At 64.9% G+C, this 57,017-nt stretch carries 49 protein-coding genes and 1 pseudogene (2 of these 50 only partly in view); 17 read left to right on the forward strand and 33 right to left on the reverse strand.

From position 1 onward, the window contains the following. Nucleotides 1-660, reverse strand: the 5' portion of a protein-coding gene (locus tag CEY05_RS29225) for a Crp/Fnr family transcriptional regulator (RefSeq protein WP_088600803.1). 69 nt of this gene lie to the left of the window's left edge; only the first 660 of its 729 coding nucleotides appear in the window; the start codon lies at nt 658-660; the stop codon falls past the left edge of the window. Nucleotides 661-827: 167 nt separating this feature from the next. Then, nucleotides 828-2,033, reverse strand: a pseudogene (locus CEY05_RS29230) (IS3 family transposase). A 285-nt stretch (nt 2,034-2,318) separates the two neighbouring features. Here CEY05_RS29230 and CEY05_RS29235 point away from each other — a divergent pair. Continuing rightward, nucleotides 2,319-3,533 carry an HNH endonuclease gene (locus CEY05_RS29235; protein WP_198952945.1) on the forward strand — a complete coding sequence of 405 codons (1,215 nt, stop codon included), beginning with the start codon at nt 2,319-2,321 and terminating at the stop codon, nt 3,531-3,533. Between the two features lie 37 nt (nt 3,534-3,570). Here the strand turns inward: CEY05_RS29235 and CEY05_RS29240 are convergent, their stop codons facing one another. After that, nucleotides 3,571-3,756 (reverse strand): DNA-binding protein, encoded by a 186-nt coding sequence (locus CEY05_RS29240; protein WP_088600804.1) that lies wholly within the window; start codon nt 3,754-3,756, stop codon nt 3,571-3,573. Nucleotides 3,757-4,158: 402 nt separating this feature from the next. Next, nucleotides 4,159-5,100 (reverse strand): tripartite tricarboxylate transporter substrate binding protein, encoded by a 942-nt coding sequence (locus CEY05_RS29245; RefSeq protein ID WP_158219456.1) that lies wholly within the window; start codon nt 5,098-5,100, stop codon nt 4,159-4,161. Between the two features lie 529 nt (nt 5,101-5,629). Here CEY05_RS29245 and CEY05_RS31175 point away from each other — a divergent pair. Next, nucleotides 5,630-11,968, forward strand: coding sequence for an autotransporter outer membrane beta-barrel domain-containing protein (locus CEY05_RS31175; protein WP_143220702.1), 6,339 nt, complete (start codon nt 5,630-5,632; stop codon nt 11,966-11,968). A gap of 231 nt (nt 11,969-12,199) precedes the next feature. Here CEY05_RS31175 and CEY05_RS29255 read toward each other — a convergent pair whose 3' ends face one another. Continuing rightward, nucleotides 12,200-13,060: a class I SAM-dependent methyltransferase gene (locus tag CEY05_RS29255; RefSeq protein ID WP_088600806.1), complete on the reverse strand. Its 861-nt coding sequence runs from the start codon at nt 13,058-13,060 to the stop codon at nt 12,200-12,202. A 224-nt stretch (nt 13,061-13,284) separates the two neighbouring features. On the opposite strand from CEY05_RS29255, the gene CEY05_RS29260 reads away from it, so the two are divergent. Next, the gene (locus tag CEY05_RS29260; RefSeq protein WP_143220704.1) at nt 13,285-13,998 is read left to right on the forward strand and encodes a BTAD domain-containing putative transcriptional regulator; all 714 of its coding nucleotides are present in this window, start codon (nt 13,285-13,287) and stop codon (nt 13,996-13,998) included. A gap of 23 nt (nt 13,999-14,021) precedes the next feature. Here CEY05_RS29260 and CEY05_RS29265 read toward each other — a convergent pair whose 3' ends face one another. Together CEY05_RS29265 and CEY05_RS29270 are read right to left on the reverse strand one after the other, a co-directional pair. Further along, on the reverse strand, nt 14,022-15,629 hold the full coding sequence (locus tag CEY05_RS29265) for a methyl-accepting chemotaxis protein (protein WP_088600807.1): 1,608 nt from the start codon (nt 15,627-15,629) through the stop codon (nt 14,022-14,024). A 274-nt stretch (nt 15,630-15,903) separates the two neighbouring features. Next, entirely contained in the window at nt 15,904-16,611 is a 708-nt protein-coding gene (locus tag CEY05_RS29270) for a GntR family transcriptional regulator (RefSeq protein ID WP_088600808.1), read from the reverse strand. Nucleotides 16,612-16,879: 268 nt separating this feature from the next. Here CEY05_RS29270 and CEY05_RS29275 point away from each other — a divergent pair, with 268 nt between their 5' ends. Both CEY05_RS29275 and CEY05_RS29280 read left to right on the forward strand, forming a co-directional pair. Then, nucleotides 16,880-18,202 (forward strand): MFS transporter, encoded by a 1,323-nt coding sequence (locus tag CEY05_RS29275; protein ID WP_233161768.1) that lies wholly within the window; start codon nt 16,880-16,882, stop codon nt 18,200-18,202. Beyond that, nucleotides 18,199-18,963, forward strand: a complete 765-nt coding sequence (locus CEY05_RS29280; RefSeq protein WP_088600810.1) for an SDR family NAD(P)-dependent oxidoreductase — start codon at nt 18,199-18,201, stop codon at nt 18,961-18,963. Before CEY05_RS29275 ends, CEY05_RS29280 begins: the two co-directional genes overlap by 4 nt. A 112-nt stretch (nt 18,964-19,075) precedes the next feature. Here CEY05_RS29280 and CEY05_RS29285 read toward each other — a convergent pair whose 3' ends face one another. From CEY05_RS29285 to gcvA, 4 genes are all read right to left on the reverse strand, one after another. Beyond that, nucleotides 19,076-19,729, reverse strand: a complete 654-nt coding sequence (locus CEY05_RS29285; RefSeq protein ID WP_088600811.1) for a GntR family transcriptional regulator — start codon at nt 19,727-19,729, stop codon at nt 19,076-19,078. A 36-nt stretch (nt 19,730-19,765) separates the two neighbouring features. Further along, nucleotides 19,766-20,740: a tripartite tricarboxylate transporter substrate binding protein gene (locus CEY05_RS29290; protein WP_088600812.1), complete on the reverse strand. Its 975-nt coding sequence runs from the start codon at nt 20,738-20,740 to the stop codon at nt 19,766-19,768. Between the two features lie 84 nt (nt 20,741-20,824). After that, nucleotides 20,825-21,622, reverse strand: coding sequence for an aldolase/citrate lyase family protein (locus CEY05_RS29295; protein WP_088600813.1), 798 nt, complete (start codon nt 21,620-21,622; stop codon nt 20,825-20,827). 162 nt (nt 21,623-21,784) lie between these two features. Continuing rightward, nucleotides 21,785-22,681, reverse strand: a complete 897-nt coding sequence (gene gcvA / locus CEY05_RS29300) for a transcriptional regulator GcvA (protein WP_088600814.1) — start codon at nt 22,679-22,681, stop codon at nt 21,785-21,787. A 157-nt stretch (nt 22,682-22,838) separates the two neighbouring features. On the opposite strand from gcvA, the gene CEY05_RS29305 reads away from it, so the two are divergent. The 4 genes from CEY05_RS29305 to CEY05_RS29320 all read left to right on the forward strand — a co-directional run bounded on the left by CEY05_RS29305 (nt 22,839) and on the right by CEY05_RS29320 (nt 26,344). Next, complete coding sequence (locus CEY05_RS29305; RefSeq protein WP_088600815.1) at nt 22,839-23,633, forward strand: class II aldolase/adducin family protein; 795 nt, start codon at nt 22,839-22,841, stop codon at nt 23,631-23,633. 11 nt (nt 23,634-23,644) lie between these two features. Continuing rightward, nucleotides 23,645-24,547, forward strand: coding sequence for an amidohydrolase family protein (locus CEY05_RS29310; RefSeq protein ID WP_088600816.1), 903 nt, complete (start codon nt 23,645-23,647; stop codon nt 24,545-24,547). A gap of 119 nt (nt 24,548-24,666) precedes the next feature. Continuing rightward, nucleotides 24,667-25,716, forward strand: coding sequence for a tripartite tricarboxylate transporter substrate binding protein (locus CEY05_RS29315; protein ID WP_088600817.1), 1,050 nt, complete (start codon nt 24,667-24,669; stop codon nt 25,714-25,716). Nucleotides 25,717-25,753: 37 nt separating this feature from the next. Then, nucleotides 25,754-26,344, forward strand: a complete 591-nt coding sequence (locus CEY05_RS29320; protein ID WP_088600818.1) for a polysaccharide deacetylase family protein — start codon at nt 25,754-25,756, stop codon at nt 26,342-26,344. Here CEY05_RS29320 and CEY05_RS29325 read toward each other — a convergent pair. Next, nucleotides 26,272-27,489, reverse strand: a complete 1,218-nt coding sequence (locus CEY05_RS29325) for a phosphotransferase enzyme family protein (protein ID WP_088600819.1) — start codon at nt 27,487-27,489, stop codon at nt 26,272-26,274. The genes CEY05_RS29320 and CEY05_RS29325 overlap by 73 nt on opposite strands. On the opposite strand from CEY05_RS29325, the gene CEY05_RS29330 reads away from it, so the two are divergent. Next, a complete protein-coding gene (locus CEY05_RS29330) occupies nt 27,488-28,219 on the forward strand; it encodes a cephalosporin hydroxylase family protein (RefSeq protein WP_088600820.1) in 732 nt (243 codons plus the stop codon). The genes CEY05_RS29325 and CEY05_RS29330 overlap by 2 nt on opposite strands. On the opposite strand, the gene CEY05_RS29335 is transcribed toward CEY05_RS29330, so the two are convergent. The 7 genes from CEY05_RS29335 to CEY05_RS29365 all read right to left on the reverse strand — a co-directional run bounded on the left by CEY05_RS29335 (nt 28,176) and on the right by CEY05_RS29365 (nt 34,791). Then, nucleotides 28,176-29,465 (reverse strand): glycosyltransferase, encoded by a 1,290-nt coding sequence (locus CEY05_RS29335; RefSeq protein ID WP_088600821.1) that lies wholly within the window; start codon nt 29,463-29,465, stop codon nt 28,176-28,178. The genes CEY05_RS29330 and CEY05_RS29335 overlap by 44 nt on opposite strands. Next, nucleotides 29,462-30,598, reverse strand: coding sequence for an asparagine synthase-related protein (locus CEY05_RS29340; RefSeq protein ID WP_088600822.1), 1,137 nt, complete (start codon nt 30,596-30,598; stop codon nt 29,462-29,464). Before CEY05_RS29340 ends, CEY05_RS29335 begins: the two co-directional genes overlap by 4 nt. Further along, complete coding sequence (locus tag CEY05_RS29345) at nt 30,595-31,515, reverse strand: 4Fe-4S cluster-binding domain-containing protein (protein ID WP_143220705.1); 921 nt, start codon at nt 31,513-31,515, stop codon at nt 30,595-30,597. Before CEY05_RS29345 ends, CEY05_RS29340 begins: the two co-directional genes overlap by 4 nt. Next, nucleotides 31,516-32,577, reverse strand: coding sequence for a phosphotransferase enzyme family protein (locus CEY05_RS29350; protein ID WP_088600823.1), 1,062 nt, complete (start codon nt 32,575-32,577; stop codon nt 31,516-31,518). It abuts the gene before it with no gap. Then, complete coding sequence (locus CEY05_RS29355) at nt 32,578-33,357, reverse strand: FkbM family methyltransferase (protein ID WP_088600824.1); 780 nt, start codon at nt 33,355-33,357, stop codon at nt 32,578-32,580. 10 nt (nt 33,358-33,367) lie between these two features. Next, complete coding sequence (locus CEY05_RS29360; RefSeq protein WP_158219457.1) at nt 33,368-33,781, reverse strand: NUDIX domain-containing protein; 414 nt, start codon at nt 33,779-33,781, stop codon at nt 33,368-33,370. A gap of 131 nt (nt 33,782-33,912) precedes the next feature. Next, nucleotides 33,913-34,791 carry an NAD(P)-dependent oxidoreductase gene (locus CEY05_RS29365; RefSeq protein ID WP_088600826.1) on the reverse strand — a complete coding sequence of 293 codons (879 nt, stop codon included), beginning with the start codon at nt 34,789-34,791 and terminating at the stop codon, nt 33,913-33,915. Nucleotides 34,792-35,035: 244 nt separating this feature from the next. Here CEY05_RS29365 and CEY05_RS29370 point away from each other — a divergent pair, with 244 nt between their 5' ends. After that, entirely contained in the window at nt 35,036-35,368 is a 333-nt protein-coding gene (locus CEY05_RS29370) for a hypothetical protein (RefSeq protein WP_088600827.1), read from the forward strand. A gap of 10 nt (nt 35,369-35,378) precedes the next feature. Here the strand turns inward: CEY05_RS29370 and CEY05_RS29375 are convergent, their stop codons facing one another. Beyond that, a complete protein-coding gene (locus tag CEY05_RS29375) occupies nt 35,379-36,272 on the reverse strand; it encodes a LysR family transcriptional regulator (RefSeq protein ID WP_088600828.1) in 894 nt (297 codons plus the stop codon). Nucleotides 36,273-36,418: 146 nt separating this feature from the next. Here CEY05_RS29375 and CEY05_RS29380 point away from each other — a divergent pair, with 146 nt between their 5' ends. Further along, complete coding sequence (locus CEY05_RS29380; RefSeq protein WP_088600829.1) at nt 36,419-37,699, forward strand: alpha-hydroxy acid oxidase; 1,281 nt, start codon at nt 36,419-36,421, stop codon at nt 37,697-37,699. Between the two features lie 75 nt (nt 37,700-37,774). Then, nucleotides 37,775-38,185, forward strand: a complete 411-nt coding sequence (locus CEY05_RS29385) for a DUF1090 domain-containing protein (protein ID WP_088600830.1) — start codon at nt 37,775-37,777, stop codon at nt 38,183-38,185. Nucleotides 38,186-38,253: 68 nt separating this feature from the next. On the opposite strand, the gene CEY05_RS29390 is transcribed toward CEY05_RS29385, so the two are convergent. Further along, nucleotides 38,254-39,885 (reverse strand): PepSY domain-containing protein, encoded by a 1,632-nt coding sequence (locus CEY05_RS29390; RefSeq protein WP_088600831.1) that lies wholly within the window; start codon nt 39,883-39,885, stop codon nt 38,254-38,256. A gap of 75 nt (nt 39,886-39,960) precedes the next feature. After that, entirely contained in the window at nt 39,961-40,500 is a 540-nt protein-coding gene (locus tag CEY05_RS29395) for a hypothetical protein (protein WP_143220707.1), read from the reverse strand. A 285-nt stretch (nt 40,501-40,785) separates the two neighbouring features. On the opposite strand from CEY05_RS29395, the gene CEY05_RS29400 reads away from it, so the two are divergent. After that, on the forward strand, nt 40,786-41,154 hold the full coding sequence (locus tag CEY05_RS29400; protein ID WP_088600833.1) for a response regulator: 369 nt from the start codon (nt 40,786-40,788) through the stop codon (nt 41,152-41,154). Nucleotides 41,155-41,299: 145 nt separating this feature from the next. Here the strand turns inward: CEY05_RS29400 and CEY05_RS29405 are convergent, their stop codons facing one another. Further along, nucleotides 41,300-42,415, reverse strand: coding sequence for an MFS transporter (locus CEY05_RS29405; protein ID WP_088600941.1), 1,116 nt, complete (start codon nt 42,413-42,415; stop codon nt 41,300-41,302). Between the two features lie 277 nt (nt 42,416-42,692). On the opposite strand from CEY05_RS29405, the gene CEY05_RS29410 reads away from it, so the two are divergent. The 3 genes from CEY05_RS29410 to CEY05_RS29420 all read left to right on the forward strand — a co-directional run bounded on the left by CEY05_RS29410 (nt 42,693) and on the right by CEY05_RS29420 (nt 46,758). Beyond that, on the forward strand, nt 42,693-43,622 hold the full coding sequence (locus CEY05_RS29410; protein WP_088600834.1) for a LysR family transcriptional regulator: 930 nt from the start codon (nt 42,693-42,695) through the stop codon (nt 43,620-43,622). Nucleotides 43,623-43,948: 326 nt separating this feature from the next. Beyond that, nucleotides 43,949-45,148 carry an alanine--glyoxylate aminotransferase family protein gene (locus CEY05_RS29415; protein WP_158219458.1) on the forward strand — a complete coding sequence of 400 codons (1,200 nt, stop codon included), beginning with the start codon at nt 43,949-43,951 and terminating at the stop codon, nt 45,146-45,148. A 23-nt stretch (nt 45,149-45,171) separates the two neighbouring features. After that, nucleotides 45,172-46,758: an ABC transporter substrate-binding protein gene (locus tag CEY05_RS29420; protein WP_088600836.1), complete on the forward strand. Its 1,587-nt coding sequence runs from the start codon at nt 45,172-45,174 to the stop codon at nt 46,756-46,758. Nucleotides 46,759-46,837: 79 nt separating this feature from the next. On the opposite strand, the gene CEY05_RS29425 is transcribed toward CEY05_RS29420, so the two are convergent. The 10 genes from CEY05_RS29425 to CEY05_RS29470 form a co-directional block, all read right to left on the reverse strand. After that, nucleotides 46,838-48,085, reverse strand: a complete 1,248-nt coding sequence (locus tag CEY05_RS29425) for a PhnD/SsuA/transferrin family substrate-binding protein (protein ID WP_088600837.1) — start codon at nt 48,083-48,085, stop codon at nt 46,838-46,840. Nucleotides 48,086-48,161: 76 nt separating this feature from the next. Next, nucleotides 48,162-48,947, reverse strand: coding sequence for an ABC transporter ATP-binding protein (locus CEY05_RS29430; protein ID WP_233161770.1), 786 nt, complete (start codon nt 48,945-48,947; stop codon nt 48,162-48,164). After that, nucleotides 48,934-49,893 carry an ABC transporter permease gene (locus CEY05_RS29435; protein WP_088600838.1) on the reverse strand — a complete coding sequence of 320 codons (960 nt, stop codon included), beginning with the start codon at nt 49,891-49,893 and terminating at the stop codon, nt 48,934-48,936. The genes CEY05_RS29430 and CEY05_RS29435 overlap by 14 nt, the downstream gene beginning before the upstream one ends. Nucleotides 49,894-49,895: 2 nt before the next feature. Beyond that, nucleotides 49,896-50,831 carry a TauD/TfdA family dioxygenase gene (locus CEY05_RS29440; protein ID WP_198952947.1) on the reverse strand — a complete coding sequence of 312 codons (936 nt, stop codon included), beginning with the start codon at nt 50,829-50,831 and terminating at the stop codon, nt 49,896-49,898. A gap of 79 nt (nt 50,832-50,910) precedes the next feature. Next, a complete protein-coding gene (locus CEY05_RS29445; protein WP_233161771.1) occupies nt 50,911-51,165 on the reverse strand; it encodes a hypothetical protein in 255 nt (84 codons plus the stop codon). Next, nucleotides 51,162-51,806, reverse strand: coding sequence for a helix-turn-helix domain-containing protein (locus CEY05_RS31900; protein WP_233161772.1), 645 nt, complete (start codon nt 51,804-51,806; stop codon nt 51,162-51,164). The genes CEY05_RS29445 and CEY05_RS31900 overlap by 4 nt, the downstream gene beginning before the upstream one ends. 29 nt (nt 51,807-51,835) lie before the next feature. Then, nucleotides 51,836-53,167: an LLM class flavin-dependent oxidoreductase gene (locus CEY05_RS29455; RefSeq protein ID WP_088600840.1), complete on the reverse strand. Its 1,332-nt coding sequence runs from the start codon at nt 53,165-53,167 to the stop codon at nt 51,836-51,838. Further along, on the reverse strand, nt 53,164-54,363 hold the full coding sequence (locus CEY05_RS29460) for an acyl-CoA dehydrogenase family protein (protein ID WP_088600841.1): 1,200 nt from the start codon (nt 54,361-54,363) through the stop codon (nt 53,164-53,166). The genes CEY05_RS29455 and CEY05_RS29460 overlap by 4 nt, the downstream gene beginning before the upstream one ends. Nucleotides 54,364-54,382: 19 nt before the next feature. Next, nucleotides 54,383-55,597: an acyl-CoA dehydrogenase family protein gene (locus CEY05_RS29465; RefSeq protein ID WP_088600842.1), complete on the reverse strand. Its 1,215-nt coding sequence runs from the start codon at nt 55,595-55,597 to the stop codon at nt 54,383-54,385. Nucleotides 55,598-55,611: 14 nt separating this feature from the next. Next, nucleotides 55,612-57,017, reverse strand: the 3' portion of a protein-coding gene (locus CEY05_RS29470) for an FAD/NAD(P)-binding protein (RefSeq protein WP_088600843.1). 34 nt of this gene lie beyond the right edge of the window; the window shows 1,406 of its 1,440 coding nt (coding positions 35-1,440); its start codon lies off the right edge, out of view; its stop codon occupies nt 55,612-55,614.

Raw genomic sequence — 57,017 nt, forward strand, 5'->3', positions numbered from 1 at the left:
GCGCGCGATGCAACCCAGCCGTTCAAGATGATTGAACGCGCGGCTGACCGATTCGGTGGAGAGACCGAGGTAATCGGCGATGTGATGGCGGGCCATGGGGAGGATCAGTTCGTCCTGCCCGCTACGGCCGTCCGCGTAGGCGTCCTTGATCCAGACAAGAAAGCTGGCGAGTCGGGCGGAGGCTTCGTTTAGCGATACGGTCAGCGCATGGTTCTGCGAGCGGCGCAGTTCATGGCAAAGCTTGGACAACAGGCCGAAATCGAGTTCCGGATCGCGGACCAGGACATCGCGTAATCCTTCAAGCGGAATTTGGAAAGCCACCAGGGGCGTGAGCGATTGCGCGTCGGAGACGTATCGACCGTTCTCCGCGAGGCCGACGAGGTCATGAGGGAACAAGAAGGCCGTCACACGCTTGTTGCCGTTGGGGGTCAAGTGGTAGGTCTCCGCTACGCCCTTGACGATGTTGTAGATATACGTGGCTTCGCTGCCTTTCGTATATAGCTTCGTGTACTTGGGGACGGTCACGAGGCGGGACATCTTCAGCAGGGCTTGCTGCTCGGCGATCGAGAGGAGTTCTATCGCGGTGCCGGTAGCGGTCCTTGTAAAGGGGACCGCCTTGATGGAGGGGTGATAAGCGTCTATGTCAGTGATGCTATCCATCGTTTGCCAACCGCGATTGCGAGATAAGCGGAGGAGGATAGCGGATCCGTGGGGGGTGTCATTGATTTGAGTCAATGCGGGAAAGTGGGGACTGGGTGCGAGAAGTTGTCGGTGGCCGTGCCTAAGCAGCCGGATTTGACCCTGTATTTCCGGACACCACATCACCGTTAGGTTGATAAAACGGCGAGACGCCGCAATTCTCGGGGTGAACGATACTTCAACGCACTGTGTGGATGCGTTTCGTTGTAGTGCTCGAAGGCCAGCGCCAGGTTATGTGCCGCAGTATTGGCATCGGGCTTGGGCATGAAGGCAACATAATCGCGCTTCATGGTCTTTACGAAGCTCTCGGCCATCCCGTTGCTCTGCGGGCTGCACTCGGGCGTGGTCAACGGGCGCAGGCCGATCTCGGTGGCGAACGAACGCGTTTTTTCGGCGATGTAGCCAGAGCCGTTGTCGGTCAGCCACTCAATGGTGTGAGGCGGCTTCAAGGTGCCACCGAAGCGGTTTTCAACGGCTGCCAGCATCACATCGCGAACGATGTCGCCGCTGTGCCCCGCAGTGGTGGCCGCCCAGCTCAACGCTTCTCGGTCGCAACAGTCCAGCGCAAACGTCACCCGCAGCGGTTCGCCGTTGTCGCATCGGAACTCAAAACCGTCAGAACACCAGCGCTGGTCGCTGCGCGCTACGGCCACGCGTCCATTGTGACGGCGTTCAGGCCTCGCCGGCCGGACCTTACGGGCCATCAACAGCTGGTGCGCGCGCATGACCCGATAAACGCGTTTGGCGTTCACGGCAGTCTCGCCCGCGGATTCGCGAGATCGACGTATCAAGCCCCAAATACGTCTGTAGCCGTAGCTTGGCAAGTGGGCGACGGTCTGGCGGATTTCATCGACCAGCGCTCGATCATCGAACTGCCGCCCCCGACGGCCATCGGACCAGTCGGATTGACGGGCAAGACGTTGAGCAACATTTGAGCGCGCTACACCAAGGACGTCACAGACCGTCTTCACTGGTCGTCCTCCGGCAACGAGGGCGAGCGCGCAATCTACTTTCGGGATTTCATGACGTCGACCGCCTCCCGTAAGATCTCGTTCTACATCGTCTTCTTGCCCAGCAATCGCTGCAGCTCACGCACCTGCGCCAGCGCGTCCGACAGTTCTGAAGCGGGTACCACCTCTTCTCCCGAACTGACTGCAGACAGGCTGCCGTTCTGGTACAGCTTGCGCCAGCCAAACAACTGATTCGGGTTGATGCCGTGCTGGCGCGCTACCGTCGAGACCGTCTTGCCCGGCTTGAAACTCTCGCGCACCATTGCCAATTTTTTTTTCCGCCGACCAGCGGCGCCGCCTCTCGGGGCCAGTTAACACTTCCATCAATTCTTGCTTGGTGTTAGTCAAAAACACAGTCATATGCCTAGTCGGTATTCTAGGTGAGTGATGGTGTCCGGTGATTCAGGGGACCATTCCAATCTAGGTGAGTGATGGTGTCCGGTGATTCAAGGGGCCACTTCATGTGCGCGCAATGGCACTCTCAGACCATTCATGAATGGTTGCAAAGGCGGATGACTAGATTGACTTCAATTTGCCAAGTGCCAAGTCCAGACGGAGCATTGCAGAGGTATTGTAATATTAAGTTACTGTGCAATGTCTGGATATCCGATGACACCTCCGATCTTTACAACTCGATCGAACGCTGCATATGGCCATGTGCGAGTTCGTCCACCCGGTCAGCACTGGTTCGCATTCGACGTTTTGACGTCTGATGCCAAGCGTGGGGGGGCAGAATTATTTGCAATGACTGTTTGGAACTCAGGCATCAGTGTGGATATTGCAACCGGGGCCTATTGGTATAAGGTGCCTCGTCGCAAAGACGACTCGTCTCAGGGGCACCGTACCGCGTTATGGAATGCGATAGCTGTCGCGAAAAAATATAATCTTCCTCAGCTTGCAATCCTGAAAGATCGCGACTCCAAGCGATGTTCGCTAGAGCACATATTTGACATTGTGAATGTGAAGTACGAAGAGGATGCTTCAGCCTGCTGGCTGAGGCTCGATGCGAGGGGAAAGGACCTTAGCGCATTCGCACAGCGGCTCGATCTGTCCTACTTGAGCGACCTCGCATCGCAAGATCCCTCGCCGGAAGCACCATCGCGCAATGCCGCTTGGTCTCGGGACGAGTTGATTCTCGCTCTTGATCTGTACGTCCGGTACCGTAAATCGCCACTCAATAAAGGCGCGCCAGAAATTGACGAACTGTCTCAGGTGTTGAATAGGCTGGGCGTCATTCTAGGAGTTAGTAGCGGAGGGACATACCGGAACGCCAATGGCGTATATATGAAGCTGATGAACTTCAAGCGCCTGGATCCCGGCTATACGGCTTTGGGACGGCGCGGGCTCACACGAGGAAATGGTGATGAGGTCCGAGTGTGGGAACTGTTCTCGCACGACTCGGTTCGTCTCTCTGAAGCAGCGCAGCTAATTCGTCATGGCGTCCTGACATATTCCGAGGAGTCAGGAATCTCAGAGGGTGACGGATCAGGCATCGAAGAGGCTGAAGAAGGCAAGCTTGTTACTCGGATTCATAGGCATCGAGAGAGGGACCCGCGTCTTGTGCGGGAGGCAAAAGCTCAGGCACTAAGAAAGCATGGGCGGCTTTTTTGCGCTGCATGCAGCTTTGATTTCTCGGAGCGCTACGGTGCCATCGGGGCTGGAATCATAGACGTCCACCACACAACACCTGTTCATACAATGCAGCCGGGCGCGGTGACGAAGGTAATAGATTTGGTTCTCTTATGCTCGAATTGCCACAGGATTGTCCATTCGAAACGTCAGTGGTTAACCCTAGACGAAGTGAAGTCGGCGCTCGTCACATAGAGAGATGCGCATGTGAGACGAGAACGAGCGGGACGCTCTACCTCATTTTCCCTGCGGCAGGTTGATTCTTCTCGCGAGCGCGGGCAATGACATCTAACGCGTGGATGAGGTACTTCGAGTCATCCTCCCTATTCTCGAGCGCCGCTTCAAGGTAGGCTGCCATTTCTTCTTCAGTGCGAAGGTGGGAAGCAGAGTCCCAGAGACGTGTAGTTATTTTGTTCATGCTTCATTCCTAATCGAGCGCATTGCTTGAAGCTGCGGTCGCCATACCTTTCACTGGAAACATAGACCACGGGCATGACGCCTTCGACCGTGTCGTCGGAGGTATGTCGCTAGTTTCTGTTGGTGGTTCCTGGGCTACGCGGCGGGCTGAATGACTTGCTCGATTAATTAACGGGCGCCGGGCACCGGAAGCGATGCGCCCGGCGTTGGCATTTTGTCCGAACAGAGCGATATGCGTCGCCGGGCATTGATAAAGATTCCATACATCTCCGGTCAATGAGGGTATCCACGCTGGCGCACCCAAAATAGAGTGCGCCAGCATGACATGCTGCTGCGACAGGGCCACAGGTGTGTATGTCATGCCATCAGGCTCTGCACGCACCAGTCAGCCTCAGCACCCCCCTCAATGAAACGGCAATATCCCCCTATCCTTCATCATAGCCAGCCACCTCTCCGCCTCCTCCTCCCCCAACTTTTTCATCGCCTCAGGCGGATTAGGCTGTGGCGGCGTCGCATACCCCAGCTGCATCATCTCCGCGATCACATCCTCCTCTTTCAACACCGCGTTGATGCCCTCACTAAGCCGCGCGATTACGGACTCAGGCGTCCCTGACGGAACCATCAACCCCGCCCACGAATCCACATCCAGGTTGGGCATCCCTCGATCCGACATGCTGGGGAGTTCGACGATATGTCCATCCATCGTCTTCGACATGATTGCGAGACCCTGCAGCGTTCCTTCCCTGATGTGAGGTATCGCCGACGACAGCGTGCTGAATAGCACGTCGACCCTCCCTTCCTTCAGGTCCAGATAGGCCAGTGAACTCCCCTTGTAGGCAATATGGTCTACGTCTATGCCAGTCTCTTGCTGGAAGATCTCTAATAATAAATATCCGGTTGAGCCCATCCCTGGTGATGCGCAGCGTAGCTGTCCAGGATTGGTTCGAGCGATCTCCAGCAAGTCTTCCAGACTCCTTACCGGCGAGTGCCGACTCGCGACGATCACGTTAGGCGTCATGGCGATCAAGCCGATCGGTATCAGGTCCTCGGCGAAATCGAACTCCAGGCTCGCGAATAAGTACTTGTGTAAGGTGTTTGGCCGAGCGCACAGATATAAGGTATAGCCGTCTGCCTTGGCGCGGCACATAGCCTCCGCGCCTACGTTTCCATCAGATCCGACGTGATTGACCACGACGACTTCACTGGCGAGTTCCTTGCCCAGATGCTTGGCCAGCAAACGCGCCAGGCTATCGGCCCCTCCGCCAGGAGGGTACCCAACCACGATGCTTATGGCTTGGCTTGGATACGCAGTTTCGTCTTTATCTTCCACGACCGTAGACGACATTTCGCCGACATCCTGCGTCGACCCCGCAAGTTGCTTTCTTCCGCATTGCATTGTCTGCTCCTTTGGAAATGAGCCCCTTATGGAGGCCTGCAGGTGCGTGGCGAAGTCGCGAAAAACTGTTCCGCGGTTATGGACGGCAAGATGTCGGTATTAATCTGCACTCTGCAAGAAGTTGGCATATGTGTGGTTTTGAGAATTTTGCATTTCGACGCCAGCTTGTCACTCAACGGCCGATGACCTGCAGGCCAAATACCGCTATCCCAAACCCGCCTCAAACGACCCTAATGCAGAGCAATAATCCGCATTAGTCGTAACAATAAATATCCGTGCCAATCATTTGTCGTTTTCCCATCACGCCAGCTCCTCATTTCGTCGGAAGAATTCGCAAATTCATCGAAAAAATCTCAATCTCGCCCCGGTAGACGGAACAATCCACTTACCTAAACTTGCGTCCCGTTGTATTCCAGCCAAGCGTGACTTGGCAGTGGCATACCCCGGCCGGGACCGAATGCCTGCGAGAAGAGTTGAGATGAGAGACCGCGTCGCCGCCAAGTTGACCCTGACCCCGTTGTTGTCCGCATTGATATTGGCCGGCCTGGCAATGCCGCCCCGCGCCGACGCCGCCCTGAGCTGCCCGGCAGCCAGTTCCTCCACCAGCTCCACCACGACCTGCACCACCGACGCCAGCCAAGGCGGCTCGGGCGCGCAGATCGATGTCGACTTCACCGGCGCTGCCGGAACCAAGACCAACAACGGCGACTACGGCGGCAACTACACGGTCAACAACTTTGCGAACCTGAGCCCCTCATCTCCGCAAGCCGGCCTGTTGGTCCGCCTGAAGGGCGGCGCGGGATCCAGCGACACCAGCAATAACGGCACGAACGGCGGCAACGGCGGCACCATCACGATCACCAACAACGGCACGATCAACGTCAACGTATCGCCTGCCTCCAGCAGCCAGGGCTCCGCGCCGGGCATCTGGGACGACACCGGCGCGCTGTTCGGTATCTATGGCGCATCGATCGGCGGCCGCGGTGCCGACGCAGCGGTCACCGTCATCGGCGGCGGCAATGGCGGTAGCGGCGGGGCAGGTTCGGCCATCAGCATCAGCAACACCGGCTCGATCACGCTCAGCCAACTACCCTATGGCGGCGTTGGCATCTACGCCGCCGGTATCGGTGGCGGAGGCGGCAAGCAAGACAATGCCGGAACGGGCGACCAGGTCGGCGGCAATGGCGGTAGCACCAACGCCATCGGCATCGACAACAGCGCTTCGATCAACCTTATTTCAGGCAACGCGGGCCGCTACGCCTGGGGCATCGGCGTGGAATCCATCGGCGGCGACGGCGGCCAGGCCAACGGTAACGGTGGACAAGCCGGTGGCGCGAATACTTCGCAGACCAGCTACATCACCAACAGCGGCAGCGTCACGGTATCCGTGACCGGCTCCAGCATGACCCAGGGCATGCGCGGCCTGTACATCCTTGGCCAGGGCGGCAACGGCCTGACTTCCGAGGACGGCAGCGACAACGGCGGCTACGGGGCCACCACTGCTGCCCAAACGGTGACAAACGCTGGCGCCATCACGGTCACGGCGACCAACCCGCTGGCCAAGCCGACCAACCGGGGCGCCTTGTCCGGCGGCATCGTCATGATGAACGTAGGCGGCAACGGCGGCGCGGGCCCGCAGACTGTCACCAATACTTCTGGTGAAAGAGGCGGTACGGGTGGATCAAATCAATATACGTCCACCCTCGCGATGAACAGTGGCTCGGTCATCAACACAACGGGCGACTACTTGCCCGGGGCGGTCGTGCTAAGCCTGGGCGGCAACGGCGGTGAGGGTCGGGAAGACAGCGACGGTGCGGCCGGGGGCTATGGCGGCACGATCAACGTCACGATGGGCGGGTCCGCCAGCATCACCACGAACGGCACGGAATCCCACGGCCTCGTCGCGCGCAGCGCGGGCGGCGCAGGTGGCGGTGTGGAAACCAGTAGCGGCATCGTCGACTTCACCCCCGAAAACGCCGGCACGGGCGGCAACGGCGGCGCGGTGTCGATCACCACGGGCAATGCGTCGCAGGGCCTGGGTGGCGGCAACATCACCACCCACGGCGCGAACTCCATCGGCATGCTGGCGCAGTCCATGGGCGGCTTCGGCGGCGGCACCACTTCCAACTTCGAACTGTTTGGCGAAGCCGGCGCGAACGCCGGCAATGGCGGCACGCCCGGCACGGTCACGATCAGCAGCATGACCGATATCAACACCAGCGGGGCCTCCTCGCACGGCATCGTGGCGCAGTCCATCGGCGGCGGTGGCGGTACGGCGGGCGCCAGCAGCGGCATCGTGGCCTTGGGCGGCAGCGGCGGTAATGCGATCGGCGGCGGCACGGTCAACGTGACGCAATCAGCGGGCGTGACCACCACAGGCTCTTCAGCCATCGGCATCCTGGCGCAATCCATCGGCGGCGGCGGCGGCGACGGCGGCGGTTCGTCCGGCATGGTCACCATCGGCGGCCAGGCCGGCAGTGGCGGCGGCGGCGGCGGCGCGACGACGGCCACGCTTAGCGGCGGCAGCATCCAGACGTCCGGCGATACGTCCTACGGCATGGTGGCGCAATCCATCGGCGGCGGTGGCGGCACCGGCGGCGCGGCGTCTTCGTACAGCGTCGGCGTGGGCTTTGCCATGTCGGTGGCGGTGGGCGGCTCGGGCGGCGGCGGTGGCGCGGCCTCGACGGCCAATGCCACGCTCTCCAACGCCAGCATCACCACGGGCGCGTCGGGCACTACCACGACGGACTCGCACGGCCTGGTCGTGCAGTCCATCGGCGGCGGGGGTGGGGCAGGCGGCGCATCGGTCGCCAAAGCCTATGCCATCGCGGTGCCGGATGACAGCGCATCGGTGGGCGCCGCCGTATCGTTCGCGGTGGGCGGCTCCGGAGGCAGTGGCGGCAGCGGTGGCCGGGCCGAGGCTGACCTGTCCAGTTCGGCCATCACGACATACGGCGCCGGTTCCTACGGCATCCTGGCGCAGTCCATCGGCGGCGGCGGCGGGGTTGGCGGTAATGCAACGTCGACGTCCACCGTAATCGGTACGGACAGTAGCGTAGGCGCCACGGTCAGCGCGGCCTTCGGCGGCAACGGCGGCTCGGCCGCCTGCACCTCTTCGCTCAATACATGCGCCAGCACGACAACGGTGAACCTGAACGGTGGCAACCGTATCCAGACCTGGGGCGACTCCGCCAACGGCATCGTCGCGCAAAGCATAGGCGGTGGCGGCGGCGCGGGCGGCATCGGCTCGGCCAGCGGCAGCAACCGCAACACGGACGCCAGCGTCAGCGCCACCATCAGCCTGGGCGGCACGGGCAGCGGTGGCGGCACGGCCGGCACCGTGGTCTTCAACAGCACCTACACCGACTCGGTGATCACGGCCGGCGACGGCGCGCGCGGCGTGCTGCTGCAATCGATCGGCGGCGGCGGTGGCGCGTCGCAAGGCGGCCAGATCGGCCTGTCCTTGAGTTCGGAAGGCGAGGACGGCAGCACGGATGTGAGCGGCACGGTCAACGTGGGTCGTGGCGGCTCATCGGGTGGTGCCGGCGGTGCCATCAATCTCGTGTCCAACGGCCAGATCAGGACTTACGGTGCCGATGCCGACGGCCTGGTCGCGCAGACCATCGGCGGTTCTGGCGGCCTGGGCGGCGTGGCTGGCGGCGAAGCGGCGGACCCGGAGACGGGCGTGCTGAAAAAGGTGGCCGGTACCTTCCAGGACGAAGGCACCAGCTATGAATTGAACGTGGGTGTGGGTGGCACCGGTGGTGGTGGCGGCAACGGCGGCACCATCGGCAGCAGCAGCACCCCGGCCAGCCTTGGATCGCAGATCAACACGTATGGCGACCACGCCGAGGCCGTGGTGCTGCAGTCCATCGGCGGCGGCGGCGGGGCGGGGGGCGCATCGACGACCTCATCCAGCAGCGAGTCGTCGCACCTGACGCTGTCGGTGGGCGGCAAGGGCGGCAGTGGCGGCGCGGGCGGCGACATCGTCGTGTATTTCAATGACGCTTTCGAGAACGGGCTGTCGGGCAATCTGTTCAACACCTACGGCTTCGGTTCGCACGGCGTGGTGGTGCAGTCCATCGGCGGTGGGGGCGGCATCGGCGCGTCGGGCTCGCCCTTGGCCGACGGCCACATCACCGTGGGCCGCGACGGCGGCAATGGCGGTAACGGCGGCAATATCACGGTGAACCAGGCGAGCTGGGCCAACATCTCCACGCATGGCGACAGCGCTTTCGGCCTGATCCTGCAGTCCATCGGCGCCGGCGGCGGTATCGGCATCGCCGGCAATACGGACTCGGCGGCCAGCCCCGGCGGCCAGAAGCTGTCGCTGACCCTGGGTGGGCGTAACGGCGCAACGGGCAACGGCGGCGCGATTACTGTGAGTACGGGCCTGGGCATGAATACCTACGGCGACCGTGCGATCGGCGTGCTGGCGCAGTCGATAGGCGGGGGCGGGGGTGTGGCCACCACCGGCTCGGCCAGTGGTCTGCAGGGGCTTTCAATGGGCGGCGGCAGTGGCGCCGGCGGTGTCGTCAATCTGGATATCACGGGTGGCAGCATCACCACTCAAGGCAATGGCGCCCATGCGCTCGTGGCGCAATCCATCGGCGGTGGCGGCGGCATCATCGGTGACACGGGCTCGGGGATACAGCTGAGCCTGAACCAAGGCGGGCTGCCGAGCGGGGTCACCGGTAACGGGAGCGGCAGTGCCGTTACCGTCACCACCAATGCCAAGCTTGCCACTTCTGGAAGAAATGCCTTCGGCATCATCGCACAGTCCATTGGCGGCGGCGGTGGCATCGGCGGCAGCGCCTCCAATGGTTTTGCCGGTAACCTGGTGACCAGTGGCAGCGGCACAGCGTCCCCGGTGACCGTCAACCAGAGCGGGTCGATCTCGGTGACTGGCGCCGGTTCAACCGGCATCTTCGCGCAGAGCCAAGGTCCGGACAACAACGGCGTCGTTACCGTGAACGTGAACGGCAGCGTGGCCGGCGGGTCCAGCGCCAATGGCTTCGGCTATGGCGTGTGGATCGCGCAGGGCGTGAACAACGTCCTGAACGTCGGCAGCGGTGGCAGCATCAGCGCCACGTCCGGTGTCGCCGTCCATTACGATGGCGACTCGCTGCAAACGTCGGGCAACAAGCTGACCATCACCAACAACGGCATCATCAACGGCAGCGTGCAGTGTACGGACGCCGATACCGGCGCGAACTGCGGCTACACCGCACCAAGCGCGGCGCCGGTGAGCTTCGTCGCCATCCCGACATCCGCAGTGCTGGGCGATGTCGCCACCATCCAGTTGCACAACGCGCAGGGCGGCACGCTGGTCGGTGCGTCGCTGTACCAGGCCGACGTGACGAACGAGGGGCAGCTGATCATCGGCAATGCCGGTCCCTTCAACGAACTGCGCATCAGCAACAACTTCATCCAGACTTCCACCGGTGTGATACGCACCGATGCCGACTTCGACAAGCTGCGTACGGACCACCTGACCGTCGCGGGCAACGCCACGCTGGCGGGTGGCGTCAATGTCGTGCCGACTGCCTTGCTGCCCAATCGCGAGGTGACGGTGATGACGGTGCAGGGGACATCGCAGGGTGAGCTGCAGGCGCTGGATAGTCCGGTCATCGATTACGGCTTGCGCCAGGATGGCCAGGACTTCAAGGTGCGGGCGGTGTCGGCCGATTTCCACGCGCCTTCGATGAGCCTGGGCGGCAACCAGGGCAAGGTGGCGGATTTCCTGCAGAAGATCTGGGACAGGGGCGGCAATTCCGCGCTGGCGCCGCTGTTCGCCCAGCTGGATCTTTCCTCGCGCGTGGGCGGCGACGCCTACCGCGGCAATCTGGACAGTTTGTCGCCCGGCGCGATTGCCGCGCCGGCCGCGCAATCGATGGCGGCCTTGGGGCAGTTCACCGGCAACATGATGTCGTGCCCGGCGTTCAATACCGCCAACGGCAACGGCGCCATGACCGGCGAGCAGAATTGCTTCTGGGGCCTGGTGTCGGGGCGCTCCACCCGGCAGGATGGCGAACGCGGCAGTTCGGATTTCCACTTCGATAGCGTGACGTATCAGTTCGGCGGCCAGCGCCAGGTGAGTCCGGGCTGGTTCGTGGGTGCTTCGATGGCCTACCAGAACAACGATCTGCGCGGCGACGGCGGCAGGCTCAAGGGCGATGGCGACAGCGGCTATGCCGGCCTGGTGCTGAAGCGGGAAGCCGGTCCCTGGACGTTCTCCGGTGCGCTGGGCGGCGGTTATGGGTCCTATCGCATGGATCGCGACATCGTCGTTCCGGGCTACCAGGACACGCTCAAGAGCAAGCCCGATATGTATAACTTCGGGGTGCGACTGCGTGCGGCGCGGACGTTCGCGTTCGACAACAATATGTACGTGAAGCCGTACATGGACTTCGACGCGACCTATACCCGCATGTCTTCCTATTCGGAGAACGGCAACAACGCGCTGGGGTTGTCGGTGGACAGCAGCCATCAGTACGTGTTGGGCGTGTCGCCGATGATCGAGATCGGGGGGCGCAAGGACTTGCCCAACGGCGCATACCTGCGGCCTTTCGCCTACGTGGGGATGATGTTCCTCAACAAGGACAGCTGGAACGCGAACGCGAGCCTGCAGGGCGCGCCGGCCGGCACGGGTTCGTTCGGTACGTCCACGCCCATGGATGACGTCATCGGCCGGATAGGGGCGGGCTTGCAGGTGTCGACGGCCAAGGGTGTCGATTTCCGCCTGCAGTATGACGGTGAGTTGGCCAGCCACACCAAGAGCCACAGCGGTTCGCTGAAAGTGATGGTGCCGTTCTAGGCGGGGGCGGGCTGGCTGCCCACCGCGGCCGGGCGTATGATTTCACGCAGGAAACCAGTCCCGGCCTGGCGCGGGGGCCTCGCCTCCGCGTCAGTTTTGCATGTCACTGCTTCGCACCGTACGCCCCGCTCCGTGCACGGATGGGCGTGGAGGCGTCGTGCCATGGACCGTTCACCGTTTGCTGCTTGCCCGCAAGGCCCCCGTCATGCCGGCGCTTGGAGTGGTGCCCGCTCACCCCCGGGTGATCACGATCTCCAGGTATTCACTGGGCACGACCACTCCCGCATCGCCAGAGCGATTGAACTTCCCCATCAGCGAGATGAGGTCATGTTCCAGGACGCTCTGGGCGTCACGGTCCAGCGCGCAGAAAGCCTTGAGGACCGGACCGTAATAGGTTCTGAAGATGTGCAGCATGTGTTCCGCCGACCGGTAGCGGAAGGTGAAATGGCGTGCTGCCACCAGGATCTCCGCAGCGTCGCTGCCGAACATCTCGTCGATGCGCGCGCGGGTGCCCCACAATGCGGGCGATTTGACGCCAGCGGGCGGTGGCAGGTGCTTGCCTATGGTCTTGAAGACCTGGCCGACGAAGCCTTCCGGCGTCCAGTTGGCCATGCCGATCTTGCCGCCAGGGCGGCACACGCGGATCATCTCGGCTGCCGCCTTGTCCTGGTTGGCCGTGAACATGACCCCGAAAGTCGATACGACCGCGTCGAAGCTGGCGGCCTCGAAGGGCAGGGCTTCGGCGTCGGCTTCGCGGAATTCGATCTCCAGCCTTTCGGCAGCCGCGCGTTCGCGCGCACGGCTCAGCAACGCGGGAACGTAGTCGGTGGAGACCACCTTGCACCAGCGGCGCGCGGCAGCCAGAGAGGCATTGCCATTACCGGCCGCGACATCGAGGATCTTCTGTCCGGAACGGACGTCGAGGGATTCGCACAGTTGCTCGCCGACGATCTGCAGCGTGGTGCCGACCACGGCATAGTCGCCGGAAGCCCAGGTGGCTTGCTGGCGAGTCTTCAGGGCTTGCAGATCGGGTTGCTCGGAGTTTTGCGCGGAGTTCTGCGGTTGCGCGACGGCGGTTGCGGGTGTGGACATGATCTGTCTCCAATGACTCGTAGGGTGAGCGTCGGCGGGCGCCTTCGGCACAGCGTGGAATCAAGGGCCGGGGGACGAAGGCAGCGTCGTGTCCCGCGGCCCGCAATCAAAGATAAGACGCAAGCGTGGGGGCGAGCGTGGTAGCCGGCGTGGAATCCGTGACCGCAAGGGGGCGGGGTTTTCCCGTGGATGGGGCTGCCATTCTTGTCCGCATGCTTGGACCGATGGCGATCAGCCGGGCCGGCGTCGTCCTGGTCTTGCCGCCTTCGCGCAAACTGCGCGCGCTGATCGCGTATCTTGTCCTGGCCCCACACGCTGTTACGCGCAACCATCTGTGCGAGTTGCTGTGGGACCGGCCGAGCGATCCTCGTGGCGAGTTGCGATGGTGCTTGAGCAAGGCCAGAACCCTGCTGGACGATGCAGGCCGCCGCCGGGTCCTGGCGGTGCAGGAAACGGTACAGCTGGATCTGCACGATTGCCACGTCGATGTCCTGACCATCGAGCAGGCGCTGAGACGGGGCGTCGGCCGGCCAGGCGTGCGCCGTCTGCGCGCGCTGGCCGCGCTGTTCGATGGCGATTTCCTGGACGGCTTGCAGCTCAAATCCTGCCCCGTCTTCGACGGCTGGCTGGTGGCGCAACGGCGGCGCGTGAGAGCCTGCCAGGCGACGGTGTTGGAGCAACTGGCCGCGGGTCTGCCCATCGAGTCCGAGGAGCGCTTCGGCTGCCTCGACCAGTGGCTGCGGATTGCTCCCTTTGACCGACGCGCCCACACCGCGATGCTGCAGTCCCTGAACGACCTGGGGCGGCTGCGCGAGGGTGAAGAGCATCTGGCCGCGGCGATCCGGGCCTTCGATGACGAGGGTCTTGATTGGCGGCCGCTGCGCGACGCATGGCGGCAACTGCGGTTGGCGCCTGCTATTCCCTTGTCGTGCCGGTGAGTTTCCCCACCGGCCTGCATTGCCTAGGCGGCCAGGCTGAGCATCCCCGGCCGTGTGTCTATCATCGTCACGCTCATGGACTGCGTGCCCCCGATCCGGAACGCCGCGACAGCGCGCACCAGTTCCGCAGCCTGGTCCTGCATGGCGCCGGCCGCTGCCGCCGATTGCTCGACCAGCGCGGCATTCTGCTGGGTCACTTCGTCCATCTGCGAGATGGCGATGTTCACCTGATCGACACCACGCGACTGCTCGTCCGATGCCATGGTGATCTCGCCCATGATGCCGGTAACGCGTTTGACCGAGTCGACGATCTCTTGCATGGTCGCGCCAGCGCGTTCCACCTGGCCCGCGCCCAGGTGGACCTTGCCGGTGGAGTCCTCGATCAGGCTCTTGATCTCCTTGGCGGCACTGGCGCTACGCTGCGCCAGCGTACGGACTTCGCCGGCCACTACCGCGAAGCCCTTGCCCTGGTCGCCCGCGCGGGCAGCTTCGACGGCCGCATTCAATGCCAGGATATTGGTCTGGAATGCAATGCCGTCGATGACCGACACGATCTCGGAAATCTTGCGGGAACTGGCCGAGATGGCGTTCATGGTCTGCACCACTTCGGCCACCGCTACGCCGCCGCGCTCCGCCACTTCCGACGCCTTGGCCGCCATCTGGTTGGCTTGGCGCGCATTGTCGGCGTTCTGCTTCACCGTGGAGGCCATCTCCTCCATGGATGCGGCGGTCTCTTCCAGCGATGCCGCCTGCTCTTCCGTGCGCGATGACAGGTCGGCGTTGCCGGCGGCGATCTGGCTGGATGCCGAAGAAATGGTCTCGGAGCCGGAGCGGATGCCGGCCACGGTCTGGGCCAGCTTGGTGTTCATGGTGCGCAGGGCCGCCAGCAGGTGGCCGGTTTCGTCCTTGCTACGCACCTGGATGTCTTGCGTCAGATCGCCACCCGCTACGGTATCGGCGACACGCACGGCATACGAGATGGGGCGCACGATGCCGCGGCTGGTGAAGACCGCGCAGGCAGCGCCCGCCAAAACGCCCATGACGGCCATCGCGATCAACAGTTGCGTGCTGCGCTGGTAGGTCTGGTCGATGGCGTCCTTGGCGGCGTCGATCTCCCGGCGCTGTAACGCCACGAAAGTCTGCAGGCTGTCTTCGTACTGCTGCGCACTGGGCCCATATTCCTGGTTGAAGAGGCGCTCGGCTTCCACGAGATTGCCGGCCGCTTTCTGCTGCATGACAGCATTGCGCGAGTCGGTGTAGCGCTTGCGCACCTGGCCGATCGTGGCGAACAGCTGCTTTTCTTCTTCGTTGTCGAGCAGGGGTTCGATCTGCTTGATCACTTCGGTGCTGGACTTGGTGGTTTGCTCGATATCCTTGGCGAAGTACGCCGCCAGGGAATTGTCGCTGCTTTTCGCCAACGCGGAAGTCCGGCGTATCGAGCCGAAGGTGTTGCGGCTCCAGTCGGCGGCCAGGCGCTCCTTGGACAAGGGGATTTCCAATGTATCGCGGTTGGCTTTGGCGATGGCTCGCAGTTCATACATGCCGAACAACGAGGCAGCGACCAACAGGGCGAGCACGATGGCGAAACCCAGTGCGAGCCGGGTACCGATTTTTAGATTTGAGATATGCATCTGACTAACCCGGCGAATTGAACGTGGAAGAGACGGCAACGGATCAGGGCGTCAGGACGGCGCCGGCTGATTGTCTCCTGTTCAAATCATAGGGGGGCCAGATAAGGGGCAATCGTGGGATCTGCTCCACGAAAACACGACAAATTGATGAATCCGGGGAAAAGAATTTCGCAGCATTGCGCAGTCTTGCGCGGCCTTGGGAAAAGGGTTTGGCAAGCGGCTCGGTGGGGCTTCGTCAGCAGTCGCGCGGTTGCGCTTCGGGCCTGGGGAGACTTCAAGCAGCCTCGTGGGAGGCCTTCTCTTCTTCCTGCAAATGGTGCGCCTGCACCGCGCGGTCGAAGCCGCTGTGGACGTGCTGGCGCATGGCGCGCGCGGCGGTGTCGGCGTCACGGGTCGCCAGCGCATCGAGGATGGCGCGGTGTTCCTTGTGCGATGCGGCGGAGCTGCCGGCGAGCGAGAAGCCGCGGCGGCGCAGCAGATGCATGCGGTTGATCACCTGGCGGTACACGCCGACCAGCGCGTTGTTGCCGGTCATCTGCACCAGGCGGTCGTGGAAGGCCACGTTCAATTCGAAATAGCGGTTCACGCCATCGGGTGCCGCCGTGCCTTCCAGTTCAGTCAGCAGTTCGCCCAACTCCTTGAGCTCGGCGTCCGTGATGCGCGGCGCGACGCGGCGTCCGACCATCTCGTCCAGGCCGGCGCGCAGGTCATAAAGCTCTGCTGCTTCTTCATCCGACAGGTCGCGAATGAAGACGCCCCGGTTCTTTTCCAGGCGCACCAGTCCCGCTTCTTCCAGCGCACGAAAGGCTTCGCGCAAGGGACTGCGGCTGACGCCCAGGCGTTGCGACAGTTCGCTTTCGTTCAAACGCGAGCCCCCGGTCAGTTCGCCCGATTTGATGCCGCGCAGGATCTCGTCCTGCACCAGGGCGGATAGCGTCATGGAGCGGAACAGATCGATAGGGATGTTAGGCGTAGGCGACATGGGATGGAATCGGCAGGAGTAATCAGCTTCGCCGGGGATGGTACGACGCCGGCGCGGCCTTGACTATCTTCAGGGTAGGGTCAGGATAGCAAATGTTCACGGATTCCATATTGTCTAATTGTCGGCAATGTGTAGAATTGCCGCCATCAGAGCCAATATGAGCGAGAAAATCGCCTAAGTGGCCAATGGATTCTCTGGTCCGCTGCGGGAAGACCACGCCGAAAAGACGGACGCCCAAGCGTCCGCGACACAACGTGGAGTTCGAGACATGTCTATTACCGTCAAGCCCGGGATGTTCCGGGGCGCGCCGGGCAGGGTGTTCCTGCTGCTTTGCGCCATGTATTTCATCGAGTACGTCGACCGGGTCAATCTTTCCGTCGCGGGGCCCTTGATCAAGAAGGAATTCGGCTTGAGCAATACCCGCCTGGGCGTGGCCTTGTCCGCCTTCGGTTACTGCTACGCGATCTTCCAGATCCTCTGCGGCTATATGGGAGACCGCATCGGACCGCGGCGCATGCTCGCCATCTCCGGTGTGCTGTGGGCCCTGGGGACCTTGATGACCGGCTTTGCCGGCGGCTTGGCGGGACTGGTGTTCGCCCGCCTGCTGGTGGGAACGGGCGAGGGCGGCACGATACCCGTGGCGACGCTGGCCATGAGCAACTGGGTGCCGCGCGAACGGCGCGGTTTCGCCCAAGGCTTCACGCATTCGGCGTCGCGTGCCGCGGCTGCGCTGACGCCGCCGCTGGTGGTCTTCATGATTCCCTTCATCGGCTGGCGGGGCTCGTTCATGGTGATGGGCGCGGTGAGCCTGGTGTGGGTGGTCGTGTGGTACGCCTATTTCCGCGACGATCCGCGTGAACATGGCGGCGTGACGGCCGGCGAGCTTGCGGGTCTGCCGGCCTTCAGCCAGGTCGGCCGCGGGCGCGGCGGGGATCGGCCGCCCGTGCCATGGCTGGCGCTGTTTCGCCGCATCCTGCCGGTGACGCTGGTGTTCTTCGCCCATGCCTGGGCGTTGTGGATGTACCTGAGCTGGCTACCCAGTTTCTTCGTCTCGCATTTCCATATCGACCTGAAGCATTCGGCCTTCCACTCCGGGGCGGTGTTTGCCGCGGCCGTCATCGGCAACACCGCGGGCGGCATGTTGACGGACTGGCTGTATACGCGGACGGGCAAGCTCAATGCCGCGCGGCGCAATGTGGTGATCCTGGGATTCGGCGGGTCCATTCCGTTCCTGGCCAGCGTGCTGTTCCTGCATAACGAGATTGCCGTGGCCTTGTGCCTGGCGATTGCGCTGTTCTTCCTGGAGTTGAGCGCGGGACCGGTGTTCGCCACGCCCATGGATATCGCGCCTGCCTATGCGGGCGTGGCCACGGGTTTCGTCAGCACCGCGGCGGGGCTGGCGGCGGTGGCATCGCCCATCACCTTCGGCTACATCGTCGATGTGACGGGCAGCTATACGTCGCCCTTCGTGGTGTCCATCGCCATCCTGGCCTTCGGGATCGTGATGTCCTTCTGGATGCGGCCGGACAAGCCGCTGGAAGTGCCCCGCAACGACTATTTGCAATATCAACAACAGGAGCACGCAGCATGAGTACTGACAAGCATCTACCTCTGGCTGGCGAAGTGGCGGTGGTTACCGGCGCCGCCCGCAACATCGGCCGCGCGATTGCGGTGGCGCTGGGCCGGCAGGGCGCCAGCGTGGTGGTCAATGTGCATACGTCCGCCGACATGGCCGAGGAAACGGCCGCGCTGGTGCGCGACGCCGGGGGGCAGGCGCTGGTGCATCTGGGCGACGTATCGCAGCCGCGCGGCGCACACGGGCTGATCGATGCTGCCGTCGCGCAGTTCGGCCGTATCGATATCCTGGTCAATAACGCTGCCGTGCGGCGCGAGTCCGGCATCGACGATATGCCGTGGGAGCAATGGCGCGAGGTGACCGGTGTGATCCTGGACGGGGCCTTCCTGTGCGCGCAGGCCGCCACGCCCTGGCTGCGCAAGTCGCCGGCCGGCGCCATCGTCAATATCGGCGGTATGTCGGCGCACGCCGGGTCGTCCGGGCGCGCGCACGTGATGGCGGCGAAGATGGGACTGGTGGGACTGACCCGCGCGCTGGCACATGACCTGGCTGACAGCAGCGTCACCGCCAACTGCGTGGTGCCCGGGCTGATCGACACCGTGCGCGGCCATTCGGCTACCGGGGCGCCGGCGCATCATGGATCCCACAGCACGTTGCTGGGGCGGCGCGGTACCTCCGAGGAAGTGGCCGACCTCGTCGCCTTCCTGTGCGGGCCGCAAGCGCGATATTTGACGGGGCAAACCCTGCACGCCAATGGTGGGGCGTATCTAGGCTAGATACCTGGTCAGGGCCGCCGATGGCGGGACGCATTCGGCAAGGTAATCTCGCCGGGATGGCCGATGGCTCGGTCGCGGAGCGGCGGACTGTCAATCCGTCGCTCGCTGCTTTTCAAGCCAGATCGAAGACCGCGCCCGCGCTTTCCAGCGCATGCGTCAGCGCGGTCATCGACTGCGCGTGGTAGGCATGGATGGCCTCGATCGCGTCGGCGGGACGATTCGCTTCGATCGCCTTCACCACGCGTTCGATGCCGTCCAGGATCTGTTCGGGCCGGCCCGGCTGCAGGATGGCGTGGAACCAGATGCGTATCAGTTGGGAATTCAGCGTCAGCATGATCTGGCGCCCCGTCTCGTGCGCGGAGATGCGCCATATCTGTTCCCTCACCCGGCGGGCGGCGGCGCCGACTTCGATGGCGCTGCCCTGTGCCAAGGTCTGGCGCGCGGCCTGCAAGGTCTGGCGCAAGACCGCCTTGTCGTCCTCGCCCGCGCGTTCGGCCGCATGGCGGACCAGCAAGGTCTCCAGCGCGCTACGCACTTCCGTGATCTCGATGGCTTCCTTGGGGTTGATGCGGCGGACGTGCGCGCCCTTGTTGCGCTCGATCACGACCAGGCCTTCGCGCTCCAGCATGACCAGGGCCCGGCGCACGACATTGCGGTTGGTGCCGAAGCGTTCGGCATAGACCGACTCCACCAGCCGTTCACTAGGCAGGACAGCTTCGCGCAGGATCAGTTCACGTAATTTGGCGCAGACTTCGGTACTGGTCATGATGTCGTCGGATGTAGCGTTTGATGATCGATCCACCTACAGCCCTTGCAGCGATGGCGTGCTGGCCACGAGCTTGCGCCAGCGTTCGATATCGCCGGTCAGCAGTTTCTCGAAGTCCTGCGGCGTACTGGCCCGGGTTTCGCCGCCTGCCGCTTCGATCTGCCGCTTGACCTCAGGCATGGCCAACACCTTGCCCACCGCGCGATTCAAGGTGTCGATGAGCGCCGGCGGCGTACCCTTGGGCGCGAGGACGCCGTACCAGCTTTGTGCTTCGTAGCCGGGCACGCCGGCCTCGGCGATGGGCGGCACATCCGGGAACAGCGGCGAACGGCTGGTGCTGCTGATGGCCAACGGCCGCAGTTTACCGGCTTTGACCAGGGGCAGTGAGCTGACGGGGTTGGAGAACATCATCTGCACCTGGCCAGCAACCAGTGCGGTCACCGACGGCGTTCCGCCCTTGTACGGCACGTGCAGCAGGTCGATGCCGGCCATGCTGCGGAACAGCTCCGCGTCCAGGTGCGTGCCGGAGCCCAGCCCGGCGGAGCCGAAGGCGATCTTGCCGGGCTCCTTGCGGGCCAGCGCGATCAGCTCGCTTACCGAATGCACCGGCAAGGACGGGTTGACCAGCAGCAGGTCGGGCAAGGTCGCCACCAGCGATACGGGCGCGAAGTCCTTGACCGGGTCATAGGGCAGAGACTTCTTGATGGCGGCGTTGATGGCGTGGCTGCTGGTGACCAGCAGCAGCGTGTAGCCATCCGGCTTCGAATGCGCCAGCTGCTCCGACGCAATGAGCGTGCCGGCGCCCGCCACGTTCTCGGGAACGAAGGACGCCTTCAACTGGGCCGACAATTGCTGGGCCAGCAGGCGGCCCAGCATGTCGGAAGCCCCGCCCGGCGCCGAAGGAATGATGATGCGCACGGGGTGCGCGGGATAGCTGTCCGCCAATGCGACGGACAGCGGCGCCACGGACAACAGCGCCCAGGCGATAAGACGGCACAGAGAGGTACGCATGGTTCATCTCCTCCGGTGGTTGCGTCCCGCGGCAGGCGGGCCTGGCTCTGGCTGCCAGTGTTTTCCTGCCACGGGGCTCCTGGCTCAGGCCAGTGTCTTGCGCACGTCGTTCAGCAGTGTCTTGGCGGAATTCTCCAGGAAAGTATCGGCGCCCTGCATCAGGCAGATGCCGATGCCATGTTCGCGCATGCGCTGGATGCGTGGGCGGATCTGCTCGGGCGTCTTGAAGTCATAGCCGCTGTTGGCCGCCACGACGATGCCGCGCGCGCGCGCCTTGGCGACGATGCCATCCACCGCTTTCCAGACTTCGGGATGCTCGTATTGGAAAGGATGGCCCAGCGCCTGGCTGAAGTCCGTCATGGCCAGCATGATGATGCGCAAACCGTCGATCTCCAGGATCTCGTCGATCTGGTCGATGGCGCTGCGAGCCTCGATATGCGGCACGAAGATGGCCATGTCCGACGCCTTGTTGTTCATCGCCGTGAAAGACGAGGTGGAGTCCGGATATTCGCCGGCGCCGGAACGGTGCCAGTCCTTGGAGACCTCCACGCAAACCCGCGCTTGTGCCGCCGATGCGATGGACGCGCCGACGATGGGCACGCCCAGGCTGAACGCGCGCGCGACATCCACCGTCACCTGCATCTGGTCCGTGCCCGCCATCCACGGATTGGCGGCGACACGCAGCCAGGTTGTCAGCCCGGCCACCTTGGCGGCCTGGTTGATGTGGTCAAGTTCACGCCAGTCCATGGCGGAGAACATCATGTCGGGCCGCACGAAATCGAAGCCGCCGCGGGCGATGGTGGATACCCAGCTTGGGCCGCCTTTGAGCCATACGCCGATGGCCATCTGGTCGGATGCGAGTTTTTCAAAGAGTCGGGTCATGGTGGGTGTCTCCGGGGGGTTATGGCTCGTTTTGCGTACCTTAAATCCAGTCCTTTATGGAAGTCAACATAATTGCTAGCAATCTAGTTAGCTAATTCTTAGACGGCAGCAGGCTGAAGAAAATCACTTGTAGGAATCGAAAGGATGAATTGCAGTTAAACCTCAGCGCCCATTCTTCCGTGCCTGCGCGATCAGCCAGTTACGGAAACAGGCGACCTTGGCTTCGTCGGCGCGGTTGGCGGGGCAGACCAGGTGATAGCCCCTGGGACGGCGCAAGACCAGGTCGTGCGGAGCGATCAAGCGTCCATGCGCCAGGTCTTTCTCCAGGTAGCGCAACTGGCCCAGCGCCACGCCCAGGCCTTCGGTGGCGCATTGGTAGATGATGCTCAGGTCTTCGTAGTACATGTCGCCGGCGGTGACACCGCGCTGGGCGCCGGCCAGCCGGATCCAGTCCGGCCAGTGTTGCGGACGGCGATTCGAATGCAGCAAGGGCAGTTCGAGCAGGGCCTCGGTCGTGCAAGGGGTGGGCAGGCGGCGCGCCAGCTCGGGCGCCAGGACCGGCGTCAGTTCGTCGCTGAACAGCAGGTCGTTGCGCAAGCCCTCCCACGGCCCATCGCCGTAGACGATGCCTATGTCCGCATTCTCGCGGGTGAAGTCCACGCCTTCCACCGCGCCGCTCAGGCGCACGTTGATGTCCGGGTGCGCCGCCTGGAAAGCCGGTAGCAAGGGAATCAGCCAGCGCACGAACAGGGTCGTGTGGCCACGTACGGTCAGCACCTGCTTGGCGCCCGTCGAGACCAGTTCGCGCGTGGCGCCGGTGATCTGGGCGAAGGCCTGGGTGAGGGCGGCCGCATAGTTCTCGCCGCCGCGCGTCAGGCGCAGCCGGCGGCCGCCCCGTTCCAGTACCGCGAAACCCAGCCAGGATTCCAGCGCCTTGATCTGATGGCTGACCGCGCCTTGCGTGATGTGCAGTTCCTGCGCGGCCTCCGTGAAGCTGAGATGGCGCGCCACGCTTTCGAAGACCCGCAGGGGATTGAGCGGGGGCAGCAAGGGATTCATGTATTAGATTTTCTAATGGAGCGTTGAAATATTCTAGATGGTGTCCGGCGCGGCACATGCCTAAGATCGGTACCAGATGCCGCCGGTGCCATTGTGGGACCAGGCGGTCAGCCCCCAAACCATTACTTTTACTACGCTATTGGGGCAGGAGACATAGATGAACACCCGATATGGCACCGATTTTCCGTCGCTACGCGACGAGGTCTCGCCTGAAGAGTGGCGCGCGCGTTGCGACCTGGCGGCCTGTTACCGGCTGATGGATCGTTACGGCATGACCGACATGATCTACAACCACATCACGGCGCAGATTCCCGGCAAGCCTGGCAGCCTGCTGATCAATCTTTACGGCCTGCTGTACAAGGAGATCACGGCGTCGAACCTGGTCGAGATCGACCTGGACGGCAATGTGCTGCGCAAGCCGGACACGGACTACGGCATCAATCGATCCGGGTACGTCATCCATGGCTGTATCCACCGCGCCCGGCCCGATGTGCATTGCGTGATCCACACCCACACGCGTGCCGGCATGGCCATATCGGCCATGCGCAGCGGCCTGCTGCCGATCACGCAGACGGCGTCGCGCTTTCATGACCATATCGGTTATCACGGGTTCGAAGGTCCGGCCATCGACCTGGCGGAACAGGAACGCCTGGTGCACGACCTGGGTGCCCACAACGCCATGATCCTGCGCAATCACGGGTTGCTGACGTGCGGCGCGTCCATCGCGCAGGCGTTCAACCTCATGTACCAGCTGGAGATGTCCTGTCGCGCGCAGGTCGATGCCATGGCGGGCGGCCTGGAGAACGTCGCGGTGCCCGGCAACGAGGTGCTGGAGCGCGCCGCGCATCTGTACCAGCCCGGCACCCGCCGTCCCTATGGCGAACTCGAATGGCACGCGATGTTGCGCCTGCTCGATGCCGAGCCGGGCGGCTATCCGTCCTACGCCGCCTGAGGGGAGCCGCGATGAATGCAACCATGTCCACGCCGCGCGGGGGTGGCTCCGCCGTGCCGGCGCGCTATGCGGGCGCCTGCGATTGCCACGTTCACGTCTTCGATGACGGCACCCGTTATCCCTGGGATCCCATTCGCACCTATACGCCGGCGGCGGCGACCCTGGATGAACTGCTGGCGCTGCACGCACGTATCGGCGTCGACCGCATGGTGATCGTGCAGCCGAGCGCATACGGCGCCGATAACCGCTGCACCCTGGACGCGCTGGCGCGGCTTGGCAAGGCCGGACGCGCGGTGGCGGTGATCGATGAGTCGACTTCCGACGATGCCTTGCGTGCCATGCACGCGGCGGGCGTGCGCGGGGTGCGGGTGAACCTGGAGACCACCGGGCAGCACGATCCGGCCCATGCGCGCGAGCGTCTGTTCTGGGCCGCGCGGCGGGTAGCCGACCTGGGCTGGCATGTGCAGACCTTTACGAATCTGGCCACGTTGTCGGCACTGGCCGATGCGCTGCCCAAGCTGCCCGTGGCCTTGGTGGTCGACCACTTCGGCCGGGCGCAGGCGGCACAGGGTACCGATCAGCCGGGTTTCGCGATGTTGTGCGACGCAGTGGCCAGCGGGCGCGTCTACGTGAAGCTGTCCGCGCCCTATCGCATTTCGCAGCTGCCGGATTACACGGACGCCGCGGCGCTGGCGCGTGCGCTGATCGCCGCCAATCCGGATCGCGTGCTGTGGGGCTCGGATTGGCCGCATCCCGGATCGGCGGCGGGCAAGCCCAAGCCGCTGGACCAGATCACGCCGTTTCGCGCGGAAGACGATGCGCGGGCGATGGCACGCTGCCTGGAATGGGTCGCATCGCCGGAAGAGGCGCGCAAGCTGTTGGTCGACAACCCTGCGCGGTTATACGAATTTTAAGCACGAGCCGGGCGGCGGAGGCCCGGCGCCCGGTGCAGTTCGGTTATGCGCTCTCGTCGCTGGCGATTTGCTAGGGACGAGGGACGTGTAGCCCAAATAATAAGTATCAGGAGACAACCATGAAGATTTCCATGCGCGGTTCCGCCGCGCGTTCCGCTACGTCCATGCGTCCGCACGCCACGATGCGCGCGGGACGGATCGCCGGCATGCTCGCCGGTCTTTTTGCCCTCACGGCGGCCTGTGCGATGGCGCCGGTGCAGGCCGCCGGCGCCTATCCCGACAAACCCATACGCATCATCGTGCCGGTCGCCGCGGGCGGCACGGTGGATCTGGTGGCGCGCCTGGTGGCGAAAGGACTGTCCGAGGAATTGCACCAGTCCGTGATCGTGGAGAACAAGCCGGGCGCCAGCGGCCTGTTGGGAACCCGCGAGGTGGCGCGCGCGCCGGCCGACGGTTATACCTTGCTGGCGGTCGCCAACACTTTCGCCTCGGCGCCGCAATTCGTGCCCGACGCGGGCTATGACCCCATCGCCGACTTCGCGCCGGTTACGCAGACGTGCCAGATTCCCATGGTGCTGGTGGCGAATCCCACGGTGCCGCAACGCACGGTCAAGGCGCTGATAGAGCGAGCCCGCGCGCATCCCGGCGAAGTGTCCTATGCGTCCTCGGGTGTGGGATCGACGGGGTACATCGCGGCGGAACTCTTCAGCAAGCAGGCCGGCCTGAAAATGCTGAGCGTTTCTTACAAGGGAAATTCGCAGGCGCTGACCGACCTGGTGGGCGGACAGGTGATGATCATGTTCGACCAGGTGAGCACGTCGGGGATCTATGTGAAGGCCGGCAAGCTCAATGCGCTGGGCGTGACGACCACGACTCGGTCCAAGCTGCTGCCGGACGTGCCGACCATCGCCGAAGCGGGCTTGCCGGGTTTCGAGGACGATACGTTCAACGCCATCCTGGCGCCGGCCGGGACGCCCGCGCCAGTCGTGGCGAAGCTGCACGATGCCATCGCCAAAGTGTTGCGGCGTCCGGAGACCGAGGCGGTGCTGACCAAGCAGGGCATCGAGGTCAAGCCCAGCGAAAGCCCGGCAGCGTTCGGTGCTATCCTCAAGCGAGCGGTGGAAAAATACCGCGCCATCGACCACGAGACGGCTCCCGCGAAGTCCTGATATCGCGGCCTGCCGGCGCAATCCAAAGCGGGCGGGCATGGACGCATCGATCTACTTGAGCTTTGACGACGGGCCCGGGCCTTCGACGCCGGCGCTGCTGGATGTGTTGCGGGCGGGGTCGTGCCAGGCGCTGTTTTTCCTGCTGGGTGCCAATCTGGAACGTGACCCGCTGACGGCGGTGAGGATGGCCCAGGAAGGGCACGTGCTGGGCAACCACACGTATACGCATGCACGGGCCGGCGACTTGCCGGAAGCCGCCTTGATCGACGGGATCAAGAAGACCGACGCCTTGATTCGCCAGGCCTACCACGAGGCGGGTGTCGCGGCGCCCGCTGTGATTCCGCTACGGCTGCCGTATGGCCTGGTGGCGGATGATCCACGGGTGCACGTACTGGAGCGCCTGGGCCGGCTGCATACGGGGTGGACCTTGATCATGGACGACTGGCAAAGACCCGCGCCTTCCGCGCACGCTTTGCTCGATACCCTGCGTGCGCATCTGGTGCAGCAGCAGTTGCTGGAGGAGCGGGTGCTGGTCTGTATGCACGACAGCTCGCGTCATGGCGAAGCGCGGCCGGCGACGGTGGAGGCAGTGAGGATGCTGCTGGGGGACGCTTCGCTCAACAATTGATGCCAGCATCCCAGGAAGCCGATGCCTGGGCCCAGGGACCAGAGCCCGCGCTGGGCGGCTTCCAGGTGGATCAGGACCTGGTCGATGCAGAAGAGGTTCATGAGCGCGTTCCGGTTCGTACGGAGGTAATCGATCATGGTGTCGGTCCCGACCCCGACCCCGCCGACCTCGGCTTCGGCGGTGGGCATCGTCCGCTGCCGGGCGTAGGCATCCAGACCCTGCTCCCACATGTCCGCGTCATAGGCGAACCTATGCTCGACCGTCGCATCGCGGGCCAATGCGAAAAGCGCGAACGCCGCTTCCAGCCATGGCGCACCGATGCCGACGTCATCGAAGTCCAGGATGCCTGTGACGCTGACGTCTGAGCGATCTGCTTCGGCGAACAGCAGATTGCCGGCGTGATAGTCGCCGTGTACCCAACCGGTGGGACCGGGGAGGCTCACGGCCGCCTCGGCCAGGTACGCGCCGGCGCGGGAAACGATCTCGGCATAGTGCGGGGCCAATCCATCTGGCAAGACCGGCATCGCCCTTGCCGAAACACGCGCGTGACGCTGTAGCAACCAAGTTGCTGGGTGGGGAGCGGTATCGGCAGCATCGGCATGTATGGCTGCGGCGGTAGCCATGCCGTGCAGCGCTGCGTCGGCAGGTATCTCGCTCATGGCGTCATGCAGATGGGCCAGCGTACGCATGGCTGCCGCGGCGATGGCGTGGCTTTCCGCGCCCTGCGAAGCCTGCTGCGGAAATCCCGCGCGGCCAGGGATGCAGGCGAACAAATGCAACCAGGATGTTCCAGCCTGGACATACGAGCGGCCACCCAGTGTCTGCAACGCCCGGGGCACCGAGGGCAGGAAGCCGGACGTCCCAAGGGCGGCCAGCAGGGCTTCTTCGCGATCGACCTGTTGCACGGCCTTTCCAGGCCAGGAGACCCGTAGTATCAGAGGAACATGGCTCATGCCGACGTCGCAGTCGGCATCCCGCCCGGCCTCCTCACTCTCCACCTCGACCAGATAGCTTTTGTTAGTATGCCCGGACGGCAGCGGCTGCAGATGCAGTACCCGCAGCCCCCAGTTCGCGTGCACGAGCGCCTGTAGCGTATCCGGCGTATCCGGCGCTTCTACGCTTCCTCTATCAGCTACATGGATCATGTCTGAAAGCATCTCGGCCCGCATGCGGGACATCAATGTCGAGTGGCTGACGCGCGCGGCCGAATTCAATCATCTGTTCAATACGCGTTGGCTGGGCGAACGGTTCTTTCATCTGCCGGGCGACATGCTCGCCATCCAGGAACTGGTGTGGCGCATCCGTCCGACCTCCATCGTACAAACCGGCATCGCGGCCGGTGGCGGCGTTGTCTTCTCCGCGTCCATGCTGGAATTGACTACCAACGGCCGCGATGGCCCACGCCTGGACGGTGAGTCCGTCGGTCACGCAGGCCAGGTCATCGCGGTCGAACCGCGGCTGCGTCCTGACGTGCGGGAGCGCCTGCAATCCCACCACCTGGCGCATCGCATGCAATTGCTGGAAGGCGAATCCTGCGCCGACGCCACCTTGGCCGCGATACGCGCGCGCATCGCGGACGATGGCCCGGTGCTGGTCATCCTGGACCTGACGCACACCCACGATCACGTCCTGCGCGAACTGGCCTGCTATGCGGAGCTCGTGACGCCCGGCAGCTATATCGTGGTCATGGACACCGTCATGGAGTACCTGCCCGAGGAAATGTTCCATGGCAAGCCCTATGGCCGGGGCAACAATCCCGCCACGGCCGTGCGGGCCTTCCTGGCGGACGACGATCGTTTCGAGGTCGACAGCGAGATCGAGGACCGTGTGATCATGACGCTGTCTCCCGGCGGTTTCCTGAAGCGAGTTCGCTGATCAACCGCGCGGCCTGGGCCGATCCATCCTGCTGCCGATAACTGGCGGCAATGCGGGCGGCGTTCTCGCGTATCGAGCCCGTTGCAGCGTTTCCGCGGATGGGCGCCGGTTCGGCGTGCCTGCTTGCCGGTCCAGGCCCAGGCCCAGGCCCAGGCTCCAGCAGCATATCGAGCGCAGCGGCGATCTGTCCCACCGACGCGGTGCGCAGATCGAGTTCGATGCCGGCCCCCGCACGCTGGACGAACCACGCCGAATGGAACTGGTCATTGCAGAAGGGCGACAGCAGCATGGGCACCCCGCAGGCCAGCGCCTCCATCACCGAATTCGCCCCACCGTGGTTGATGAAGACGGCCGTGCGACACAATAAGGCCAGCTGCGGGGTATATCGCACCGCGATCACCTGGGCGTGGTCTTCCGGCGGCAGGGGCAGCAGGTCGGTGTCCACCAGTTCACCCACGGACAGGACCACCTGCACCGGCTTGCCCCGCAAGGCTTCAATGACCTTGCCGAAGACTTCAGGCTGGTAATAGAGCTGGCTGCCCAAGGACATATAGACCAGCGGGCGCCGCGCATCCAGGCGCTCCCACGGAAAGGATTGCTCGTCGCCGCGCGCGCCTGCAGGCAAGGCGGGGCCCACCAGCCGCACCCCCGCCGGCGGTGCGCCGACCAAGGCTTCGGTGGTCAGCGCCAGGGTCAGATAAGGCGAAAGCACGTCGCAGCCGTTGAAGCGCACCTGCAAGCCATGGCGCGCGAACAGTTGCTCGCGATCCGGGGCGAGCCAGCGCACGGTTTGCAGCAGTTCGGAGTCCAGGCCCGCCGGCAAGACCGGATTGAGGGAATTGGACAGCGCCACCCAGGGCAGCCCCTCAAGGTGCGCGGCGATGGCCGATGCGTAGAGCAGGGGATCGATGACCACCACGTCCGGCTGCCATTGCCGCAGGATGCCGCGGATGCCATCCACCAGCGCCGGTGCCTGTTCCACGAGCAGGACGCGGATCCAGTGACGCAGCCAGTCCGCGTCCTGGATGTTGGCGGCAAAGCTCGCGCCGCGGGAGATATCGTGCCGCTCCAGCTTGGTGCGAGGGCCCAGCAGTTCGAAGCCGCCGGCAGCGTCCAGCTGCTCGCTGATGTCCGCGGGGGCGTAGAACGCGACTTCGCAGCCTTGGGCGCGCAGATGTTGCGCGGGACCGATGCAGGGATTGAGATGGCCTTTTTCGGGGACCACGCAGAAAAGGATGCGTTTCATGACGGCGGGTTCCGCGGGTGCCAGCTGCTTGCCGACTCGATGGCTGAGGAGGAGGAAACGGTGGCGGCGGCGCTGGCGGACGTGTGAGACATAGCCTCGGCCTGCAGCGAATCCAGGAGCAATACCAAGGTTGTCCACAGCACGCGTTCCGTGTCGACGTGCAAAGCCGGCTGGGCGATGCCCAAGGTTGTGGACAAGTCACGGATGCGCGCATCGTCGACGAGGGGACGTAAATCCATGGCAGGGGCCAGCCGCCCCTGCTTGGGGCCGCGCACCAGGCGCTCCGGCAGGGCCAGTTGCTCGCCCAACTCGCGCAGGCACTGCTTGTCCGGATCGCGTGGCAAGCTGGTCAGGTGGCGGACGACTGCCGCATCCAGGAAGGGCGCGTGCAGGGTCACCGCCGCGTCGGCAAACATGGCGTTGCATAAGGGCAGGTAATTGGCCGATCGATCGCGCCGCATGACCTGGTCCGCGCCGTCGCCGGTGATGGCGACCGCGATGCCATCGGCGGCCATGGCCCGGGCCAGCAGCAGCTTGGCGACCGGGTGCATATTGAACATGGGCTCTTCCACGCAGCGCGTGGCAGCGGGCAGCGCCGCGACGAAGTCCTGGGCTGTCACGCGGACCAGTTTCACGCGGGCGCCCAGCCGGTCGGCGATGTCGAGCGCGGTGTCCCGTTCGCAGTAATCGGGCAGGTCGGTCACCAGGATGTAGGACGGAATGCTGCGCTGGACGCCCATCTCGCGCAGCAGGGCGAGCAATAGCGCGGAGTCCAGGCCGCCGCTCAGGGCCAGGGCCACCCGCTTGCCGCTGTCCAGCGCACTTTGCAGAGAGGCACGCAGGGCCTCTCTCAGATTGCCGCGCTCGGCTGCTCCGGGCGCGGCCCGTAGCGCCCAGCCTTGCGGTGAGCGGATCAGGGAGTGGCCGGGAGGAACCGCCAGGACATCGCGCAGTACCGTGTGGCCTGCCAGCCGGTCGCCGCCGAGATATCCCTGGATAGCGGCGATGTCCGGCACACTGGCGGGCAGGCGCGCTTTCCGCAGCAGGCTGGCGATGCCGTTCGATGTGGCCTCGCCCCGCTCGGCGTACACGATGCGCCGGAAGCCGAATTCATCTCGCGTGGCGACGATCATGGGTTGCCGGCCTCGTCCGCCAGCGCGGGTTGCGGCGTGCGCTGTTTCTCTTCTTCTTTGTCGCCCTGTTCCTTGTAGTGGGCTTTCAGCGCGTCGACTTCCATGCGCTTCATGATGCGATGCGGCGCCTGCGGGGCGCTGCCGCCGTGGCACTCCAGGCAGGCCTTCAGCGGTTTTTCGCGATAGAGATAGGCCAGCATATCGTCCAGCATGGCGGCGTCGTCGCGCAGGCGCAGCCCGTCCGATTGGAAGTCTTGCCGGCCTTGGTACAGCGTATTGAAGTGCGCCGGCCGGGTACAGGTGTAGAACATGCCGTCGCGGACCATGTGGCAGCGTTCGCGTATCCAGCAGTCGTGATAGATGCGCTGCGCTTCCGCGTAATCGGTGCCGGCGGACTGGCGTGTCATGCTGGTGAAGTCGTTCTGCGTCTTCCAGTTCAGGCGCACCGCATGGGCCGCCGCCTGCGCTTCGATGTGAGCGATGAGGTCGGGGGACAGGCGTGGACGCGGGTAGCGGGAGATGGTCAGGGCGTCGATGCGTTGCCAGAAGGCATCGGACATTTCGCCCAGCTTCAGGCCATTGGTGGTGACGGAGATGACGGGGGCAATCCCCGTTTCCCGCACGGCGTGGATAAGGTCCACCAGTTGCGGGTGCAGCAGGGGTTCGCCGCCGACCAGCTTGAAAATCCCCGGCTGCAGGATCTTGGCCGCCATGCGCAGGTCCGTGGCGATGGCGTCCGGGCTGGCGAACCAGGCCGGCAGTAATGGCGACAGCGAACAGCACTCCGCGCAGGTCAGGTTGCAGTGGTCGACGATGTGCGCTTCCAGTGACCGTGTCTGGATACGCCCGGCATGGACAGGGTAGTTGCGATCCATCGGCGGCGGGAACACGTGCTTACGCTGGGCGGGCGGCGGCATTTATTTTCCTTCCTTTACACAGCGGGTAAAGAAATCGATCAGTTGCGCACGCGCACCGGCCATCGTCGAGACCATGCGCATGGCGCCTTGCAGGTGGGTGGTGAAACGCCGCGGATCCGCCAGCCAGCCTTGCAGCATCCAGCGCTTGAGCGCATGTTGCAGGCAGGCGGCATCGACGGCCCAGGGCATCAGCTCGACCCGCAGCGGCCGCACGCGCAGGTAGGCGCGCACGAATTCCGCGGCCGAGGCGGCGTCTTCCAAAGGGAGATGATTGAGGCAGCGCACGACTTCATATTCGCGCGGCGCGCCTATGGACGCTTCCCAATCCAGGATGAGCGGTGGCAGCGCCGCGCCGAATAAATAGTTGAATTGATTGTAGTCATTGTGGATGGGATGCTGCGGGTCATCCGTGGGGAAGGCCGCCAGGCTGCCTGGGTAGTGCTGGTCGATCAGCGCCAGGCAGGTGTCCACGTAGCCTTGCAGGCCTCGTTTGTCCGAATCCGCGGGGGCAAGGCCGGGTGCGGATGCAAGTTCAAGCCTGATCGTGTCGATGTCCAGTGCCGCCAGGCGCGCGCGCAGCGTGTCCGGCAGCGCCGCGGGGTATCGCTCCAGGCGTAGATGCAGCGACGCCAGGCTGGCGCCCAGCGCGGCCCATTCGGTCGGCGTGTAGGTGTCGTAGGTCCTGATCGCGCCGGGCGCCCATGCGGTGACCATGGCGCGGGCACGGGGGACGATCCACAGCGGCGCACCCGCGGCGGTGCGTAGCAGTTTCTGGACGCGGAAGCGGGGATCGGCTTCGAGGTTCAGGTGCGCGACCAGTGCGGCTTCCTTTTCGGCCCTGGCGAATTGGTCTTCCGCGTAAACCTTGACAGCCACGTCGCCCGTCGCGGTCGAGAGGCGCCACACGCGTTCGCTGATGCGGCCGGGGTTCGCAGCGACCTCTTTCAGTGCCTCCCCTTTCAGTGCTTGCCCTGCGGCGGCATCCTTGTTCCGTGCGGCCGCCACCGACTTGGGTCCATACGCAGCATGGATCGCGTCGAGCAGATCGTTGGCGATATCCATTCAAATGGCCTCGTAAGGGCCGTAGCGATAGGGATGGCCGGTCAGGAAGGTGTTCTGCCCGACGTAGCGCAGCTTGTACATGGCGGGGCGGAACAGCAGCGCCGGGCTGTTGTCGGCGATCCCCAGCAGCGGATACAGATCCTGCCTGACGAAGAATGCGTTATTGCCCATGTCGTCGCAGCACACCAGTTCATAGCCCTTGGCCTTGCCAAGGTGATGCAGCGACGCCAGGCTGGCGCCGTAGTAGGTCGAGCCGTCCCAGGCATGATCGGGGTTGAAGCACATGACCCAGCGTTCGGGCGGCGCGTAGTAGGGGTTGTATTCGATGACGACGATGCGGGGCTGGAACGCCGTCAGTCCGCGCCAGACCCAGTAGTCGTTGCCGTCGATGTCGATGGAAAGCAGGTCGAAGTCCGTGGGGACACCGGCGTCGGCCAGCAGGTCATCGATCTGATCGGGCTGGACCTGCTTATGGCACAGTTGCACGTTGCCGGCCGCGCCTGCGCCGGCCGCACCTAAGCCGGCCGCACCGTAATGCGCCTGTAATTTTTCATAGCGATAGGCGCTACCTTCCACGAGCAGGCCTTGCCAGCCCCTTTCACGCAGCAGCAAGGCCGTATTGCTGTTGCGCAGGCCGTCGCTGGCGCCGATGTCGACGCAATGGCGATTGCTTGGAGCAATGCGATCCATCAGCCGCGCGAGGATGCTTTCCTCGGTGCCCTGCGCGTGGAGACTCTGCGCCAGATGCGACAGGTCCAGGGGAGGCGGGGCGTCCTGCATGGTGAGCGTGTCAGTGGCTTTGTGACGGCAGGAATACGTCGGGGCGATTGGCGAGATACCAGGCCAGTGACTTGGTGACGGGCAGCTGCCGTATTTCGTACAGGTGGAAGAAGCCGGCGCCCGCGCCTTCCAAAACGCGGAAGTCGCCCCAATCGACGGGGCGAGGCAGCAGCATCAAGGCGGCTTCCTGGCCGTCGCTGCCTGTTCGGCGGGCCAGCTCGATGAAGTCGGCGGGCCCGGCGACGATCGCCAGTTCTTCTTCCAGCTCCCGGGCGGCCGTGTGCGCGTGGTCCGCGTCCTCGGATTCCACCGCGCCGCCCCAGAAGCTCCAGCACAGGGGGCCAAGGGTGGCGCCGCTGTCGCGCATTTGCAGGAGAGGGCGGCCGGTGCGGTCGCGAACGAGAATGCTGATGCTGGTGATCAAGGCGGGGGATCCTGGAAACGTGGCCTGGGTTGCAGGCCACGGAAACGCAGGCCGTCGATGTCGTCGGCGGCCGGCAATGCCGCCCTAGTGTCGCCGGAATCGCGTGCGCGTTCAAATGAAACCGGTGTGACTCACGCCTGGCCGGCCCGGCGCGCGGCGCTGCGGGCCAGGGCGGCCCAGTCCAGGTGGCCTTCGTCATGGGCCAGGCTTTCGATGTGGGTGTCGCGCAGGACGCTGGCCAGCGGCATGGGGACCCTGGCTTTTTCGCCGGCCTCCAGCGCCAGCCTTACATCCTTCAGCCCCAAGGCCAGCTTGAAGCCGGCCGGCTCGAATTTGTCCTGGGCGATGCTGCCGCCATAACCCTGGTAGACAGGGGCGGCGAAGACCGTCGAGGTGACCATCTCCAGAAAGCCGGCCTTGTCGACGCCGTGGCCTTGCGCCAGTGCGGTCGCCTCGCCCATGGTGCCGATGGCGCTGGCGATCATGAAATTCACTGCCAGCTTGACGGCGTTGGCCTGTTCCGGCCGGGCGCCGAAAAACCAGGTTTTCTGGCCCAGGACATCGAATAGCGGCTGCACGGTTTCCAGGACCTTGGGGTCGCCCGCCGCCAGGATATTCAGCTTGCCGGCTTCGGCGACGTTGACGCGCCCCAATACCGGCGCGGCCACATACTCGACGCCTTGCGCACGGTGCAGTTCAGCCAGCTCGGCGGCCAGGGCCACCGACACGGTGCCCATGTTCACGTGGATGGCGCCAGGCTTGAGCGCCGCCAGCGCTCCGCCATCGAGCAGGACGGCGCGGGTGGCCACATCATCGGCCAGGATGGAAATGAGCACGTCGGCGCCGGCCGCGGCCGCGCGCGGATCGGCGGCAGCGCTGCCGCCCAGGGCAGCGATTTTCTCGACCGGGGCCGACGAGCGGTTCCACGCCCGCAGCGCATGACCGGCTTTGATCAGATTTGCGGCCATCGGCAAACCCATGGTGCCGAGGCCAAGAAAGGCGATATTCATGAAAAAACTCCCTGACCGCTGGATAACGAAAGGCCGCGTACGGTTGCCTGGCGAGTGTAAGCGCCTCGACCTGACGACTGCATGGCCCAGGTGGCGCAGTGGTAATGGAACCGAGGAACAGGCCATGGCAACCTAGATAGGCTTATGCCGGTACGTCGCGCTCATAGCCGACATTCGCCTGTGCATCGCCACATGCTACGGCCATAGTGCATCCACGAGTGTCATTTCCTTGGAGATAGTCCCCATGACTACCATCAACAGCGCTGTCCACGATTACGCAGCAACCCGCAATTTTATGGATACCCCGACGGTGGACGCCCGGGCGCGCGGATTTGGGGGGCTGGATAGTACGGCCCACGCGATGATCGACCGGGCCGATATCGCCGGCGATGGCAAGACCCTCTACGGCGCGGATATTCCCGATCTCATGTCTGGGTTGCTCGACACGGTTTCCCAGGTGCTGGTCGTTCCGAAGACGGTCGCCACTATCGCGAAGGATATCCAGGTCGGCGACGCGGGAAGCAATTCAGTACCCAGGGAAATCATCATCCCCACCGCCCTCCACCCGAAAATCTGACCGCGCGTTTTCAGAGCAGGCGCACCGCCATGCCGAAGTCGACGGTCCGCCGTGCCAATCCATACATGGCATCGACCAGGGGCCGCGTGTCGTCATCGCGGTGGCTGAAGGCGTAAGGCAGCGCTGCCAATGCAGGGCGCGCACGCAAGATGCGCAGTGTGCCGCGCTGCGCCAGGGCCGTGGCCCAACTTACCGGCAGAAAGCCTACGCCCAAGCCTTCCAGCAGCAGGCCCGCCACCGCGCCCCAGCTGTTGCAGGTCAAGTGCTGAGCCGTGGCAATGCCGCTGGCGGTCAGCCAATCGTCCAGGATGCGGGTGGTGCCAGCCTCGCGCGGCAGGGTGATCAGTGGATGGCGGTGCAACAGGTCGGGAGGGATGCGCGACGAGTCTCCCACCAGTGCCGGTGCCGCGCACCAGGTATAACGCGCCGCGCCCAAGGCCCGGATAGCCGGGGATGTCGGGTTGCCGGCGATGACGGCGAAGTCCAGGGATCCGTTCTGCACGCGTCGTCGCAGCTCTCCGCCCACATCAACGTAGGGTTCCAGGCGCAGTTGGGGATAGCGCTTGCGCGTGGCCGCTACCAGCTTGGGCAGCCAGGTAAGGGCCGTCAGCTCGCCCACCCCGAAGCGGCACACACCTTCGATCTCGGCCGGTTGCGCCATGTCCGCGCGCAAGGTCTGGGCATGCTGCAGCAAGGATTGCGCACGTGGCAGCAGCTTTTCTCCCGCCGGCGTCAGGCGCGCCCGCTGGGAACGTCGATCGAATAAGGGCAGCCCAAGTCCACCTTCCAGTTCGCTGATGCGCTTGGACAGGGACGAAACGGACAAATGCAGGCGCTCGGCGGCAATCGCGAAGCTGGCGCAGGTGGCGGCCCAGTAGAAGGCTTCCAGTTGTTTGAGTGTCATCGGCGGCGGGAAGATATCTTGTTCGAAAAAAGCGAACCAGAATATTTTAAATTATTCACTTTTTTCGTCTAATGGGTTGGCGGTACGCTTGCCTGCCTGCCTGCCTGCTCCCGGCGCCTGGGTTTGCGCTGCTGCCAACATCATCCATGTCAGAGTCATCATCCATGTCCTCTTCGTCGTCCACTCCCGCGCCTGCCCGCGCCGCCTATGCCCCGCTCAGCTCCCTGCCGCGCCGCTTGCGCCCGCTGCTGTGCCTGGACGATTTCGAGGACGCGGCCCGGCGCCACCTGCCGCGGCCGCTGTTCGGCTACATCGTCGGCGCGGCCGAGACCAACCGGTCGTATCGCGACAACCGCCTGCAATACGACGATTACCGCTTTCGTCCACAGGTGATGGTGGACGTCAGCGCCCGCAGCACCGAGGTGGCGCTATTCGGCCAGACTTACCGTTCGCCCTTCGGTATCGCGCCGGTGGGGATCAGCGCGATCTCCGCCTATCGCGGGGATATCGTGCTGGCCCAGGCCGCCCAGGCCGCCGGCGTGCCCGCCATCATGAGCGGCACGTCCCTGATCCGCATGGAGGAAGTGCGCGAGGCGGCACCGGGTACCTGGTTCCAGGCCTATCTGCCGGGCGACACCTCGCGCATCGAAGGCCTGATTGCCCGCGTCGCGGCGGCCGGGTTCGAGACGCTGGTGCTGACGGTGGACCTGCCTGTCTGGGCGAACCGGGAGAACAACGTCCGCACCGGTTTCTCCATGCCCCTGCGGCCCAGCCTGCGCCTGGCCTGGGATGGCATGATCCGTCCGCACTGGCTGCTGGGCACCTTCGCGCGCACCTTGCTGCGCCATGGCATGCCGCATTTCGAAAACTCCTTCGCCACGCGCGGCGCCCCCATGCTGTCGCTGAGCGCCTTGCGCGACACCACCGGGCGCGAGCATCTGAACTGGGAGCATATCCGCGCCATCCGCAAGCAGTGGCGCGGCAATCTGGTGATCAAGGGCCTGCTGCACGAGGGCGATGCCTTGAACGCCCTGGATTGCGGCGCGGATGGCATCATCGTGTCCAATCACGGCGGGCGCCAGCTGGACGGCGCGGTGGCGCCGTTGCGCGCCTTGCCGCGCATCGTCGACGCGGTGGGCGAGCGCATGACGGTGATGATGGACGGCGGCGTGCGGCGCGGTGGCGACGTGCTCAAGGCCTTGGCGCTGGGCGCGGCCTGCGTGTTCGTGGGCCGTCCCTTCATGTACGCCGCGGCGGTGGGCGGCCGCGAGGGCGTGGATCACGCCCTGGGCCTGCTGCGTGATGAAGTGTCGCGCAACCTGGCGATGCTGGGTTTGAACAGCATCGCTGAACTGGGGGCCGATACGCTGTTCCGGCAATGGCCGGTGATGGAGGGCGATATCGACGCCAGGGGCCGCAAGGGCTGACATTGCCTGTGGCGCAGGGGGAGGCTATGCTCGGAGCACCCGGCATGTGCGGGATCAACGAGGAGAGGAATCATCATGCAGAAACGCGCGATCCGTAACGTTGTCTCCATCGTGGCCTTGCTTGCGTGCGCGGCCTGGCTGCCCGCCCAGGCCGCGGACCCAGTGCCTCAGGAACGCCTGCGCGGCTGCGCGGGCAAGAAGCAGGACATCGAACGCGAACTGCGCTTCGCCCAGGAAAGCGGCAACAAGGCCCGCGTCAAGGGGCTGCAGGAGGCGCTGGCGGGGGCCGATCGATGCACCGATGCCAGCTTGCAGCAGGAGCGCGAAGGCAAGGTGCGCGACGCCCAGGCCAAGGTCAAGGAACGCGAGGATGAACTCGCTGAAAAGCAGGCCAAGGGCAAGAAGAAAGACATCGCCAAGGCCCAACGCAAGCTCGACGACGCCCGCGCCGACCTGGGGGCGGCGCAGGCGGAGATGTATCGCTGATCGGGCGGCGGCGCTTCTCGTGCCGCCATGATTGTCGCGCCGGCAATCATGGCGTGCTCACCTGGCGCTCAAACGCGTACGGGGTTGCCGGCGCGCGGCATGCCGCGCCGGGCCAGGCGCCAGCGCAGCACGTCCACCAGCAGGAACGCCAGCAGGCTGACGCCCAGCGCCGGCAAGGCCCAGCCGATGGCGGCGGCAAGCGCGACGACGCCCACGCGGGCGCCGTTGCCCAGGCGGGTCCACGCCTGCGTGACGGTCAGCACCGGCGCGCCAGGGGCGGGCCGGCGGCGCCACCACATTGCGTAGCCGAGCACCACCATGGCCGACAGCGCGGTGCCGAACAGCGCCATCAGTAGCTGATTGACCCAGCCGAACAGGATGCCCATGTGGGTGTCGATGCCCCAGCGGATGAGTTTGGCGATCAAGGGAAAGGTGGAGAAGTCGGAGCGGCCCACCACCGACAGGTCGCGGCCATCGATGGCGATGGCGTCGACCTGCGTGGGCCAGGAGCGATCCGTCTCCCGCACGGTCCAGGCCTGGTCGGGCTTGCGCGGCGGCCGGATCTCGATGTCGGCGGCGTCGATGCCGGCTTGCCGGGCCGTCCGTTCGATGGCGTCGAAGCGCGTGGCATAGTCGGCGGCTGAGGGCATTGCTGACCTGGCGTTGCCCGCTTGCGGGGATGGGCCGTTGGCCGTGCCTGCGCTGGAAGGCGTGGTGGCGCTCATGGCCGCGTTCGACATGGCATGGCCTGCGTGTCCCGCATGACCCTCATGACCCTCATGACCCTCATGACCCTCATGACCCTCCTGACCCACATGGCCTTCGTGCCCGGCATCGGCTCCAGCCATGCCAGCCATGCCAGCCATGCTAGCCATACCAGCCATACCGCCCATCGCCTGCGGCGCCAGGCTCGTAGCCAACGGTGGCGTGACCCACCCCAGCTTCTCGCGCGCGACATCGATATTGCCGCCGGCCCAGCGCGACCACGTCAATCCCGTCGCGGACAGGAAGAACAGGCCGATGGCAATCCACAGGCCGATGACGCTATGCCACCGCCGCAGGCCTGCGCGCGCGCCAGTCGCGCGGCGCCCCGCCAAGCGCTCGCGGCGCGCGGCCTGCCACCAGAGAATGATGCCGCCCAGTGCCGCGAACCACAGCCAGGACGCAGCCAGTTCGCTGTAGTTACGGCCCAGGTCACCCAGCATCAGGTTGCGGTGCAGGAAATCCAGCGTCGTACGGAAGGGCAACGTGCTGCTGGTCCCGTAGACATTCATGTCGCCCTTGATCGCCAACGTGACCGGGTCGACAAAGATGGCGCGCAGTTCGGCCGTGGCTTGCAGGCGCGGTTCGCTGAACAGGACTCGGCTGGTCATGCCCGGCTTGGGCGCGGGGCGCACCGAGTACAAGGTGTCGTCCGGGCCTATGGCTTTGCTGGCCGCGGCGATCTGCTCGGCAAGTGAGTGGGCGCGGCCGGTGGCGTCGCTGTAGAGCGCGTCCGCATAGATGCGGCTTTCGATCTGCGGCGTCAGCACGAACAATGTGCCGGTGACCGCCGCGACGAGTATGAATGGGCCGACGAACAGTCCGACATAGAAGTGCAGCCGAGTGAGCAGGGCGACGAAAGCGCCCTGCGTCGAGGGGCGGGGGATGGCGGTTCCCCCACCGGGCGCCGAAGCGGCGCCAGATGGAATCTGAGACATGGTTTGCACCTGTTCCGAAAACGCAAAGAGGATCGCTTCCGGTCATGGCCGGAAGCGATGCGACGTCAGGAAGGATCAGGCGGAAGGCGGCGCGCGCGAACCCAGGGGCGGTCCGGCGGGCGGGAGCGGCGGCAGGCTGTCCGGCACCGCGAAACCGACCGGCGTGTCACGCAGCGTCGCGAGTAGCGGCTCGATGGCGACTGGCGGCAGGTGCAGGGCAACGTGAGCGGCCGCCCAGAACGGACATTCGGTGCCGGCGGAATGATCGCCCGAATCGGGGGCATGCGATGACCGGTCGCCGGCAGCGGCATCCGTGGCCGCGTCCATGCCGGACATATCTTGCATGCCGGGCATATCAGGCATGCCAGGCGCGTGCGCCATGCCGTGCATACCGGACATGTCCCTGTCGCCGTGACCCATCGCCGCCATGTCCATAGGCGACATGGCGCCACCCGCGCTGCACAGGCTCATGCGGAATATGCCTTGCCGCAGTGCGGCAGGATCCGGCATATAGCCCACGGGAATCAGCGCGCGCAGGACTACGGCAAGCAGCAGCAGGCACGGCAAGACGTGCGTGCTACGTACTGTGCGGCGAAGTAGGGTCCCGATCGGCATGGCAGGATTCTAAATCAGCGCGGATCTGTAGGGGTTTGTCCCGTGTTTAATTAACGGCGACGCGCCTCATGTAGAGGGGCAGCGAAAAAGCGCGAACTATCCTGGAGTATCGCGCTCTATCTTGGACAGCACGTTGAACAGAGCGGCTTTTCTCAGAGAATCCATATTGCCCTGGCGCTCGGGAACGGTATTTGCTACCGTCGCGCCTCGGTCGAGTCCGCTACGCATACGCGGCGGGCACACGAGATACAGCATAGGGGTCGCGCACGGCGCGATGGAGTAGAAATGGCAAAGATTATGGTGGTCGATGATGAGGCTGCCCTGGCAAGAATCGTACGGGATGCGCTCTCCAATGAAGGGCATAACGTTTATATGGAAACCGATGGATTGGCGGCGCTGTCGCGCATGGTGGAGCTGAGACCGGACCTGGTGGTGTCCGACGTCATGATGCCGGGCATGGGGGGCGCGTCCCTGCTGACGGCGATGCGCGATAACGCTTATCTGAATGAAGTGCCCTGCGTCGTCATGAGCGGTCTTCCAGAAGACGCCGTGTCGGTCGCCTGCGGCGGCGCGTATTCGGCCTTCCTGGCCAAACCGTTCGATCTGCGTGATCTCGTGAATGTCGTCGGCGACATCCTGGGTAACCAGGGATGATGCGACGCAGGCTTGCAGACGTAGACGCTTGATGACATCGCCCAGGCTCGGTGCCTGGGCGATTTTTTTGGCCGCGGCCAGCACGTCCTCTCGCCAGGCGCGGACGTGCCAGGCGGCGAGGTGTCCTGCATCCGCTTGTCCCGTTTCAATGCGACGGCGGGAAGCCGTGTCGACGGGCGAACACCAGCGTGACCAGTGCTGCTGCCAGCAGCATCAGTAGCACGGGCGTGAAGGCCGCCACACCGGCGTGTTCGATGAGCACGCCACCCACGATGCCGCCACCGGCAATCGCCAGGTTCCACGTGGTGACCAGCATGGACTGCGCGACATCGGCGGCCGCGGCGGCGGTCTTGGCCAACGCGGTCTGGAACAGCGATGCCGCGCCTCCGAAGGACAAGCCCCAGACTGCCACGGCCAGGTAGATCGCCGCGGCCTGTCCGCTCGCCAGTCCCAGCCATAGCGCGGCGGCACCGAAGAGCACGGTGCAGATCAAGGCCAGGGGGCGCAGGTGGCGATCGATCAACACGCCGGTGATCCAGATGCCGGCCAGCGAGGCGATGCCGAAATCCAGCAATACCAGGTCCGTGCGCTGTCCCATGCCGGCCGCCGCGAGAAAGGGCGCGATGTAGGTGTAGAGAATGTTGTGGGCCAACACATAGGTCAACACGACGAACAGCACTGGACGTATGCCGGGCAGGGTGAAGACCTGGCGCAGGGACTGCCGCTGGCCGCGCGCCTGGCCCGGGAAGTCCGGCACGCGTGCGCGCACCAGCAGCATCAGGGCCAGGGCCAGCAGGGTCATGATGCCGAAGCACACGCGCCATCCCAGCGCGATACCCAGCCAGGTGCCCGCCGGCACGCCCAGCGACAGGGCCAGCGGCGTACCCACCATGGCGATGGCAATGGCGCGGCCCTGCAGATGGCCCGGCACCATGCGGGCCGCATAGCCGGCCAGCAAGGCCCACAGCAGGCCCGCGGACACACCCGCCACGAAACGGGCCACCAGGGTGAGCGGATAGCTGGTGGACAAGGTCGTTACCGTGTTGGCGATGACGAAGCCGGCGATGGCCGTCAGCAGTACAGGGCGGCGGCGCAAGCCCTGGGTGGCGGCGGTCAGCGGAATGGCGGTAAGCAGGGAGCCGATGGCGTAGACGGTCACCAGTTGGCCGACCAGGGCTTCGGACACGCCCAGGCCCAGTCCCATCTGTGGCAGCAGGCCGGCGGGCAGGGCTTCGGTAAGGATGGTGATGAACGCCGCCATGGCGAGCGCGAGCAGGGCGGCCAGGGGCAGGGCGTGGCCCCGGGACGGCGCGTGTTGTGGCGTGGCGGGGGCGCGGGTGGCGTCCGGGCCGTTGGCGGACGCAGGCAGGGGCGCGGGCAATGCGCATTCCCCGGTGGGCTGGGGCAGGGCAGTCAAGGCGAAATCCTTATCTTCGTGGAACGTGCCGACAGCTTAGGGAGTCCAGGATTGAAGAAAAACCGGGGTACAGTTCCGATTTCTGCGGACATGAGTGTCCGTAATGACGGGACGAGGGCGAATGGACAGTCTCAATGGTTTCATGGTGTTCGTGCAGGTCGCGGAGACACGCAGTTTCGTGGCGGCGGGGCGGGTATTGGGGGTGTCGGCGTCGGCCGTGGGCAAGAGCGTGGCGCGGCTGGAGGATCGCCTTGGGGTGCGCCTGTTTCACCGCAGCACGCGCAGCATCACGCTGACCGCGGAGGGCTCGCTGTTCCTGGAGCGCAGCCGCCGTATCCTGTCCGAGATCGAGGCGGCGGAGCTTGAGCTGTCTCAGGCCACCGGCGCGCCGCGTGGCCGTTTGCGTGTCAGCCTGCCCTTGGTCAGTTCGCTGGTGCTGCCGGTGCTGGGCGAATTCATGCATGCCTATCCGGACATCGAACTGGACCTGGATTTCAGCGATCGCATGGTCGATGTCATCGAGGAGGGATTCGATGCGGTCGTGCGGACGGGGGCGCCGGTGGATTCGCGGCTGTCCGCGCGCAGGTTGGGGACGTTCACGCGGTTGCTGGTGGCGTCGCCGGATTATCTGGCGCGCCGTGGCACGCCGCGCCGGCCCGTGGATCTGCTTCAGCATGCCTGCCTGCATTACCGCTATTCGAACAGCGGCAAGCTGGAGCCATGGCCGCTGCTGCGTGAGCCCGGTGCTCCCGAATTGCCGCTGCCGGTGACGATGATCTGCAACAACATCGAGACGCGCTTGTGCTTCGCGCTGCAGGGACGGGGGATTGCCTGCCTGCCGGATTTCTCCGTGCATGCCTTGCTGGATGCGGGGCATCTACGCACTGTGCTAGATGGCGATGTCGGATGGACGGGTGAATTCAACGTGCTGTGGCCTGCCAGCAAGCACCCATCGCCCAAAGTCCGAGCCTTCGTCGATTTCCTCTGCGCCCGCGTATTCCCCTACAAGCGCGACCAGTCCTGCATGCTGGCCCAAGTCGCCGGCACATAAATGGCCAAGGTGTGGCCCAGCCCACCTTGGCCACCCAGTCCAGCCCAGCCCAGCCTAGCCGGCGGCGCACGCCGGCTTTGCGCTGGGCGTCCCCAGGTCGAGGATGAGGTCGGTCCGTCAGGACCGACCTCGACTCTCCTTCCCGGTGCCAGGGAAAACCCGATATATATCCTCGTTGCCCGTACGCGTCTAGCAACGCTAGAATATTTTCATAAGATATATAAGTATCTATTAGCAATACTTGAGTCAAGACCTTGATGCCCTGGATTCCAGGATCCCGGCCAAGGTCCAGGCCAAGACCCAGCACCCATGAAACGGGGAGACAAATGCGCGACTCACGATCCACGCCCGCGACATCCACCGCCAGCCCGCAACTCCTGCACACCCCCGGCCCTACCTACGTCCCCGACGCTGTTCGTGAAGCCATGTCCCGGCCCAGCATGGACCTGTCCGATGCCCGCCTGGAAACCCTGGTCCACGAATGCGAGACCGGCCTGGCAGCGCTGCTTGGCACCAGCCACGCCGATGTGCTGATGTACGCTGCCAATGGCCACGGTGCCTGGGAGGCAGCCATCGTCAACCTGATGCAGCCAGGCAGCGAAGTGCTCGTGGCCGGCAGCGGCTTCTTCGCCGAAGCCTGGGCCCTGCACGTTGAAGCGTTGGGTGGCGTGGCGCGCCGCACGCCGGTGCGTCCCGGCCGCGCCCTGGACCCGCAAGCCATCGAAGACGCCCTGCGCGCCGACCACGAACGCCGCATCGCCGCCGTCTTCGCCGTGCACACCGACACGGCCAGCGGCGTAACCAGCGACATCGCTGCCGTACGCCAGGCCATCGATGCCAGCGGCCATCCCGCCCTGCTGGTCGCCGACGTCATCGCGTCCCTGGGTGCCACGCCTTTCCGCATGGACGAGTGGGGCGTCAACGTCGCCATCGGCGGTTCGCAGAAAGCCCTGATGCTGCCGCCCGGACTGTCCTTCACCGCGGTCGATGAACGCGCCATGGCGGTCGCGCGCGCCAACCCGGTGCCGCGTTCCTATTGGGACTGGGACAAACGCAAGAGCCCGCTGTTGTATCGCAAGTTCTGCGGCACGCCCCCGCAGGGCATGCTGCACGGCCTGCGGGCCGCGCTGGCGCTGATTCGTGATGAAGGCCTGGCGCAGGTGTTCGCCCGCCATCGCCAGGTGGCGCTGATGGTGCACGCCGCGGTCGAACGCTGGGCGCAAGCCGGGCAGATGTCCTTGCACGTCACCGTGCCCGAAGAACGGTCGTCTTCCGTGACCACCATCGCCGTGGCGCAAGACGTGCCGGTGGAAGCGATGCGTACCCTGGCCCGCGAGCGTCATCACACCGCCATCGCGGGTGGGCTGGGGCCGTATGCCGGCCGCATGTTCCGCATTGGCCATCTGGGTGCCGTGCACCCTGGCATGATCCTCGGCGCGCTTGGCGCGGTGGAGGCTGCGTTGCGCGACACCGGCATAGCGGTCGGTGATGGCGGCTTGGCGGCGGCGGTCCGCGTGCTGGCTTGATATAAGAAAAAGGAATTCACACGATGAGAATGCGTACCCTGATCGCCACCACCTTGGTAGCCCAGATCCTGGCCTGGAGCGCGGCCGCAACGGCGTTGGCGGCAAACCCAGCGGCAAATCCGGGGGCAGGCACGACGGCGAAAGTCGTGATGCACGCCCCATTGCGCGTGCTCGACCCGGTGCTGACCAACGCCTACATCACGCGCAACCACGGTTACCTGATCTACGACACGCTGTTCGCGCTGGACGCGCAGGCCCGTCCGCAGCCGCAGATGGTGGACAGCTGGACCGTGTCGGACGACAAGCTGACCTGGACGTTCAAGCTGCGCACCGGCCTCAAGTTCCATGACGGTGCGCCAGTCACCGGTGCCGATGTCGTGGCGTCGCTCAAGCGCTGGGCCACGCGCGATGCCATGGGAACGCGCCTGATGGCGGCCACGCAAACCCTGGACAGCCCTGCGGCCGACACTTTCCGCTTCGTGCTCAAGCAGCCTTACGGCCTGGTGCTGGAAACGCTGGGCAAGCCTGGTGTGCCGGTGCCCTTCATCATGCCGGCGCGTATCGCGGCGACGCCGGCAACGACCGCCATCACCGAATACGTAGGCTCGGGGCCGTACCGCTTCGACGCCGCGGCGTTCCAGCCTGGCGTGAAGGCGGTCTATCTGAAGAATACGGACTATGTTCCGCGTGCCGAGCCGCCCAATAATTTCTCGGGCGGGAAGGTGGCCATGTTCGACCGCCTGGAAGTGGTCAACATGACGGATGCCCAGACAGCCGTCAACGCGCTGCGCCAGGGCGAAATCGATTTTATCGAAAACGTCGCGCCTGACCTGATGCCGCAGCTCGACGGTGCCAAGGGCGTCACGGTGCAGGGGTATGGCGACAACACCAATATGTACATGCTGCGCATGAACTGGAAGCAGCCGCCTTTCGACAACGTGAAAATTCGCCGGGCGGTGCTGGCGGCGCTGTATCAAGTCGATTATCTGGAAGCCTCGCTGGGCGATCCGCGTTTCTATCAACTGTGCGGCGCGATGCTGAGCTGCATTTCCGCGTATCGCACGGAGGTGGGCGCGACGCAGACCAGGCCCGCCGACGTGGCGCATGCGCGGGCCTTGCTCAAGGAGGCCGGCTACAAGGGCGAGAAGGTGGTGGTGCTGCATCCCACCGACGTACGCAGCCTGGTCAACCTGGCGCCGGTTACGGCGCAGGCCCTGCGCGATATCGGCATGAATGTCGAGGTGCAGAATCTGGACTGGGCCACGCTGCTTGCGCGCCGCAGCAAGGATGCGCCGCTGGACCAGGGCGGCTGGAGCATCTTCCACTCCAGCCTGGCCGCGATGGATCTGATCAATCCCATCGTCAATCCGATTCTGGATGACGCTTATCCCGGCTGGGCCAAGGACGACCAGATGAACAAGCTGCGCGACGAATTCGCGTTGGCTTCGGGCCTGGACGAACAGAAGCGGGTGGCCGAAGCGCTGCAGAAGCGCGGCTACGACCAGGTGACCTTCGTGCCGCTTGGCGGGTATTCCGAGTTCAAGGCCTACGATGCGAAGTTCACCGGGATGGTGAAAGCACCGGTGGTGTTGTTCTGGAAGGGGCAGTAAGGCGCCGCCCGTAGCATAGCCGGGCGCGCGCTGTTTCCCGCCGGATAGGCGGGCATCTTGCGCGCCGTCGTTAGTACCATCAGCGAAGCACGAAAGGCTTGCTGTCGGGACGTTTCGAGCCGTCGTCCACGTTGCGGTCGTTGGCCAACGGGCGCAATTGCACGCCGTCCAGACGGTTCTGGGCGGCGACGATGTCGTTGTAGCGGCCGTCGACATAGGGTGCGATGTCGATCTTGCGGCTCAGTGCGCCGGTCTCCACCAGGCCATCGGCGATTTCCTGGAAGACTTCCGTCAGGCGGCCGTCGATGGGATAGTAGGCGCCGACACCCTCTTCGTCGAGCAATATCTTGCCCTGGGCTGGCGTCAACCCTTGCAGCTTCACATAGCTGGCTTGTATCCAGGCGTCCGCGTGCGTGGCCTGCCAGTTGTAGATCGCCACGGCACGGCGCACGAAGTCGGCGATGGCCGCGGCCTTGGCTGGGTCGGCCAGCGCGGACCGACGCGCGACGATGGGATTCAGGCCCCAGTTGTGTCCTGACCCGTTGGCCAGTATCGGCGGCGAACCTAGGCGGAAATACTGGTGTCCCAGGACGATGGCGGCATCCACGGCACGCGACGAGAACGTCGGTGCGACCTCTGAGCCTGGCACCTGCACGCCCTGCACATCCTTGCGCAGATCCATTCCGTGCCCATGCAGGATGCCCGCCAGGATCATGTGGCGGCCCGTGCCCGCGGGGTAGGCTATTTTCTTGCCGCGCAGATCTTCCACCTTCCTGACCGGGCTGTTCGGTTGAACGACCAGATACGTGTTGGCGGGACTGCCCGGGTTCGCGGTAATGGCGATGGCCACCAGATCCTTGACGCCGGCACCCACTGCGATGGGGATCGGCGCCTCGCCGATATAGCCGACATCGACCGCGCCCGATACCAGGGCCTCAAGCACGGCCGGGCCGCCATTGAACGTGGCGAAGGTGACTTGATACGGGGCGTCCTTGCCCAGGCCGGACAGCTTCCACGCCGCCGACGCTTCGCCGGATTGTTCCGCGACGACCAGCCGCGTTCCCTTCGGCACCGCTGCCGCGAGTCGCTGTGCAAGCGCGGCGTCGTCTCCTTGCGCGGTGCCGCCAACCGTGGCGTTGGCTGGCAGCGTGCTGGCCGACGCCGCTTCCGCCTGCACGGCGCCGCCAGCCGCCACGCTGGCCTGCGCCAGCAGCAGGCCGCAGGCGGCCGCCGCGCAGGCCAGCACGCGCCGTGCGAATGTGCCTGGCTTTACGTGCGCGCTGGAGCCGCGCGCCGCGCGTGGCAGGGGTGGGGTCGGGGCAGGCATTGCAATACTCCTGGAAAGAAATAGCCCCGGGCCGGATGGGATCGATAGCCGGCCAGCAGGGTGGGTCCGATGAAGGTCAGTCCTGCGCGACGCCCAGCTCGTTCAGCAGGCGGGCGCGCAAGACCGGGAAACGGGGATCGGTATGGCGCTGGTGAGAAGGAAGATCGACCCGGGTGTCCAGGGCGATGCGGCCTTCGTGCAGGACCAGGACGCGGTCGGCCAGTTGCAGCGCTTCGTCCACGTCGTGCGTGACCAGCAGCACGGCGGGGCGATGGCGGGCATATAAGTCGCGCAGCAGCCCGTGCATGCGCAACCGGGTCAGCGCGTCCAGGGCACCGAAAGGTTCATCCAGCAGCAGCAATTGCGGCGCGCGGACCAGGGCTCGCGCCAGCGCCACACGCTGCGCTTCGCCCCCGGAGAGGGTACGAGGCCAGGCGCGCAGGCGATGCGACAAGCCGACTTCCTGCAGCGCCGCCAAGGCTCGCTCACGCAGGTCCGCGTTGCGCGGCAGGCCCATCAGTACATTGCGCAGGACCCGATGCCAGGGGAACAGCCGTGCTTCCTGGAACACGATGGCGCGCTGGCTGGGCACCAGGATGTCGCCGGTCACGTCGCCATCCAAGGCACCCAGCACGCGCAGCAGGGTGCTCTTGCCGGAGCCGCTGCGCCCCAGCAGGGCCACGAATTCGGCAGGGCCGATATCGAGTGTCAGGTCGCGCAGCACCGCGTGGGAGCCGAACGTCTTGGTCAAATGGCGTAACCGCACCACCGGAGCGTCAGGCGGGACTGGTGCGGCCGGCGTGGCCGAAGAGATCGGCGCGGTCTCGGAGAAAGTGTGCGTCAAGGCTTCACTCGCCATCATAGGACCGGCGCCACGCCAGCAAACGGGATTCAAGAAAACGCACGGCGGCCAGCGACAGCAGGCCCAGCAGCGCATAAATCGCCAACAGCACGAAGATCACGTCGACCCGGAAGTATTCCCGCGCATCGCTCATCATGCGACCCAGGCCTACGGGCGCATTGATGGTCTCCGCGAAGATGAGGGAAAGCCATGCCCCGGTCAGCGCCAGGCGCAGTCCCACCAGGAAGCCCGGCAGGGCGCCGGGCAGGATCACCGCGGCAATCAACTCCGCGCGTTTGACCCCCAGGCAGCGGGCGGCTTCGATGAGCGTGCTGTCCACGCTGCGTATGGCGCTGTACGTGTTGATGTAGATGCATACGGCCACGTGCAGGGTGATCAGGAGCACCTTGGAAAGATCGTCGATGCCGAACCACGCGATCAGTATCGGCAGCAGCGCGAAGTTGGGCACCGCGCGCAAGATCTCCATATTGGCGTCGACGATGTTCTCGCCGGCGCGCGACAGTCCCGATGACAGGGCCGCCCCCAGGCCGATCGAAATGCCCAGGGCCAGGCCCTTGATCACCAGCAGCAGGGACGCCGTCAGATTGTCGGCAAGTGCGCCGCTGCTGGCCAGGTCCGCGGCCGTGCGCAACACCGTCAACGGCGCCGGGGTAGTACGCGGGTCGAAGACCTCGAAGCTTGTCAGCGCTTGCCAGACGGCGATCAAGGCCAGCGGGCCGAGCAGGCGTTGCAATACGCGCGGTACCAGCGCGGCGTCTGCCGCCCGTGGTGCTTGCGTGCGCGGATCCACCAAAGCAGGTACGGGGGCGGGCGCAACGCTACGCTGCGCCGTCGCGCCCGCGTCCGGCGGCGCTACTCCAGCAGCGCTCCACCGGCCCGCTTCGGAGGCGGCGCCGCCGGCGTTCCGCCTGCCTGCTTCGGCCTCAGCCGTGATGACCGCCGCCATGATCACGCTGCCAGGAAAGGATCGCCGGAGATGGACTCCGAGGGCTTGCCGTCCACGCCCACGGGCACCTCGCCGACCAGTGTGATGCGATGCAGGACCCGTTCGAAATCCAGATGCTCGAAGTCGCGCGGGGCCAGGTGCAGGACGGCACGATTGTCCCAGAAGGCGACGCTGCCCGGCGTCCAGCGGAAGCGGTCGGTGTATTCCGGCTGCTGGATCTGGTCGAACAGGAGATCCAGCAGATAGCGCGATTCGCGCGGCGACACGCCCACGATGTGCTTGGTGAAGCTGGGGTTGACGTAGATCACCCGTTCGCCGGTCAGGGGGTGCACCCGCACGACCGGGTGGATCGAGGCCAGCGGTTTGTTGCGGACCCACTCGCCGATCCGCTCGTCGCTGCGTTCCGCGTTGTAGTTCGAGCCGAAGCGATGCTCGGCCCGCAGGCCGTCGATCAGGCGGCGAATAGGCTCGGATAGCCCCTGGTATGCCGCCGCGACGTTGGTGAACTGGGTGTCGCCGCTATAGGCCGGCACCACCTCGGCCCGCAGGATGGAATATGACGGCGGGTTGATGAGCGGCGTGACGTCGGCGTGCCATGCCGGGCCGTTGGCGCCTTGTTTGCGCGTGTAGCTCTTGCCGTAGCGCTGGTTATAGGCCTGCGGCGACACGGTATGGATTTCGGGATGCCCTTGGGGCGCGACGTCGCCCTCGTAGGGGTGGCCCGGCGTGACATCGCCGAACTGCTTGCCGAAAGCAATCTGCTGCGCGTGCGTAAGGAACTGGTCGCGGAAGTACACCACCTTCCACCTGTTCAATGCCTCGCGGATCGCCTCGACATGTTCTTCGGGCAGCGGATGCCGCAGGTCGACGCCTTGGATCTCGGCGCCGGTCCAGCCGGATTGGGGGAGTACTTCGATACGATTCAGTACAGCGCTCATGCTGGCCTCGCAGTGACGGGGGGAAGGCCACATCATGCGACCACCGCGGTCCTGCCAACAACGACATCGTGCCCATTTGCTAATCCGGCATATGCGCATGATTCCAGGCAATGGCGTGGCGGACTATGGGCGGCGGCACTATGCGTACGGCGCTCAGCTTGGCATCTTCGAGCGTTTTCTTGCGCCCCGTTTCCATCAAAGCGCGGCTCATCTCATCCAGGATCAACGGAGACCAGTGCAGCTTGATCAGTCCTTCGTAGTCGAGGTAGATCAGCAGCGCGCGCGTTGTGGCCGCGAATAGTGTATCGGCATCGGCCACGACGGGAATGCTCACGACGAGAAGATTTCCTCGTCCAGGTCTTCGGCCAGGCGCTTCAACGCCTTCGCCTGCGTCGCGCGCGCGGCGGCTTGCCAACGGATCACGGCGCTGCGCAGCACGCGACGTTGATTGCCGACCTTTTGATGGAGTTCTATGACGCCGGAGTCGATGAGCTTTGCCATGTAGGGTCGGCTAACCCCGGCGAGTTGTGCTGCTTTTTCGGTGCTTAGCACCTGATCGTCCTTGCCAGCCGGCGCTCGTCGCTCCGTAAGTCGCAGTTGAACTACTGCATGGTTCAACACATCGACCAAGTCGCGTCTTATCGCCTCGTCCGCTTCCTTGCTGAGTTTGACGTGGCGCCGAATTACGGAGACGACCGGGCCCGCGTCGAATGACAATTCGAACATAGGCAGGAGACTGGCTGGTTGCGTCAGCGTCGCTGGGTCCTGTCCGAGCGCCCCCGCGCTGTTTCTTTTGCGGGACGGGGGAGATGCAAACTCGAAACTCTCGAAATATTCGAAATATGATGAAATCTTCTGGATATCGGTACGGCGCGACTTGCTCAGGCGAATCGACGAAGCGATTGGTGCCTTTCCCGGCTGATCAGTTCCAGCTGCTGACCTGAACTGAGCCGAACGGGGAACAGTGACGCGCATCCCCGATCCCGATCCGCACACAGCGGCGGTCAATCGCGTCGGTCAGGACGCGCCAGGCCCATATGATCGCGTAGCGTGGTGCCGCGATATTCGGTCCGGAAGATGCCGCGTTTTTGCAGGATGGGTACGACGCCGTCGACAAAGGACTGCAGGCCGTCCGGCAATACGTCGGGCATCAGGTTGAAGCCATCGGCAGCCCCTTCGCGGAACCAGTGTTCGATGTCGTCGGCGATCTGCTCGGGGGTGCCGACTATTACGCGATGGCCGCCGCCGCCCGCCAGTTCTTTGACCAGCTGGCGCGCGGTGTATCCCGTGCGGCGGCTGGCGGCCAGCGTGGCGTGGAAGAAGGTGTGGTTGCCACGCCCACCATTCGGCAGAGGAAGATCCTGCGGCAAGGGCTTGTCGGGATCGATCCGTTCCGGCGGGATGCCCAGCGTTCCCGCCAGGCGGTTCAGGCTGTACTCCCAGGGGATCAGGTCGACCAGTTCGTCTTGCCGCCGCCGCGCCGCGGCTTCGGTGTCGCCGATGATGGTGGTCAGGCCCGGCAATACCCTGATCGCCCGGGGGCCCCGGCCATGGCGTTGCGCCCGTTCGTGCAGGTCGCGCCGATAGGCACGCGCTTCGTCCAGGGAAATGGACGCGGAAAACACCGCCTCCGCATGCCGTGCCGCCAACTCCCGCCCATCGCCCGAGGCACCCGCCTGCACCAGCACGGGATGGCCCTGCGGCGGACGGGGCAGGTTCAATGGCCCCTGCACTTTGAAATGCTTGCCGGCATGCGCGATAGGCCGGATGCGGCTGGTGTCGGCGAAATGGCCGCTGGCCTTGTCGCCCAGGAAGGCGTCGTCGGCCCAGCTGTCCCACAAGTCCTTCACGACCTGGGTGAATTCCTCGCCCCGGCCATAGCGTTCCGCATGTTCAGGCACGTCGTCGCGATTGAAATTGCGGGCAGAGGGCAGATCCGCCGTGGTGACGATATTCCACCCGGCACGGCCACGGCTGGCATGGTCCAACGTGGCGAAGCGCCGCGCGATGTTATAAGGCTCGTTATAGCTGGTGGACGCCGTGCCGATCAGGCCGATGCGCGAGGTGCTGGCGGCCAGAACGGCCAGCAGCACGGTAGGCTCCAGCGCGGTGATCGAGCGGTACTTGATCTGGTCGGCGATGGCCGCATTGTCGGCAAGAAACACGGCGTCCAGCTTGGCCGCTTCGGCGATCCTGGCGATACGCACGTAATGATCGATATCGGCGAAGGCATAAGGATCCGCCTGCGGCACACGCCACGCAGAGGGCAGGAAGCCCGAATGCAGGATGTTGACGTTGAGGATCAGTTCTTGCGGCGGACGATCGGCCAGGGTCATTGGAAACTCCCTGCCGCCGGGTAGTCCAGGCCCAGCAGCCAGCGGCCGACATTGCGCGTCTTGTATTCCGCGGGGTTGTGCAGGGTATGGATGCGCACATTGCGCCAATAGCGATCGAACCCCAGCTTGCGCGTGGCCGACCGAGCCCCCATGACTTCAAACATCTCGCGGGTCACGCGCAGCGCGACACTGCCGGCCAGCACGTTGGCGGAGGCCACGGCCAGGGCCGCCGCGCCGCGCTCATCCGCGGTCAGGCCCTCGCCGCGCGACCACGCATGGTCCAGCGCCAGCGCGGCCCGGTCGGCCAGCAGGGTGGCGGCGCGCGCCTGGCTCCATAGCTCGCCGTATTGGCGCTGTATCCAGGGATCGTCGTCGTGTTTCTGCAAGCCGGAATGAATCCAGGGCCGGGAGTGTTCCAGCGTATAGTCGCGCGCCGTCAGCAGCGCTCCCTGCGCGCTGCCGATGAAAACGTTCAGCAGCACGCTCTGCTGAACCAGCGGTCCCAGCGTCCGGTAAGGCGCGGCCCTGCTCGTGGTGGGCTGGAACGGCGCCGGCGAGCCAAGTATCTCATCGGCCTGCACGCGCACGCCGTGGAAACTGACCCGCCCGCTGCCGGTCTGCGTCTGCCCCAGGCCATCCCAGTCGTGTTCGATGACGACGCCGGCACGATTGGCAGGGATCGCAGCGAAGCGGCGTTCGGTGCCATCCTGGCTTTCCCAGGCGATGGCAAGGCGATCGGCGATATGCGACCCGGAGGTAAAGGGCCGGAAGCCGTCCAGTATGAAGCCATCGCCATCGGGCCGGCCGAACAGGCTCTTGGAAAAGCTGTTGGCCGTATTGCCCCAGAACCAGTTGTTGCGCGCGGATTCGCGCCAGTAATGGCGCGCCCGCTCTGGGTCGCCACGCAGGCCCAGGCCCAGCAGCGCGCTGAAGTGGTAGCCATACAGGTGGCCCAGTGCCCCGTCCGCTTTGGCGAACTCCCGGCCGATGCGCAGCGCGGTCGACCAGGGTTGGCCGTCGCCGCCTAGTTCCTTGGGCAACAGCAGTTTCAGCAGGCCGCTTTCCTTGAGCAAGGCAAGCTGGGCGAGCGGCTGTCCGCCCGCCTTGTCGTTGGCCACCGCGTCCACGGCGAACTGTTCACGCAGGCGTACCGCCTTGGCGTACCAGGGGTTGGTAATATCCAGATCGAAAGCCATTTATCGTCCGTCGTCCCGCTCAGCGGTAGGCGCCCAGAGGGGCATAGGGATGGCGCAGCAACCATGCACCGATGGTGCGTTTCTTGTATTCGGCCGGGTTGTGCAGGGTGTGGGTGCGCACGTTGCGCCAGAAGCGGTCGTAGCCGCGTGCCCGGGTGGCGGAGCGCGCGCCCATCAGTTCGAAAATTTTCTCGGTCACGTCCAGCGCGGTCTCGCCCGCATAAATGTTTGCCGCGGCCAGGTCGATGGACACGCGGCCGCGCGTCTCGGCATCCAGCGCGCGGCCCAGCGCGTAGGCGCGGTCCAGGTGCGCCGCCGCGTCGTCGGCCAGTTCAATGGCAGCCAGCGTCCTGATGAAGAGGTCGCCATAGGAGCGATGAATCCACGGGTCGTCGATGTGACGCGTCACGCCTGAATGAATCCAGGGACGCGACTGCGTGATCGTGTATTCACGAGCCTCGTCCAGGGCACCTTGGGCACTGCCGATGAAGACATTGGCGAGCACGGCTTGCTGTAGCAGGGAGACTATCGATTCAAACGGCGAGAGGGGCGTCGTCCCATCGCCCAGGACTTCGTCGTCGCGCACCCGCACACCGTGGAAGGTGACGGTGCCGCTGCCGGTCTGCGTCTGGCCGATGCCGTCCCAATCGTCTTCAATGACGATGCCCGCGCGAGCCGCCGGGATCAAGGCTGTCCGTCGTGCGCCTGTTGTGTCCTCCCACGCAATCTGGATCACGTCGGCGACATGGCTGCCGGAAGAGAAAGGCCGGAAGCCCTCGATTATCCATCCGCCCGCTACCCGCTCCGCGCTGCTGGTCCTGGACATGGCGTTACCTGAATTGCTCCATAGCCATTGTTCGCGCGCGGCGTGGCTGAACCAACGTTCCTGTTGCTCGTCCGTGCCCCTGGCCAATACCGTGTGCAGAGGCAGGTGCTGGTAACCATAGAGATGAGCCAACGAACCATCGCTGCGGGCCAGTTCGCGCACGACGCGCAAGATTGAAACCCAGGATGATCCATCGCCGCCGTATCGGGGCGCGATGGCGGCTGCGTTCAGCTTCTGCTGTTTCAGTAGCGCTATCTGCGCGACGGGACGGCCGCCGGCCTTGTCCCGTTGGACAGCATCGGCCTGCAGCAGCGGACGCAAGGCGACCGCACGCGCCAGCAAGGCATCGCTGCTGTCGGGCGGGAAGGGGTCGAAGTACGTCGAGGGTTGGGGGGAATCCGGTGGCATGAAAGCTGCTCCTGTCAGGCGGCAACGGCCAGCGCCGGTTGCAGCGTATGGGCCAGGGCTTGCGCAGTGGCGGTGGCACCTGCCACCTGTTCGCCGATGGCGTTCGATTCCCAGTTCACGCCGCGCAGGGGATGACCGACGGCATACAGGCCCGTTGTGTCCACGGTCCTGGAAATGACGGCGCCGGTCTGGCCCACCGCGTCGATGCCGAAGCCGGTGCTGTGCGGCTGCACGTACGCGCGCGCCACCAGTTGGCGCAGCAGCGGGTCGTCGATACGGGTCCAGTCGAAATCGAAACCGTGGGAATTGAACACGCGATCGACCTCGAAGGTGTGCGCATGCGCTTCACGGCGCGGCTGCCAGGTGACGGCGACGCGCCCGCTGGCGGCCCGTGCGATGCGACGGACGCGGCCGGTAAGCTTGCTGTAGCGCTGCGCCTGCAGCAGTGCTTCCAGCCAGGTGGCGGATTCCGGCGCGGCCTTGTGCAGGCTGATCTCCCAGTACGCGCGCAGATGGCGGATGAAACGTTTGCGCTCCGCGTCGCTGGCCTGGTTCCACAGCGCGGGCACATGCGGACGCACCGCACCCGTCAGGCGTTGCCAGTCTTCACCCGCGGCAAGAATGGACGCATGCGCGCCGAGAATCTGGTGCAGCAGGGAGCGCAGGGTTTTGGGCAAGGCCTGCGGGTCAAGAAAGGACGGCCAGGGCGTGACATCCTGGCGGCGAGCGACCAGCAATCCCCGCCGTGAAACGCCATGGAAATGACCGCGGAATCCTTGGGCTTCGGCGCTGAGCATGGCGTCCAGCGCGGACAGTCCGTTGCCGATGATGACGGCGTCCTGGTCTTGCGAAAGGTCATTGGAAGCGGACGCCCAGATGTCGTCCACGACGCGGCCTTCGGCGATGAGTTCGGTATCGATATCGAGGTCGGCGCGCTCCAGCTTCGCGGTAAACAATCCAGTGGCCAACACTACATGGTTGGCCTGCAGGCCGACGCCCGTCGCCAGGCGTACGGTCCAGCGTCCATCGAAGGCGCGTTCCAGGTTGATGGCGCGATCGGCGATGTGGCGGAATTCGATGGCGTTCGGCGCTTGCGCAAGCGTGTTTTCCAGTTCCGCCTGCAGGTAGTCGCCGTAGAGATGGCGCGGCGGAAAGGCATCGGTCCAGGCCACGCCTGCCGGTGGCCGCCAGCCGTCGCGCGCCGCCTGTTCCTGTAACCAGTTGGCCAGATGGTCAGGCTGGTCGGCGTACAGCGTGAAGTTTTTCGCGGGTCCGTTGACCAGGTGCGTGGGCAGTCGCGTGCTGTAAGCGATGCCGCGGCCGATTTCCTTACGGCTCTCCACGATGGTGATACGCAGGGGGACCGGCGTGGCACGAGTCAGCTTGATGGCGGTGACGGTTCCCGCGAAGCCGCCACCGA

The sequence above is a fragment of the Achromobacter sp. HZ34 genome (assembly GCF_002209485.1).
GTDB lineage: Bacteria > Pseudomonadota > Gammaproteobacteria > Burkholderiales > Burkholderiaceae_B > Bordetella_C.

What these genes read in the sequence shown, in the direction of transcription:
- CEY05_RS29235 (WP_198952945.1), top strand. Translation starts at nt 2,319, where the DNA reads ATGACACCTCCGATCTTTACAACTCGATCGAACGCTGCATATGGCCAT.
- CEY05_RS29375 (WP_088600828.1), bottom strand. Translation starts at nt 36,272, where the DNA reads ATGACACTCAAACAACTGGAAGCCTTCTACTGGGCCGCCACCTGCGCC.
- CEY05_RS29415 (WP_158219458.1), top strand. Translation starts at nt 43,949, where the DNA reads ATGCGCGACTCACGATCCACGCCCGCGACATCCACCGCCAGCCCGCAA.
- CEY05_RS29370 (WP_088600827.1), top strand. Translation starts at nt 35,036, where the DNA reads ATGACTACCATCAACAGCGCTGTCCACGATTACGCAGCAACCCGCAAT.
- CEY05_RS29465 (WP_088600842.1), bottom strand. Translation starts at nt 55,597, where the DNA reads ATGCCACCGGATTCCCCCCAACCCTCGACGTACTTCGACCCCTTCCCG.
- CEY05_RS29345 (WP_143220705.1), bottom strand. Translation starts at nt 31,515, where the DNA reads ATGCCGCCGCCCGCCCAGCGTAAGCACGTGTTCCCGCCGCCGATGGAT.
- CEY05_RS29365 (WP_088600826.1), bottom strand. Translation starts at nt 34,791, where the DNA reads ATGAATATCGCCTTTCTTGGCCTCGGCACCATGGGTTTGCCGATGGCC.
- CEY05_RS29400 (WP_088600833.1), top strand. Translation starts at nt 40,786, where the DNA reads ATGGCAAAGATTATGGTGGTCGATGATGAGGCTGCCCTGGCAAGAATC.
- CEY05_RS29240 (WP_088600804.1), bottom strand. Translation starts at nt 3,756, where the DNA reads ATGAACAAAATAACTACACGTCTCTGGGACTCTGCTTCCCACCTTCGC.
- CEY05_RS29435 (WP_088600838.1), bottom strand. Translation starts at nt 49,893, where the DNA reads ATGGCGGCGGTCATCACGGCTGAGGCCGAAGCAGGCAGGCGGAACGCC.
- CEY05_RS29440 (WP_198952947.1), bottom strand. Translation starts at nt 50,831, where the DNA reads ATGAGCGCTGTACTGAATCGTATCGAAGTACTCCCCCAATCCGGCTGG.
- CEY05_RS29390 (WP_088600831.1), bottom strand. Translation starts at nt 39,885, where the DNA reads ATGTCTCAGATTCCATCTGGCGCCGCTTCGGCGCCCGGTGGGGGAACC.
- CEY05_RS29325 (WP_088600819.1), bottom strand. Translation starts at nt 27,489, where the DNA reads ATGATCCATGTAGCTGATAGAGGAAGCGTAGAAGCGCCGGATACGCCG.
- CEY05_RS29320 (WP_088600818.1), top strand. Translation starts at nt 25,754, where the DNA reads ATGGACGCATCGATCTACTTGAGCTTTGACGACGGGCCCGGGCCTTCG.
- CEY05_RS29280 (WP_088600810.1), top strand. Translation starts at nt 18,199, where the DNA reads ATGAGTACTGACAAGCATCTACCTCTGGCTGGCGAAGTGGCGGTGGTT.
- CEY05_RS29460 (WP_088600841.1), bottom strand. Translation starts at nt 54,363, where the DNA reads ATGGCTTTCGATCTGGATATTACCAACCCCTGGTACGCCAAGGCGGTA.
- CEY05_RS29405 (WP_088600941.1), bottom strand. Translation starts at nt 42,415, where the DNA reads ATGGCGGCGTTCATCACCATCCTTACCGAAGCCCTGCCCGCCGGCCTG.
- CEY05_RS29265 (WP_088600807.1), bottom strand. Translation starts at nt 15,629, where the DNA reads ATGCATATCTCAAATCTAAAAATCGGTACCCGGCTCGCACTGGGTTTC.
- CEY05_RS29355 (WP_088600824.1), bottom strand. Translation starts at nt 33,357, where the DNA reads ATGCAGGACGCCCCGCCTCCCCTGGACCTGTCGCATCTGGCGCAGAGT.
- CEY05_RS29430 (WP_233161770.1), bottom strand. Translation starts at nt 48,947, where the DNA reads ATGATGGCGAGTGAAGCCTTGACGCACACTTTCTCCGAGACCGCGCCG.
- CEY05_RS29425 (WP_088600837.1), bottom strand. Translation starts at nt 48,085, where the DNA reads ATGCCTGCCCCGACCCCACCCCTGCCACGCGCGGCGCGCGGCTCCAGC.
- gcvA (WP_088600814.1), bottom strand. Translation starts at nt 22,681, where the DNA reads ATGAATCCCTTGCTGCCCCCGCTCAATCCCCTGCGGGTCTTCGAAAGC.
- CEY05_RS31175 (WP_143220702.1), top strand. Translation starts at nt 5,630, where the DNA reads ATGAGAGACCGCGTCGCCGCCAAGTTGACCCTGACCCCGTTGTTGTCC.
- CEY05_RS29305 (WP_088600815.1), top strand. Translation starts at nt 22,839, where the DNA reads ATGAACACCCGATATGGCACCGATTTTCCGTCGCTACGCGACGAGGTC.
- CEY05_RS29315 (WP_088600817.1), top strand. Translation starts at nt 24,667, where the DNA reads ATGAAGATTTCCATGCGCGGTTCCGCCGCGCGTTCCGCTACGTCCATG.
- CEY05_RS29260 (WP_143220704.1), top strand. Translation starts at nt 13,285, where the DNA reads ATGGCGATCAGCCGGGCCGGCGTCGTCCTGGTCTTGCCGCCTTCGCGC.
- CEY05_RS29380 (WP_088600829.1), top strand. Translation starts at nt 36,419, where the DNA reads ATGTCAGAGTCATCATCCATGTCCTCTTCGTCGTCCACTCCCGCGCCT.
- CEY05_RS29395 (WP_143220707.1), bottom strand. Translation starts at nt 40,500, where the DNA reads ATGCCGATCGGGACCCTACTTCGCCGCACAGTACGTAGCACGCACGTC.
- CEY05_RS29340 (WP_088600822.1), bottom strand. Translation starts at nt 30,598, where the DNA reads ATGATCGTCGCCACGCGAGATGAATTCGGCTTCCGGCGCATCGTGTAC.
- CEY05_RS29410 (WP_088600834.1), top strand. Translation starts at nt 42,693, where the DNA reads ATGGACAGTCTCAATGGTTTCATGGTGTTCGTGCAGGTCGCGGAGACA.
- CEY05_RS29310 (WP_088600816.1), top strand. Translation starts at nt 23,645, where the DNA reads ATGAATGCAACCATGTCCACGCCGCGCGGGGGTGGCTCCGCCGTGCCG.
- CEY05_RS29290 (WP_088600812.1), bottom strand. Translation starts at nt 20,740, where the DNA reads ATGCGTACCTCTCTGTGCCGTCTTATCGCCTGGGCGCTGTTGTCCGTG.
- CEY05_RS29270 (WP_088600808.1), bottom strand. Translation starts at nt 16,611, where the DNA reads ATGTCGCCTACGCCTAACATCCCTATCGATCTGTTCCGCTCCATGACG.
- CEY05_RS29330 (WP_088600820.1), top strand. Translation starts at nt 27,488, where the DNA reads ATGTCTGAAAGCATCTCGGCCCGCATGCGGGACATCAATGTCGAGTGG.
- CEY05_RS29385 (WP_088600830.1), top strand. Translation starts at nt 37,775, where the DNA reads ATGCAGAAACGCGCGATCCGTAACGTTGTCTCCATCGTGGCCTTGCTT.
- CEY05_RS29255 (WP_088600806.1), bottom strand. Translation starts at nt 13,060, where the DNA reads ATGTCCACACCCGCAACCGCCGTCGCGCAACCGCAGAACTCCGCGCAA.
- CEY05_RS29335 (WP_088600821.1), bottom strand. Translation starts at nt 29,465, where the DNA reads ATGAAACGCATCCTTTTCTGCGTGGTCCCCGAAAAAGGCCATCTCAAT.
- CEY05_RS29245 (WP_158219456.1), bottom strand. Translation starts at nt 5,100, where the DNA reads ATGTCGTCTACGGTCGTGGAAGATAAAGACGAAACTGCGTATCCAAGC.
- CEY05_RS29275 (WP_233161768.1), top strand. Translation starts at nt 16,880, where the DNA reads ATGTCTATTACCGTCAAGCCCGGGATGTTCCGGGGCGCGCCGGGCAGG.
- CEY05_RS29455 (WP_088600840.1), bottom strand. Translation starts at nt 53,167, where the DNA reads ATGACCCTGGCCGATCGTCCGCCGCAAGAACTGATCCTCAACGTCAAC.
- CEY05_RS29285 (WP_088600811.1), bottom strand. Translation starts at nt 19,729, where the DNA reads ATGACCAGTACCGAAGTCTGCGCCAAATTACGTGAACTGATCCTGCGC.
- CEY05_RS29350 (WP_088600823.1), bottom strand. Translation starts at nt 32,577, where the DNA reads ATGGATATCGCCAACGATCTGCTCGACGCGATCCATGCTGCGTATGGA.
- CEY05_RS31900 (WP_233161772.1), bottom strand. Translation starts at nt 51,806, where the DNA reads ATGCGCGTCACTGTTCCCCGTTCGGCTCAGTTCAGGTCAGCAGCTGGA.
- CEY05_RS29420 (WP_088600836.1), top strand. Translation starts at nt 45,172, where the DNA reads ATGAGAATGCGTACCCTGATCGCCACCACCTTGGTAGCCCAGATCCTG.
- CEY05_RS29295 (WP_088600813.1), bottom strand. Translation starts at nt 21,622, where the DNA reads ATGACCCGACTCTTTGAAAAACTCGCATCCGACCAGATGGCCATCGGC.